This window comes from Frigoribacterium sp. Leaf164, assembly GCF_001423665.1.
GTDB classification, from domain to species: Bacteria; Actinomycetota; Actinomycetes; order Actinomycetales; family Microbacteriaceae; genus Frigoribacterium; species Frigoribacterium endophyticum.
The window spans coordinates 624,385-672,269 of the sequence record NZ_LMOX01000003.1; the positions used below are offsets into that span (position 1 = coordinate 624,385).

Annotated in this window: 46 protein-coding genes and 2 tRNA genes; 18 read left to right on the forward strand and 30 right to left on the reverse strand. The window is 72.6% G+C overall.

All coding sequences use genetic code 11. The annotated features are described in order from the left end of the window. Positions 1-71: 71 nt before the first annotated feature. Positions 72-1,121 (reverse strand): LacI family DNA-binding transcriptional regulator, encoded by a 1,050-nt coding sequence (locus ASF82_RS10860; RefSeq protein ID WP_056056918.1) that lies wholly within the window; start codon positions 1,119-1,121, stop codon positions 72-74. Between the two features lie 76 nt (positions 1,122-1,197). On the opposite strand from ASF82_RS10860, the gene ASF82_RS10865 reads away from it, so the two are divergent. The 7 genes from ASF82_RS10865 to ASF82_RS10895 all read left to right on the forward strand — a co-directional run bounded on the left by ASF82_RS10865 (position 1,198) and on the right by ASF82_RS10895 (position 9,281). Next, complete coding sequence (locus ASF82_RS10865; RefSeq protein ID WP_056058994.1) at positions 1,198-2,145, forward strand: carbohydrate ABC transporter permease; 948 nt, start codon at positions 1,198-1,200, stop codon at positions 2,143-2,145. A gap of 2 nt (positions 2,146-2,147) precedes the next feature. After that, positions 2,148-3,095 carry a carbohydrate ABC transporter permease gene (locus tag ASF82_RS10870; RefSeq protein ID WP_056056922.1) on the forward strand — a complete coding sequence of 316 codons (948 nt, stop codon included), beginning with the start codon at positions 2,148-2,150 and terminating at the stop codon, positions 3,093-3,095. A 109-nt stretch (positions 3,096-3,204) separates the two neighbouring features. Then, the gene (locus tag ASF82_RS10875; RefSeq protein WP_156370088.1) at positions 3,205-4,560 is read left to right on the forward strand and encodes an ABC transporter substrate-binding protein; all 1,356 of its coding nucleotides are present in this window, start codon (positions 3,205-3,207) and stop codon (positions 4,558-4,560) included. 110 nt (positions 4,561-4,670) lie between these two features. Next, a complete protein-coding gene (locus ASF82_RS10880; protein WP_056056925.1) occupies positions 4,671-6,581 on the forward strand; it encodes a beta-galactosidase family protein in 1,911 nt (636 codons plus the stop codon). 86 nt (positions 6,582-6,667) lie between these two features. Continuing rightward, positions 6,668-7,546, forward strand: coding sequence for a helix-turn-helix transcriptional regulator (locus tag ASF82_RS10885; protein ID WP_056056927.1), 879 nt, complete (start codon positions 6,668-6,670; stop codon positions 7,544-7,546). Continuing rightward, the gene (locus tag ASF82_RS10890) at positions 7,543-8,772 is read left to right on the forward strand and encodes an MFS transporter (protein ID WP_056056929.1); all 1,230 of its coding nucleotides are present in this window, start codon (positions 7,543-7,545) and stop codon (positions 8,770-8,772) included. The genes ASF82_RS10885 and ASF82_RS10890 overlap by 4 nt, the downstream gene beginning before the upstream one ends. After that, positions 8,769-9,281, forward strand: a complete 513-nt coding sequence (locus ASF82_RS10895; RefSeq protein WP_056056931.1) for a GNAT family N-acetyltransferase — start codon at positions 8,769-8,771, stop codon at positions 9,279-9,281. Before ASF82_RS10890 ends, ASF82_RS10895 begins: the two co-directional genes overlap by 4 nt. 90 nt (positions 9,282-9,371) lie before the next feature. Here ASF82_RS10895 and ASF82_RS10900 read toward each other — a convergent pair whose 3' ends face one another. The 4 genes from ASF82_RS10900 to ASF82_RS10915 form a co-directional block, all read right to left on the reverse strand. Further along, entirely contained in the window at positions 9,372-9,875 is a 504-nt protein-coding gene (locus ASF82_RS10900) for a pyridoxamine 5'-phosphate oxidase family protein (RefSeq protein ID WP_056056933.1), read from the reverse strand. Positions 9,876-9,966: 91 nt separating this feature from the next. After that, positions 9,967-10,914, reverse strand: a complete 948-nt coding sequence (locus tag ASF82_RS10905; protein WP_056056935.1) for a MetQ/NlpA family ABC transporter substrate-binding protein — start codon at positions 10,912-10,914, stop codon at positions 9,967-9,969. Positions 10,915-11,080: 166 nt separating this feature from the next. Beyond that, a complete protein-coding gene (locus tag ASF82_RS10910; RefSeq protein WP_082514577.1) occupies positions 11,081-11,863 on the reverse strand; it encodes a methionine ABC transporter permease in 783 nt (260 codons plus the stop codon). Beyond that, positions 11,860-12,906 (reverse strand): methionine ABC transporter ATP-binding protein, encoded by a 1,047-nt coding sequence (locus ASF82_RS10915; RefSeq protein WP_082514578.1) that lies wholly within the window; start codon positions 12,904-12,906, stop codon positions 11,860-11,862. The genes ASF82_RS10910 and ASF82_RS10915 overlap by 4 nt, the downstream gene beginning before the upstream one ends. Positions 12,907-13,162: 256 nt before the next feature. Between ASF82_RS10915 and ASF82_RS10920 the strand changes: the two genes are divergently transcribed. Continuing rightward, complete coding sequence (locus ASF82_RS10920) at positions 13,163-13,981, forward strand: GntR family transcriptional regulator (protein WP_082514579.1); 819 nt, start codon at positions 13,163-13,165, stop codon at positions 13,979-13,981. A 39-nt stretch (positions 13,982-14,020) separates the two neighbouring features. Here the strand turns inward: ASF82_RS10920 and ASF82_RS10925 are convergent, their stop codons facing one another. The 17 genes from ASF82_RS10925 to ASF82_RS11005 form a co-directional block, all read right to left on the reverse strand. Beyond that, the gene (locus ASF82_RS10925; protein ID WP_056056938.1) at positions 14,021-14,647 is read right to left on the reverse strand and encodes a hypothetical protein; all 627 of its coding nucleotides are present in this window, start codon (positions 14,645-14,647) and stop codon (positions 14,021-14,023) included. A gap of 427 nt (positions 14,648-15,074) precedes the next feature. Continuing rightward, the gene (locus tag ASF82_RS10930) at positions 15,075-15,914 is read right to left on the reverse strand and encodes an alpha/beta fold hydrolase (protein ID WP_056056940.1); all 840 of its coding nucleotides are present in this window, start codon (positions 15,912-15,914) and stop codon (positions 15,075-15,077) included. Positions 15,915-15,956: 42 nt separating this feature from the next. Then, a complete protein-coding gene (locus ASF82_RS10935; RefSeq protein WP_056056942.1) occupies positions 15,957-16,376 on the reverse strand; it encodes a tautomerase family protein in 420 nt (139 codons plus the stop codon). 125 nt (positions 16,377-16,501) lie between these two features. Next, on the reverse strand, positions 16,502-17,650 hold the full coding sequence (locus ASF82_RS10940) for a transaldolase family protein (RefSeq protein WP_082514580.1): 1,149 nt from the start codon (positions 17,648-17,650) through the stop codon (positions 16,502-16,504). 59 nt (positions 17,651-17,709) lie between these two features. Beyond that, on the reverse strand, positions 17,710-18,579 hold the full coding sequence (locus ASF82_RS10945; protein ID WP_056059002.1) for a sugar phosphate isomerase/epimerase family protein: 870 nt from the start codon (positions 18,577-18,579) through the stop codon (positions 17,710-17,712). Between the two features lie 6 nt (positions 18,580-18,585). Further along, positions 18,586-19,647, reverse strand: coding sequence for a Gfo/Idh/MocA family protein (locus ASF82_RS10950; RefSeq protein ID WP_056056945.1), 1,062 nt, complete (start codon positions 19,645-19,647; stop codon positions 18,586-18,588). A 33-nt stretch (positions 19,648-19,680) separates the two neighbouring features. After that, complete coding sequence (locus ASF82_RS10955; protein WP_056056947.1) at positions 19,681-20,649, reverse strand: sugar phosphate isomerase/epimerase; 969 nt, start codon at positions 20,647-20,649, stop codon at positions 19,681-19,683. Between the two features lie 47 nt (positions 20,650-20,696). After that, positions 20,697-22,595 (reverse strand): 3D-(3,5/4)-trihydroxycyclohexane-1,2-dione acylhydrolase (decyclizing), encoded by a 1,899-nt coding sequence (iolD, locus tag ASF82_RS10960; RefSeq protein WP_056056949.1) that lies wholly within the window; start codon positions 22,593-22,595, stop codon positions 20,697-20,699. Then, positions 22,592-23,518: a 5-deoxy-glucuronate isomerase gene (iolB, locus tag ASF82_RS10965; RefSeq protein WP_056059005.1), complete on the reverse strand. Its 927-nt coding sequence runs from the start codon at positions 23,516-23,518 to the stop codon at positions 22,592-22,594. The genes iolD and iolB overlap by 4 nt, the downstream gene beginning before the upstream one ends. Positions 23,519-23,530: 12 nt before the next feature. Further along, positions 23,531-25,072 carry a CoA-acylating methylmalonate-semialdehyde dehydrogenase gene (locus ASF82_RS10970; protein WP_056056951.1) on the reverse strand — a complete coding sequence of 514 codons (1,542 nt, stop codon included), beginning with the start codon at positions 25,070-25,072 and terminating at the stop codon, positions 23,531-23,533. Positions 25,073-25,107: 35 nt separating this feature from the next. Next, positions 25,108-26,037 (reverse strand): hypothetical protein, encoded by a 930-nt coding sequence (locus tag ASF82_RS10975; protein WP_056056953.1) that lies wholly within the window; start codon positions 26,035-26,037, stop codon positions 25,108-25,110. After that, positions 26,030-26,998 (reverse strand): 5-dehydro-2-deoxygluconokinase, encoded by a 969-nt coding sequence (iolC, locus tag ASF82_RS10980; protein ID WP_255354165.1) that lies wholly within the window; start codon positions 26,996-26,998, stop codon positions 26,030-26,032. The genes ASF82_RS10975 and iolC overlap by 8 nt, the downstream gene beginning before the upstream one ends. After that, complete coding sequence (locus ASF82_RS10985) at positions 26,995-28,440, reverse strand: sugar porter family MFS transporter (RefSeq protein ID WP_082514581.1); 1,446 nt, start codon at positions 28,438-28,440, stop codon at positions 26,995-26,997. Before ASF82_RS10985 ends, iolC begins: the two co-directional genes overlap by 4 nt. Positions 28,441-28,897: 457 nt before the next feature. Beyond that, a tRNA-Arg gene (locus ASF82_RS10990) sits at positions 28,898-28,972 on the reverse strand. Between the two features lie 34 nt (positions 28,973-29,006). Then, entirely contained in the window at positions 29,007-29,501 is a 495-nt protein-coding gene (locus ASF82_RS10995; protein ID WP_056056958.1) for an HNH endonuclease, read from the reverse strand. Positions 29,502-29,821: 320 nt separating this feature from the next. Further along, positions 29,822-30,778, reverse strand: a complete 957-nt coding sequence (locus tag ASF82_RS11000; protein WP_056056960.1) for a C40 family peptidase — start codon at positions 30,776-30,778, stop codon at positions 29,822-29,824. Positions 30,779-31,035: 257 nt separating this feature from the next. Beyond that, positions 31,036-31,728, reverse strand: a complete 693-nt coding sequence (locus ASF82_RS11005) for a metal-dependent transcriptional regulator (RefSeq protein WP_056056961.1) — start codon at positions 31,726-31,728, stop codon at positions 31,036-31,038. Between the two features lie 86 nt (positions 31,729-31,814). Between ASF82_RS11005 and serC the strand changes: the two genes are divergently transcribed. Beyond that, the gene (gene serC, locus ASF82_RS11010) at positions 31,815-32,927 is read left to right on the forward strand and encodes a phosphoserine transaminase (RefSeq protein WP_056056963.1); all 1,113 of its coding nucleotides are present in this window, start codon (positions 31,815-31,817) and stop codon (positions 32,925-32,927) included. Positions 32,928-33,029: 102 nt separating this feature from the next. On the opposite strand, the gene ASF82_RS11015 is transcribed toward serC, so the two are convergent. Next, on the reverse strand, positions 33,030-33,698 hold the full coding sequence (locus tag ASF82_RS11015) for a DUF3027 domain-containing protein (protein WP_056056965.1): 669 nt from the start codon (positions 33,696-33,698) through the stop codon (positions 33,030-33,032). Further along, positions 33,691-34,068 carry a cold-shock protein gene (locus ASF82_RS11020; RefSeq protein ID WP_056056967.1) on the reverse strand — a complete coding sequence of 126 codons (378 nt, stop codon included), beginning with the start codon at positions 34,066-34,068 and terminating at the stop codon, positions 33,691-33,693. The genes ASF82_RS11015 and ASF82_RS11020 overlap by 8 nt, the downstream gene beginning before the upstream one ends. Positions 34,069-34,218: 150 nt before the next feature. Between ASF82_RS11020 and ASF82_RS11025 the strand changes: the two genes are divergently transcribed. The 6 genes from ASF82_RS11025 to ASF82_RS11050 all read left to right on the forward strand — a co-directional run bounded on the left by ASF82_RS11025 (position 34,219) and on the right by ASF82_RS11050 (position 41,304). Then, positions 34,219-34,497, forward strand: coding sequence for a hypothetical protein (locus tag ASF82_RS11025; RefSeq protein ID WP_156370090.1), 279 nt, complete (start codon positions 34,219-34,221; stop codon positions 34,495-34,497). 39 nt (positions 34,498-34,536) lie between these two features. Further along, positions 34,537-36,405 (forward strand): helicase-associated domain-containing protein, encoded by a 1,869-nt coding sequence (locus ASF82_RS11030; protein ID WP_056056972.1) that lies wholly within the window; start codon positions 34,537-34,539, stop codon positions 36,403-36,405. 67 nt (positions 36,406-36,472) lie between these two features. Next, positions 36,473-38,110 (forward strand): DNA repair helicase XPB, encoded by a 1,638-nt coding sequence (locus ASF82_RS11035; protein WP_056056974.1) that lies wholly within the window; start codon positions 36,473-36,475, stop codon positions 38,108-38,110. Continuing rightward, the gene (locus ASF82_RS11040) at positions 38,107-38,670 is read left to right on the forward strand and encodes a hypothetical protein (RefSeq protein WP_056056976.1); all 564 of its coding nucleotides are present in this window, start codon (positions 38,107-38,109) and stop codon (positions 38,668-38,670) included. The genes ASF82_RS11035 and ASF82_RS11040 overlap by 4 nt, the downstream gene beginning before the upstream one ends. A gap of 81 nt (positions 38,671-38,751) precedes the next feature. Further along, the gene (locus ASF82_RS11045) at positions 38,752-39,444 is read left to right on the forward strand and encodes a response regulator transcription factor (protein ID WP_056056979.1); all 693 of its coding nucleotides are present in this window, start codon (positions 38,752-38,754) and stop codon (positions 39,442-39,444) included. Between the two features lie 108 nt (positions 39,445-39,552). Then, complete coding sequence (locus tag ASF82_RS11050) at positions 39,553-41,304, forward strand: cell wall metabolism sensor histidine kinase WalK (RefSeq protein WP_056056981.1); 1,752 nt, start codon at positions 39,553-39,555, stop codon at positions 41,302-41,304. 637 nt (positions 41,305-41,941) lie between these two features. Here the strand turns inward: ASF82_RS11050 and groL are convergent. The 5 genes from groL to ASF82_RS11075 all read right to left on the reverse strand — a co-directional run bounded on the left by groL (position 41,942) and on the right by ASF82_RS11075 (position 46,294). Continuing rightward, positions 41,942-43,561 (reverse strand): chaperonin GroEL, encoded by a 1,620-nt coding sequence (gene groL / locus ASF82_RS11055; RefSeq protein WP_056056983.1) that lies wholly within the window; start codon positions 43,559-43,561, stop codon positions 41,942-41,944. 206 nt (positions 43,562-43,767) lie between these two features. Continuing rightward, the gene (locus tag ASF82_RS11060; protein ID WP_056056985.1) at positions 43,768-43,971 is read right to left on the reverse strand and encodes a cold-shock protein; all 204 of its coding nucleotides are present in this window, start codon (positions 43,969-43,971) and stop codon (positions 43,768-43,770) included. Positions 43,972-44,283: 312 nt separating this feature from the next. Beyond that, positions 44,284-44,916, reverse strand: coding sequence for a LytR C-terminal domain-containing protein (locus tag ASF82_RS11065; protein WP_056056987.1), 633 nt, complete (start codon positions 44,914-44,916; stop codon positions 44,284-44,286). Positions 44,917-44,936: 20 nt separating this feature from the next. Continuing rightward, on the reverse strand, positions 44,937-45,230 hold the full coding sequence (locus ASF82_RS11070) for a DUF3263 domain-containing protein (RefSeq protein ID WP_156370092.1): 294 nt from the start codon (positions 45,228-45,230) through the stop codon (positions 44,937-44,939). A gap of 77 nt (positions 45,231-45,307) precedes the next feature. After that, complete coding sequence (locus tag ASF82_RS11075) at positions 45,308-46,294, reverse strand: DUF2332 domain-containing protein (protein WP_056056989.1); 987 nt, start codon at positions 46,292-46,294, stop codon at positions 45,308-45,310. Between the two features lie 100 nt (positions 46,295-46,394). Between ASF82_RS11075 and msrB the strand changes: the two genes are divergently transcribed. Further along, the gene (gene msrB, locus ASF82_RS11080) at positions 46,395-46,832 is read left to right on the forward strand and encodes a peptide-methionine (R)-S-oxide reductase MsrB (RefSeq protein WP_056056991.1); all 438 of its coding nucleotides are present in this window, start codon (positions 46,395-46,397) and stop codon (positions 46,830-46,832) included. Then, complete coding sequence (locus ASF82_RS11085; RefSeq protein ID WP_056056993.1) at positions 46,829-47,383, forward strand: nitroreductase family protein; 555 nt, start codon at positions 46,829-46,831, stop codon at positions 47,381-47,383. Before msrB ends, ASF82_RS11085 begins: the two co-directional genes overlap by 4 nt. A 9-nt stretch (positions 47,384-47,392) precedes the next feature. Here ASF82_RS11085 and ASF82_RS11090 read toward each other — a convergent pair whose 3' ends face one another. Further along, a complete protein-coding gene (locus tag ASF82_RS11090) occupies positions 47,393-47,575 on the reverse strand; it encodes a hypothetical protein (RefSeq protein WP_056056995.1) in 183 nt (60 codons plus the stop codon). Between the two features lie 155 nt (positions 47,576-47,730). Between ASF82_RS11090 and ASF82_RS11095 the strand changes: the two genes are divergently transcribed. Further along, positions 47,731-47,804 (forward strand) — tRNA-Thr (locus tag ASF82_RS11095). The last annotated feature ends 81 nt before the right edge of the window (positions 47,805-47,885 follow it).

The window sequence follows — 47,885 nt, forward strand, 5'->3', positions numbered from 1 at the left end:
ATTTCACCCGCTCCGTCACCTGGCGGCGACCCGCGGACGGCAGGAGTCGCGGCGCCGGCAGCGGGGCACGGTCAGGCGCGCGGCGGCCCCGCGCTCTCGCGGACGACCAGGTGGGTCGGCACGATGCGGTCGGCCGACGGCTCCTGCCCCTCGAGCATCTCGAGCAGCACGTGCATCGACCGCAGCCCGATCTCGCCGAAGTTCTGGTGCACGGTCGTCAGCGGCGGCCAGAACGAGCCGGACTCCTCCGTGTCGTCGAACCCGACCACGCTGACGTCGCCGGGGATGGAGCGGCCGAGCTCGTGCAGCGCGTGCATCACGCCGAGCGCCATCTGGTCGTTCGCCGCCACGACGCCCGTGACGTCGTCGCGACGACCGATCTCGAGCCCGATGCGGTAGCCGGAGGCGGTGGTCCAGTCCCCGCCGAGGGGCGCCTCCGGCTCGAGCCCGGCGTCGCGCATCGTGTCGAGCCACGAGGTCGCGCGGCGCGTGGCCGAGTACGAGGTGGCGGGCCCGGCCACGTGCACGACGCGGGTGTGGCCGAGGTCGAGCAGGTGCTGCGTGGCCAGGCGCATGCCCTGCTCCTGGTCGGTGTCGACGACGACGTAGGGGTCGCCGGCGTCGGAGTCGATGATGACGACGGGCAGGCCGACCGGGACGATGAGGTCGGCGCGGTCGAGCATCTGCGCCTCGATGATGATGACGACCCCGTCGACCGCCTCCTCCTGCAGGCGGCTGAACGCGCCCGCCACCTCGCCCTCGGTGGGGTGCGCGACCGGCATCAGGGTGATCGTGTAGCCCGCGCCCGAGGCGGCCGTGACGATGGCGTCGAGGGTCTTCATGTTGCCGAGGGTCGAGAGCGTGAACATGATCACGCCGATGCTGCGGAAGCGCCCGGTCTTCAGCGCCCGGGCGGCGCTGTTCGGCCGGTAGCCGAGCTCGGCCATCGCGTCGAGCACCCGCTGACGCGTGCCCGCCTCGACGTTGGCGGCGCCGTTCGAGACCCTCGAGACCGTCTGCGACGACACGCCGGCGCGCGCCGCGACGTCCGCCATCGAGACGGTGCGCGTGCGGGAGGGGCGCCGACTGCTCGACTTGACGATCGGCGTCGAAGGTGTCATGGTTGCGAGCATCCCAGATGTTTACGCAAACACCCAATCAGTGGCTGCGAGACGAACCCCGACGAAGTGGATGGACATGACGACGTTGTCGACACCGGCAGCCCGGCCGAGGGCCGAGGCAGCCCCGAGCTCCGTGGGCGGCGGCGCCCCGATCCGTCGCGACAAGCGTCGCTGGACGGGCTGGGGCTTCGTCCTCCCCTTCCTCGCCGTCTTCCTCGTGGTGCTCGTCGCCCCGGTCGTCTACGCGATCTACCTCAGCCTGTTCCAGGAGAAGATGATCGGCGGCAACGCCTTCGTCGGCATCGCGAACTACGCGCAGGCGCTCAGCGACCCGAACTTCTGGGACGCCCTCGGCCGCGTCGCGCTCTTCCTCGTCGTGCAGGTGCCGATCATGCTGATCATCGCCCTGGTCGCCGCGCTGGCCCTCGACTCGGCCCGGCTGCACCTCACGTCGTTCTTCCGCATCGCGATCTTCCTGCCCTACGCCGTCCCCGCCGTGGTCGCCGCCCTCATGTGGGGCTTCATCTACGGCAACCGCTTCGGGCTCGTCGGCAACCTCGAGGACCTCACGGGGTGGGCCCTCCCCGACCTGCTCTCGCAGGGCTGGATCCTCGCGTCGATCGGCAACATCGTCACGTGGGAGTTCGTCGGCTACAACATGCTGCTGTTCTACGCCGCCCTCCGCGTCATCTCGCCCGACCTCTACGAGGCCGCCGAGCTCGACGGCGCCGGCCCGCTCCGCATCGTGAAGAACATCAAGCTGCCCGCGATCCGCGGGGCCATCGTGATCGGCATCATCTTCTCGATCATCGGCAGCTTCCAGCTCTTCAACGAGCCGAACATCCTGCAGACGCTCGCGCCGAACTCGATCAGCACGTACTTCACCCCGAACATGTACGCCTACAACCTCTCGTTCGCAGGCCAGCAGTTCAACTACTCCGCCGCGATCGCGATCATCATGGGCGTCCTGACGATGGTCGTCGCCTACGTGGTCCAGCTCGTCGGCTCGCGGAAGGACGCCTGACCATGTCGACCCTCACCGGTTCCCCCCTCGCGGCGCCCGACGCCGGCACCCCGACCGTCACCCCCACGCGCGAGACGCGCGACCGCAAGCGCCGCGCCGGCGCCCCGCGCGACAAGCGCAGCGTGCTGCTCACGCTCGTCATGGCGCTGCTGCTCATCTACTCGGTGCTGCCCCTCTTCTGGCTCCTGGTCAACTCGACCAAGACGCAGGAGGCCCTCTTCAGCTCGTTCGGGCTCTGGTTCAGCGGCGACTTCGCCCTCTTCGACAACATCGCGGGCGTCTTCACCTACGGCGACGGCGAGTTCATCCGCTGGCTCGGCAACACGCTCCTCTACGTCGTCGTCGGCGCCGGCGGCGCCACGCTGCTCGCCACCCTGGCCGGCTACGGGCTGGCCAAGTTCGACTTCCCCGGGAAGAAGGCGGTCTTCGCCGTCGTGCTCGGCGCCGTGGCCATCCCCGGCACGGCCCTGGCCGTCCCGACCTTCCTGATGTTCAGCCAGATGGGCCTGACGAACACCCCGTGGGCGATCATCCTGCCCTCCCTGATCAGCCCCTTCGGCCTGTACCTGATCTGGACGTACGCGGTCGACTCCGTGCCGAACGAGATCCTCGAGGCCGCCCGGATGGACGGCTCCAGCGAGGTGCGCACCTTCTTCACGATCAGCCTGCGCCTCCTCAGCCCCGGCCTCATCACGGTGCTGCTGTTCTCGATCGTCGCGACCTGGAACAACTACTTCCTGCCGCTGATCATGCTGAGCGACTCGCGCTGGTACCCGCTGACGGTCGGCCTGAACCAGTGGAACGCCCAGTCGACCACCGTCGGCGGCGACCCGATCTACAACCTCGTCATCACCGGGTCGTTCCTCGCGATCATCCCGATCGTGGTCGCGTTCCTCTTCCTCCAGCGCTACTGGCAGTCCGGCCTGTCGGCCGGCGGCGTCAAGGCCTGACGCCGTCGCGACCCGCGCCTCCCTCGTCCTCCCCCCTGCACCACCACCCGCACCATCACCCGCACCATCACCACGGCACCACCTCCACGATGAAGTGAAAGGCACCACAATGTCCCGTTCCCTCCCCCGCTCCGCCAAGCGCGCCATCGCGCTGGGCCTGGGCGTCGTCCTGGCCGGCTCGCTCGCGGCCTGCTCCTCCGGCTCCGGCGGCGGCTCGAGCCCCGACACGGCGTCGGCCGACGAGCTCGCCGCGGCCCTGACGGAGAAGTCGACGATCACCGTCTGGGCCTGGGCCCCGGCCGTCGAGCCCATCGCCGAGGCCTTCGAGGCCAAGTACCCCGACATCACCGTCGACGTGCAGAACGTCGGCACCGGCGCCGACCAGTACACCAAGCTGCAGAACGCCATCAAGGCCGGCAAGGGCGCGCCCGACGTGGCCCAGGTCGAGTACTTCGCGATCCCGCAGTTCTCGCTCAGCGACTCGCTGGCCGACCTGAGCGGCTTCGGCTACGACGACCTCGAGGACGACTTCACCGCCTCCACCTGGAACTCCGTCACCGACGGCGACGCCGTCTACGCGCTCCCCCAGGACTCCGGCCCCATGGCGATGTTCTACCGCCAGGACGTCTTCGACAAGTACGGCATCGCCGTGCCGACGACGTGGGACGAGTACGTCGCGGCCGCCGAGACCATGCACTCGGCCGATCCGAACCAGTTCATCACCAGCGACACCGGCGACGCCGGCTTCACCACCAGCATGATCTGGCAGGCCGGCGGTCAGCCGTACAAGGTCGACGGCGAGACGGTCTCGATCGACCTGCAGGACGAGGGCGCGAAGAAGTGGACCTCGACCTGGAACACGCTGGTCGAGAACGGCTCGCTCGCGCAGACCCCCGGCTGGACGGACGAGTGGTTCCGCGGCCTCAGCGACGGCTCGATCGCCACGCTGCTGACGGGCGCCTGGATGCCCGGCAACCTCGAGGCGCAGGCCGCCGAGGGCTCCGGCCAGTGGCGCGTCGCCCCCATGCCCCAGTACACCGCGGGCGACACCGCGACCGCCGAGAACGGCGGATCGTCCATCGCCGTGATGGAGCAGTCGTCGAACAAGCTCGTCGCGGCGGAGTTCACCAAGTTCGCGACCGCGGAGGAGGAGGGCAAGCAGATCTCGTTCGACGCCGGCGGGTTCCCCTCGACCACGTCCGACCTGAACGACCCGGCCTTCCTCGCCGAGGCCCCCGAGTACTTCGGCGGCCAGAAGATCAACGAGGTCCTGTCGCAGGCCGCCGCCGACGTGGTGCCCGACTGGCAGTACCTGCCCTTCCAGGTCTACGCGAACAGCATCTACAGCGACAGCGCGTCGTCGGCCTACTCGAACGGCACCTCGCTCGACCCCGTCCTCGAGGCGTGGGGCAAGGCGTCCGCCGACTACGGCACGCAGCAGGGCTTCGACGTCACCACGAAGTAACGCCCGCGCTCCCGGGCACCGGGCGGGGAGGCACGACGCAGGTCGCGCCTCCCCGCCGTGCGTCCGCCGCACCTCCCCCCGCACTCCCCGCCACCGACAGGACACGCCACATGTCGAGCCCCGTGCCCGCCTCCGCCGCCACCAGCCGCCGCTTCGTCGTCGGCCCCGAGCACTTCGAGCTCGACGGCGCCCCGCACCGCGTCCTCGCCGGCGCGCTGCACTACTTCCGCGTCCACCCCGACCAGTGGGCCGACCGCATCCACAAGGCGCGACTGATGGGGCTCAACACCATCGAGACGTACGTCGCCTGGAACGCCCACTCCCCCCAGCGCGGCGACTTCGACGCGACCGGCGGCCTCGACCTCGGCCGGTTCCTCGACCTGGTGGCCGCCGAGGGCATGCACGCGATCGTGCGCCCGGGCCCCTACATCTGCGCGGAGTGGGACGGCGGCGGGCTGCCCGGCTGGCTCTTCGACGACCCCGCGGTCGGCGTCCGCCGCACCGAGCCCCTCTACCTGGCCGCCGTCGACGAGTTCCTCGCCCACGTCTACGAGATCGTCGTGCCGCGGCAGATCGACGCCGGCGGCCCCGTCGTGCTCGTGCAGATCGAGAACGAGTACGGCGCGTACGGCGACGACGCGGAGTACCTGCGCCACCTCGTCGACCTGACCCGCGCCTCCGGCGTGACCGTGCCGCTGACCACGGTCGACCAGCCCACCGACGAGATGCTCTCGCGCGGCAGCCTGCCCGACCTGCACCGCACGGGCTCCTTCGGCTCGCGCGCCGACGAGCGCCTCGCGACCCTGCGTCGCCACCAGCCGACGGGCCCGCTGATGTGCTCGGAGTTCTGGGACGGCTGGTTCGACCACTGGGGCGAGCACCACCACACGACCCCCGTCGCCGAGGCGTCGGGCGAGCTCGACGCGCTGCTCGCGGCCGGGGCCTCGGTGAACATCTACATGTTCCACGGCGGCACCAACTTCGGCTTCACCAACGGCGCGAACCACAAGGGCACGTACCAGTCGCACGTCACCTCGTACGACTACGACGCCCCCCTCGACGAGGCGGGCTTCCCCACCGACAAGTTCTTCGCCTTCCGCGACGTCATCGCCCGCTGGGCGCCGGTGCCCGACGAGCTGCCCGCGCGCCGCACGCCGGCGCCCGTGCTGCGGACCGACTTCGACGCCGTCGTGCCGCTCGACCAGCTGGTCGGCGACGCGGGCGACGCTGACGACCGCGGGCAGGCCGGGGCGGCCGGGCAGGAGTCGCGGGTCGACACGCGCGCGTCGGTCGCGACCGCGACCCGTCGCCGTGCCGCCGTGGCCCCCGCCGCCGGGCAGTGGCACCGCACCGCGGCCGTGCCCACCATGGACGAGCTCAGCGCCTTCCGCGGGTTCTCGCTGCACCGCGTGGCGCTGCCGGCCGGCGACGGCCCCCGGGCGCTCTCGTTCGCGGGCGTGCGCGACCGCGCCGTCGTCTCGGTCGACGGCCGCCGCGTCGGCGTGCTGCAGCGCGACCAGCACGAGCGCTCGATCGTCGTGCCGCCCGGCGCGCGGCTCGAGGTGCTCGTCGAGGACCAGGGCCGCGTCAACTACGGCCGCCACATCGGCGAGGCGAAGGGCCTCGTCGGCCCCGCCCTGCTCGACGGCACCGAGCTGCTCGAGTGGGAGTCGCTGCCGCTCGACCTCGACGCGATGGTGGCGACGGTCACCCGTCGTGCCGACCGCGCCGCGGGCTCGGTGCGGTTCCTCGACGGGCCCGTGTTCGCGCACGCGACCGTCACCGTCGACGAGCCCGCCGACCTCTACCTCGACACGCGCTCGTGGGGCAAGGGCGTGGCCTTCGTGAACGGCTTCGCGCTCGGTCGGTACTGGACGCGCGGCCCGCAGCACACGCTCTACGTGCCCGGCGAGCAGCTGCGGGCCGGCGACAACGACCTCGTCGTCTTCGAGACCGGCGCCGCGGCTCGGCCCGAGGTGTCGTTCGTGGCCGAGCCCGACCTGGGGCACCTGGAGTCGTAGCGGGGGCCTGGCCACGAGGTCGAGCCTCCGAGGCGGGCCCTCGCAGGGCCTGCCTCCGCCGGCGGGCCGGCCGTATCGTCGTCGGCATGGACCCCCGAGCTGACGTGCGCGACTTCCTCTCCAGCCGCCGGGCGCGCATCACCCCCGAGCAGGCCGGCCTCGGTCGCGGCGGTGGTCGTCGGCGCGTGCCGGGGCTGCGCCGCGACGAGGTCGCCACGCTCGCCGGGGTGAGCGTCGACTACTACACGCGCCTCGAGCGGGGCGACCTCGGCGGCGTCTCCGACAGCGTCCTCGACGCCATCGCCGGCGCCCTCGAGCTGACCCGCGCCGAGCACGACCACCTGTACGACCTGGCCCGCTCGTTCGCGCCCACCCGACGCCGCGGGCCCGTCGTCGAGGCACGCGGGGCCGCGTTGGAGGCGCCGGTGCAGCACCTCCTCGACGCGGTCACCGCGGCGCCCGCGTTCGTCACGAACACGCGCATGGACATGGTGGCCGCCAACGCCCTCGGCGTCGCCCTCTACTCCGAGATGTACCGCGGCGACGAGCGGCCCGCGAACCACTCGCGCTTCATCTTCCTCGACCCGCGGGCGCGGGAGTTCTACCCCGACTGGGAGCGCGCGGCCGCCGTCAACGTGGCCATCCTGCGCCGTGACGCCGGCCGCGACCCCCGAGACCGGGGCCTCGCCGAGCTGGTCGGCGAGCTCTCGGTGCGCAGCGACGAGTTCCGCGCGCGCTGGGCCGCCCACGAGGTGCGCCGACACTACTCGGGAGCCAAGTCGTTCCGTCACCCCGTCGTGGGTCTGCTCGAGCTCGACTACCTGGTCATGGAGCTGCAGGACGCCCCGGGTCACTCGATGACCGTCTACCCGGCGGCGCCGGGCAGCCCGTCGGCCGAGGGGCTCGCGCTCCTGGCCTCGTGGGCAGCCACCGAGGGCGTCGACGCCGTGCCGGAGCGCTCGTGAGCGCGACCCGCGCGACGGCCCCGGTCGACCCTCGGCCGCCGCAGGGCGAGGTGACGCGCCTGCCGGTCGTCGCCCTCGTCCTGCTCGCCGCCATCGGCTTCGTGCTGGTCGCGATGGAGACCATGCCGGCCGGGCTGCTGCCGCAGATCGCCGCGGGCCTCGACACCGGCGAGGGCACGGTCGGGCTCCTGATCAGCGCGTACGCCCTCGGCACCGTCGTCGTGACCGTGCCGGCCATCACGCTGACCCGCGGCCTCCGCCGCAAGCCCCTGCTGCTCGGCGCGGTCGCGGGGCTCGTCGTCGCCAACGCCGTGACGGCGGGCTCGACCGAGGTGGCCCTGTCGCTGGCCTCCCGCTTCGTCGCCGGGGCTTTCTCCGGCGTCATCTGGGGCATGCTCGCGGCGTACGGCCGCCGGATCAGCCCGCCGTCGCGGGCGGGGCTGTCGCTCGCGATCGTCTCCACCGGCGCCCCGCTCGGCTTCGCGTTCGGCACGCCGCTCGGCTCGTGGATCGGCAGCACGCTCGACTGGCGCTGGTCGTTCGGCGGGCTGTCGCTCGTGGCCACGGTGGTCGCGGTGCTCATCGCCCTCGTGGTGCCCGCCGCCACGGCGCCCGCGGCGACCGGCGACGCGGCGGCCCGCCGCCTCCCCCTGCTCCGCGTGGCACGGCTGCCCGGCATCGCGGTCATCCTCGCGGTGATCGCCACCTGGATGCTCGGGCACAACACGATCTACACCTACGTCGCCCCGTACCTGCGGTCGACGAGCGCGGACCTCTCGGTCGAGCTCCTCCTGCTGCTCTACGGCGTCGCGTCGATCGGGGGCGTCGTGCTGACGGGGGCCCTGCTCGACCGCCACCCGCGGCCGCTGCTGCACGGCAGCCTCGCCGTCTTCGTGCTGGCCGGGGTCGTGCTGCTCGTCGGCCGCGACGTCACCGCCGCGGTCGTCGTCGCCGCCGTGCTCTGGGGCCTCACCTTCGGCGGCGCCTCGGCGCAGCTGCAGGCCGCCCTGACGACGGCGGGAGGCGCGGAGCAGGACGTCGCGAACTCGTTCCTGCCCGTGGCGTTCAACGTCGCGATCTTCGCGGCCGGCATCGTCGGAGCGGTGCTGCTGCAGCACGCCGACGGGCTCGTGCTGCCCGTCGTCATGATCGTCGGGGGCTCGGCGGCGTTCGTGCTCACGCTGTGGGGGCGGCGCACCGCCTTCCCCGCCAGACTGGTCGGGTGACCACACCGCACGACCTCGCCATCGTCGCCCGCCCGTACGACCACCCCGACGTGCAGCAGCTCGTCGAGGGCCTCCAGCAGCTGTACGTCGAGATCTACGGCGGCCGTGACGAGAGCCCGATCGACGCCCCCGAGTTCGAGCCGCCCCGCGGGGCGTTCGCGGTGGCGTACCTGTCGGAGAGCCCGCAGCCGGCGGGCTCGGACGGCGAGGGCTCGCCGGCGGGGCAGCCCGTCGGCATGGGCGCCTGGCGACTGCTGCCCGACGGGCGCGGCGAGCTCAAGCGGCTGTTCGTGCAGCCCGGGCACCGCGGCCGGGGAGTCTCGCGACGACTGCTGGGCTGGCTCGAGGAGTCGGCCCGCGACTCCGGCGTGGCCTGGATGGTGCTCGAGACCAACACGGCGCACCCCGAGGCGATCCGGCTCTACCGCTCGGCCGGGTACGAGCCGGTGCCCGACTACGGCCACTACGCCGACGAGCCGGAGACGGTGTCGCTCGGCCGGGAGCTCTGACACCGGCTCGTCGACGGACGTCGGAGGGCCCGGCACCGCTCGGGTGCCGGGCCCTCCGGCGGCGCGGCGTCGCCGTCGCCGCGGTCGCCGCTACAGCTCGATCTTCTCGTTCTCGCCCTCGAGGGCCTCGCCGGTCACCTTCGACTTGACGAAGGAGAGCACCGAGGCGACCTTGCCGCCGGGGGTGTCCCAGTACTCGGCGCTGTCGGCGCTGAACTTCACCAGGCCGACGTTGGGGTCGGCGGGCCCGTCGGGGAACCACGCCTCGACGCGGCTGTTCCACAGCTCCTCGAGCTTCGCGTGGTCGTCGACCACCGCGGCGGTGCCGGCGAGCGACACCCAGGAGTCGTTCGAGCTCAGCGTCACGCCGACCGTCCGCTCGCGCCCCAGGTGGTGCACGGCCGAGGAGTCCTGCCCGACGATGAACCACAGGTCGCCGTCGAACTCGGCCTCCTGCACGGTCATCGGGTGGCCGACGAGGGCGCCCTTCTCGTCGATGGTCGTGAGCATCGCGAAGTCGAAGCCGCGGAGCAGCCCCGCGAGCTTGGCGACGTCGTCGTCGTGGGTGCTGGTGGTGCCGGTGGTGTCGGTCATGGTGTGCTCCTTCGCGCAGGGCCGGGCACGGTGGGCGCCCGGGGTCGCCCCCACTCTGCTCTCCCCGGGGGGCGCGCGCCCAGCCTTCGGGCTACTCCGCGTCGAGGGGCAGCAGGATGCCCGCGACCCGCGGGTCGGTCGCGAGGAACTCCTGCACGGCGGGGTCGCGGAACGCCTCGACGAGCTTGCGCACCGCCGCCTCGTCGGCGAAGTCGCTGCCGATCGTGAGCTGGCCGGCGAACTCGTCGGGGGCGGCGGGGGCGAAGATCTGCTGCTCGATCGGGACGCCGGCCGCCAGGTAGTACTCGGTGTAGCCGACGGCGGCGTCGAGGTCGGGCAGCGCCCGCGACTGGGCCGCGAAGTCGAGCAGGGTGAAGCGGAGGCCCTTGGGGTTCGACGCGATGTCGTCCTGGGTGGCGTGGCCCACGTCGACGCCGTCCTTCAGCGTGATCAGGCCGGCGCGCTCCAGCACCGACAGCCCCTGCGCCTCGTTGGCCGGGTCGGAGTAGAGCGAGATCGTCGCCCCGTCGGGGATCTGGCTGACGTCGGTGTACTTCGACGACCAGAGGCCGAAGCCCCAGCGGAACACCGGCGTCGCTGCCTCCTCGCGGAAGTCGGGGTTGGCCGCGAGCACCTGGTCGAGCCAGAGCGAGTGCTGGTAGACCGTGCCGGCGATCTCGCCCTCGCTGACCGCCCGGTTGATGGTGTTGCTGTCGCTCAGCCCCTCGAACTCGACCGAGATGCCGTACTTCGGGGCCACCTCGTCGGCGACGAACTGGACGAGCGCCTGCTCCGAGGCGTTGCCCTCGGCGGTCGCGACCGTCAGGGTCGCGCCCGCCTCGGCCACGGCCGGCACGTCGGGGCGGACGAGCGGCACCACGACCGCGACCGCGACGGCGACGACGACCGCCGCCCCGCCCGCGATCCAGGGCCAGCGACGACGACGCTTCAGCTCGAAGCCGTGGTCGTGGGCGTGGGCGGAGGCCGCGGCGGAGGCCGTGCGGGCGGGGTCGGCGGCGGCGGGCGTGTTCTCGGGCATGAGCAGGGTCCTTCGGAGCGGGCAGCCGGGGCTGCGGAGGGCGTGGCGGCACACCGGTGACCACGGCGGGGCCGGGTCCGGTGAGGAGGAGAGGAGCAGACGAGGAGACGAGAGGAGTCGGGGCCGACGGGCCGGAGGCGCGGTGCGCCCGGGGCCCCGGCCGACGTCACACGGCGGTGACGGCCGTGACGGCGACGGGCGTCGGCCCGTCGGAGCGGCGACGCCACCAGCGTCGGCGCGGCACCGGCTCCGGGCTTGTGGCCCGGACGGCGGCGTCGCCGATCAGCTGCACCGCGGCGACGGTGGCCACGAGGAGGACGATCGTGACGATCATCACCGTGTGGTCGAAGCGCTGGTAGCCGTAGGTGACGGCGACGTAGCCGATGCCGCCCGCGCCGATGGTGCCGGCGATCGCCGAGTACTCGATCATGGCGATCGTGTTGATCGTGAGGCCGCCGATCAGGCTCGGCAGCGCCTCCGAGAGCTGGGCGGTGCGGACGATCTGCAGCGGGGAGGCCCCGCTCGCCGTCGCGACGCGCACCCGGTCGGAGGGGACGCTGCGGAGCGAGTTCTCGACGATCCTCGTGAAGAAGGCGACGCCGGCGATCGACATCGGGACGACCGCCGCGGCGATGCCGATGTTCGTGCCCGTGACGAAGCGGGTGAACGGCACGATCGACGCCATCAGGATGAGGAAGGGCAGGGAGCGGCCGATGCTCACGACCCCGCTGAGCACGGTGTGCACCGCGGGGGCGGGGGCGAGGCCGGCCGGGCCGAGGTTGTGCACGAGCGCGCCGAGGGGCACGCCCAGCACGACGACGATCGCCATCACGATGCCGACCATGAGGAAGGTGTCGCCGAGCGCGGGCAGCACGAGCGCGGGGATCTCGGCGAGGGGCACCGAGTTGTCGTAGGCCGCGGGCGCCCCGGCGGCGAGCAGGGCGCTCATCGGACCAGCTCCGCACCGGCCACGACGCCCGCGACGTCCAGGGTCTGAGCAGGGGCGGCGCCCTGCCCGGCGCGGCGGGCCGCGAGCCCGAGCGCCGCCGCGACCCCGGGGAGGCGGTCGGCGACCGCCTCGGGGACGGCCACGGTGACGTGGCCGACGGTGGCGCCTCCCAGGCTCTCGACCGAGGCGCCGAGCAGGGCCACCGGGGCGCCGAGCGCCTCGCCGAGCCGGGAGGGCCAGTCGGCCGGCACGTCGGCCGAGACGTAGTCGAGCCGCCACGGCCCCGCGCCGGGCGGGGCCTCGGCCGCCTGCCGGGCGGGGCGGAGCGCCGTGCCGAGCGGCGACGCGGGGTCGCGCAGCAGGTCGAGCAGCCGCCCCCGCTCGACGACGCGGCCGTGGTCGAGACGGGCGACGCTGTCGGCGATCTGCAGCACGGTGTCCATCTCGTGGGTGACGAAGAGGATCGACAGGCCGAGGTCGTCGCGCAGCTCGCGCAGCAGGCCCACGATCGACGCCGTCGAGGCGGGGTCGAGGCCGGAGGTGGCCTCGTCGGCCAGCAGCACGCTGGGCCGGAGCGCGAGCGCCCGGGCGATGCCGACGCGTTGACGCTGCCCGCCCGACAGCTCGTGCGGCCGGGCGTCGGCCCGGTGCCCGAGGCCGACCCGGTCGAGCAGCTCGGCGACCCGGCGACGCGCCTCGGCGCGCGTGACGCCGAGGTACTCGAGCGGCAGCGCGACGTTCTGGGCCGCCGTGCGACGACCGAAGAGCCCGTCCGACTGGAAGACCGTGCCGATGCGGCGGCGGGCGACCCGCAGGTCGCGCTCGCCGAGGGCCGTGAGGTCGTCGCCGTTGACGACGACCCGGCCCGAGGTGGGGCGCTGCAGCAGCGTGACGCACTCCGCCAACGTGCTCTTGCCCGCTCCGCTCGGGCCGACGACGGCCGCGATCTCGCCGGCGCCGACGGAGAAGTCGACGTGGTCGAGCACCGTGGTGCGCGTCGTGCCGGTCACGTGGACCTTGGTCAGCGCCTCGAGGCTGATCATGGTGTCCTCCTGGGTCGGTGCGGCGGGGGGCCTCCCGCCGGGTGCCGCCGAGCATAGGGAGGCGCGGGTCGGCCCGCGAGGGATCATCACGTCATGTGTCCCCCCGTGACCCCGTGCGTCGTCGCGCGTCCCCGTGCGTCGTCACGGGGCCGCGCCGACCGATCGCGCCCCCGGCGGGGCGGGTCGGCCCCGCCGGGCGGGCACCGACGCGTAGGGTTGTCCGCACATGGAGGTCCGACGACCCGGAGGGGGCACGATGACCGACGCCGCGACGACGCCCGGAACGACGCCCGGGGCGGCCGAGCCGACCGCCGCGTCCGCTCCCCCGGCCGAGCTGCCCGCGGACCTCTTCGCCGACCTGGACCGCGGGGGCCCGGTGCCGCTCTGGTACCAGATCTCCGTCCGCCTCGAGTCCGCCGTCCTCAGCGGTCAGCTGCCGCCCGGCTCACGCCTCGAGAACGAGGTCGGTCTGGGCGAGCGCCTGGGGCTCTCGCGCCCGACGATCCGGCGCGCCATCCAGGAGCTCGTCGACAAGGGGCTGGTCGTGCGGCGCCGCGGCATCGGCACCCAGGTCGTGCACGGACCGGTGATGCGCGACGTCCAGCTGACGAGCCTCTACGAGGACCTCGCCGCGAGCGGGCAGACGCCGTCGACGCGGCTGCTGGGCCACGAGGTCGTGCCCGCCGACGTCAAGGTCGCGACGGCGCTCGGGCTGCCCCCGGGGACGGCCGTCGACCACATCCGGCGCCTCCGGCTCGCCGACGACGTGCCGGTCGCGGTGCTCGAGAACTACCTCCCGCGCGACCTCGCCGAGTTCGCCTCCGACGACCTGGCCGCCCACGGGCTGTACCAGCTGCTGCGGGCCCGCGGGGTGACCATGCGGGTGGCGAAGCAGCGGATCGGCGCCCGTGCAGCCACCCGTGGCGAGGCTGAGCTGCTCGAGATCGAGCCCGCCGGACCGCTGCTCACCATGACCCGGACGGCCTACGACGCTTCCGGGCGAGCGGTCGAGGTCGGGTACCACTGCTACCGACCCGACCTCTACTCGTTCTCGGTCACCCTGGTCGACAAGTAGGCGCGACCGGCGCCTCGAGTCCACCGGAGCCCGCTCCGGTCAGCCGACCCGCGCCTCCGGGGCCCGCCGCAGGCCGACGAGCAGCCAGGCGACCGCGACGAAGGCCGCCGAGAGGACGGCGAGGATCTGCCCTCCCCAGGCGATCAGGACGCTGGCCTCGCCCAGCCACACGGGCGACGTGAAGAAGAGCTGCCGCACCACGGCGAGGGCGGCCCAGACGAGCAGCGACCACCCGGCGAGCGCCGGCACGACGCGCACCCGCACGACGACGACGGCGGCGAGCACGAGCGCGACCAGGCCGATGAACTCCACGGCGCTGGAGAGCACGGCGACCTGCCAGCCGATCAGCGAGCGCGCCGGCAGCACCGCGGTCAGGGCCGGCACCACGACGAGGGCCACGGCGGCGATGCGCAGGCCGAGCCGGCCCGGGCGGCTGGGGCCCGCGATGCCCGGCTGGGACCGGCTGCCGCTCACCAGCCAGAGCGCGACCGACACGACGAGGGCGGCGGCGAAGAGCAGCACCGGCAGCACGGTGACGAAGACGAACGCCGACGACGCGGCCGCGACGACGACGAGCCGCAGGAGGAAGAGGAGCGCCGCTCCGCCGAAGAGGGAGCCGGCGACGACCAGACGGGTGGACAGGGCCGGGGGCGTGGCGTCGGTCATCCCCCGACCGTACCGGCGCCCCGGGGGGCGCGGACGCCGCGTCGAGGCTTTCCTGTGAGCGAGCGGCGGACGGGAGCGTAGTGTCGAGCGCTGTCCCCGGAGGCACCTAGCCCTCGATGTACCCCGATCGATGTGCCCCACCGTCGGCTCGCTCCGACGGCGGACGGACGCCCCTCTCGGCCCGAACCGCGAGGGGCGTCACACCCTCTTCATGTCGAGGCATCGTCGCGCCTGTTCGCGCTCACAGCCTGTACTGTCTCTCTCATCGGGCGGCTCAGCCGTTCGCACGAGGTCGTGGGATTCGGGTCCCTGGCCTCGCGGTGGGGTCGCCGCGGAGGGGTCTGCGATGCCGGCCCCACCTCAGTTCCCTCTCCGCCCCCGGGTCGGGGCGGCCCGATGGTCTGCCGTCAGCTTCGGTCCTCGCCGCTCAGTCCGCCCGCACGGCGTCCAGCACGGCCTCCGCGACGACGCGCGGTGCGACCTCGGGCAGCCAGTGCCCCTCGTCGAGCTCGACGAACCGGTACGGCCCCGACACGTGACGCTCCGTGAGCTCGGCGGCGCGGCGCCCGAGGGCGGTGTCGTGGCGCCCCCACAGGTACCGGGTGGGGACGGTGACGCGACCGGTCGCCAGCGACGGCCTCGCGCCTCCCCCCGGCAGCCAGAGGGCGCGGTACCAGGCGATCGCCCCGGTGAGGGCCCGGGAGTCGCGCATCGCGTCCGCGTACTCCTCCGCCCGCTCGGCGGGCAGCCCCGTGCCCTGCAGCACGGGCGCCAGCCGGCGGCGGAGCAGCACCTCGGGCAGCCACGGCAGCTGGAAGGCGCCCATGTACCAGGAGCGCAGCGCCTGCGACGACGACGTCAGCGAGGCGGCCAGGGCGGCGGGGTGCGGCGTCGACAGCACCGTGAGGCTGGCGACCCGGTCGGGGTGCTCGGCGGCGAGCTTCCACGCGACGGCCCCGCCCCAGTCGTGTCCGACCACGTGGGCGCGGTCGACGCCGGCCTCGTCGAGCAGGGCCACGACGTCGGCGACCAGCTCCGTCGACCGGTAGGCGCGCCTCCCCCGCGGTCGCGCGCCCGGCGAGTAGCCGCGCTGCAGCGGCACGAGGCAGCGCAGCCCCGCCGCCTCGAGACGGGGCACGACGTCGCGCCAGCTGGCCCGGGTGGCGGGGAAGCCGTGCAGCAGCACGACCACCTCGCCCTCCGCGGGGCCGGAGTCGGTGGTCTCGAACACGAGTCCGTCACGCTCGTAGCGGGTCAGGCGGTCCATCGGCCCAGCCTAGGCAGCGAGGGGCGAGCACGCGCGCCCGCGTCACCCGACCGCGGGCGCCGCGGCGGGGACCTTCAGCTCGCCGTTCATGTACTGCGCGACGCCGAAGCCGAACGACCAGTCCTGGGGGCCGTTCTCGACGTACCCGATGAAGACGTCCTCGCCGGCGACGCCCAGGTCGTGGAGCCCCGCGGCGATGCGGGCGTAGAGGGCCTGCTTCGTCTCGTCGCTCCGCCCCCTCTGCGTGAAGATCTGGATCATGACGACCCCGTCGGTCCGCTCGAAGCCCAGCCCGGCGTCCTCGGCGACGATGCGGCCCGTGGGCAGCTCGGTGACGACCTGGAACCGGTCGCGGACGGGGATGCCGTAGACCTCGACGATCGAGGCGTGGATCGAGTCGGCGATGGCGGTGACCTGTTCCGGCGAACGGCCGGCCATGAGGTCGATGCGGACGAGGGGCATGAGGTGGGTCCTTCTGTCAGGGGGTTATGTTCTTACATACTAACAAGCTAAGGTCCGGTGTGCCACGTCCAGCCGGGGGGGAGGCGCGGTGTCCGTGACGGACACCGCGCCTCCCCCGCCGCGCCTCAGACGGCAGGGACGATGACGTCGCGCACCAGGGCGTCGAGCTGCGCATCGGCCTCGAGGAACTGCCGCAGGGTGACCACGCACGCTCCGAAGCGCTCGAACTCGTCGATCGTCATGCCGTCGACGTCGTAGGCCCGGTGCCACTCCTCGGGGAGCTTCTCGCGCAGCGCGTCGAGGACGTCCTGGTCGACGGGCACGTCGATGCGGTGCTCGGCGGGCACCGAGTTCGCGTTGATGTCGACCTGCCACTGGAACGGTGGCGAGACGACGAGGTCTCCCCCGACGAGCTCGCTCCACTGCAGGTGGTTGCGGAACGCGGCCGAGAGGATCCGCGACCGGTAGCCGCGCGCCACGAACTCGTGGTGGGCCTTCTTGAGCGCCGCGACACCGGCCCACTCGAGGTGGCCGGGCTCGATCAGCACGTGGTCGCGCTTCGCCACGGCCTTGAGCCAGTCGTCCAGTCGACCGCCCATGATGGTCACGACCGAGCCGAACTCGTGGTCCACGAGCCCGTCGGCCGTGCGGCGGTCGAGGCCGCGCTCGATCGCGGCGCCGACGGCGAGCGCCTGAGCCACCGTGAACGAGACCGTCGCGTTGATGCTCACGCCGCGGTACGTGGCCTCCTCCATCGCCTGGATGCCGACCTCGGTCGCCGGGATCTTCACGATGATGTTCTCCGCGAGCCCCGAGAAGTGCACGGCCTGCTCGACGAGCGCCGCGGCGTCCCGGTGGAGGCGGGGGTCGGTCTGCATCGACAGCCGACCGTCCCGACCGCCCGATGCCCGGAAGGCGGGCTCGAGCAGCTTCGCCGCCTGGACGCTCAGTTCCTCGACGGCGAGCCAGCCCAGCTCGGACTCGCCGGCGGTCGGGTGCTCGTCGGCCATCTCGCGCAGACGAGGGCCCCAGGTGTCGATGTTGTTCTTGATCACCGTGTAGGCGATCACCGGGTTGCAGGTCGCACCGACGGCGCCGAACGCGATCGAGGCAGCCAGTTCGGCGGGGTCCGCCGAGTCGTTCCAGAGGCTGGTGGGGGTGTCCTGTGCGGCGCGGAGCAGGCTCGGCCGGTCGTCGGACGACGGCGCGGAGATGCCGGTGTCGGTGGCGGTGGCGGAGCTGGTGGCGGAGCTGGTGTCGGTGGTGGCGCTCATGGCTCTCCTCTGAGGTCGTCGAGCCCCCGTCGTGGCGGCTCTCTTCTGTGCTGCGGGGCTCAGGCCGCGGCGATGCGGGAGCGGATCTGCTCGAGCTGGTACCGGCTGACCTCGTCGACCGACTCGTCCTCGGCGAAGACGCTCGACACGGCGATCGTGTCCGACCGGTCGAGGAAGCCGATCTCGGACAGGCCGCCGAAGAAGCCGTCCCAGTCGACGTCCCCGTCGCCGATCTTGAGGTGCTGGTGCACCCGGGCCGCGGTGCCGGGCGGGTTGCTGATGTAGCGCAGGCCGTGCGAGCGGTTGTGGTCGAACGTGTCGGCGATGTGCACCAGCCCCAGCGACTGCCCCGCCGCCGCCATGATCCCGGCCATGTCGCCGCCGTAGTGGAACGTGTGGCAGGCCACGTAGGCGAGACCGACGCTCCGCGAGTTCAGTCCGCGGATGACCCGCAGCGCCTCGAGGCCGTCCTCGACGAAGTCGTCGGGATGGGGGTCGATGAACACCTGGATCCCCTCGCGCTCGATGATCGGCAGGAGCTCCTCCATCGACCAGTAGAACTGTCGCTCGGACTCCTCCTGCCGCTCGGGGCGCCCGCTGAACTCCGTGTTGATGACGCCGACGCCGAGACGAGCCGTGATCTCGATCACCCGCTTCCACTGCTTGACGGCCGCGCGTCGCGACTCCTCGTCCGGGCCGGACCAGCGCAGCACCGGCAGCACGGACGCGATCTGCACCCCTGCTTCCCTGCAGGCAGCCGCGAAGGCGTCGACGAGGTCGTCGTCGGCCTTCGGGTGCCGGAAGAACGGGATGAAGTCCGCGTGCGGGGTCAGCTGGAGGTGGTCGTAGCCGAGCTCGGCGACCTTGCGGGGCAGCTCCAGCAGCGAGTGGCTGTGGTGCAGCGGCGTCGGGTCGAGGGCGATCTTCACCATGCTCTACGCCCCCGCGAGGACGGAGGAGGCGGGCGAGACCTCGTAGAAGGCCGGCTTGTCGAGCGCGTACTGCACCGGCACCTTCTCACCCGACGCCTGCGCGACGACGCCCGCGTCGGCGACGACGCTCGCGAGGTAGCCGTCCCACGCCGAGGGGCCGTCGATGGTGCCGGCGTGCGCGGCGTCGACCCAGCGCTGGACCTCGACGTCGTACGCCGCGCCGAAGCGCTCCTTGAACGACGGCGTGATGCCCTGGCCGGTGCTGCCCGCCGCGGCCACCTCGATGCCCTGCGGGCGTCCGATGGACGCCACGCCGCTCTCGAACACGGCGTCCGTCGTCACCTGGTAGCCGAACTGCACGTTCACGTTGATCTCGACGATCGCCAGCACGCCCGAGGCGGTCTCGAGGAGCACGAACTGCGGGTCGCGCAGCCCGTCGGGGGCGAGGGAGTTGCGGCGGGGCTTCTTGACCTCGATCGAGACGATCGGCTCGCCCACGACGAACGGCACGACGTCGATCTCGTGGATGACCGAGTCCGTGATGAGGGCCGACTCGGAGAAGTTGGGAGGCGTCGACGGGTTCCGGTGGGCGCAGTGCAGGGCGAGCAGCGCGCCGTGGGCCCCCGACGCGACGAGCTCGCGCAGCTCGAGGTAGCCGGCGTCGAAGCGACGCATGAAGCCCACCTGGATGTGCGGACGGTCGAGCCTCTGCTCGGCCTCGATGATGCGGAGGCTCGACTCGACCGTGTCGGAGAGGGGCTTCTCGCTGAGGATCGCGAGTCCGGCCTCCAGGGCCGGGAGGATGACGGGCTCGTGCAGGAACCCCGGGGTCGCGATGATGACCGCGTCGAGGCGCGTGGCGGCGAGTGCCTCCTCGAACGACGCGAAGGTCTCGGCGCCGGGCGCGAGCTCCGCGGCTGCCGCGACGCGGGCGACGTCGGGGTCGACGACGGCGACGACCTCCGCTCCGCTGATGCGCTGCGTGATGCGCGACACGTGGTCGGCGCCCATCATGCCCGCGCCGACGACGGCGACGCGGAGGTTTCCGGTGCTGGGGATGCTCATGGGTGTTCTCCTTCGAACGGCGTGACGGGACGACTAGTGGGTACGGACGCGACGCGAGCAGCTGAAGATGTGCTCCCGGGTCCGGGTGGCGATGCCGAGCGGCAGGTCGATCGACTCGACCGGGAACATGTCCTGTTCGACGATGGCGAAGATGTCGGGGTCGATGTCGCTGACCGCCTCGATGATCGGCGCCAGGTCGGGCACCCCCTTCGGGGGCTCGACCATCACGCCCATCGCGACGGCGTCGCCGAAGGGCACGTCGTTCTTCAGGACCGTGAAGCGGAGGTCGGAGTCGACCTGCTTGAGGTGCAGGTAGCCGATCCGGTCGGGATGGGTCTCGACGAGGCGGACGGCGTCGCCGCCGTAGTACGCGAAGTGGCCGGTGTCGAGGCAGAGGTTCGTGTAGCGGGCGTCGGTCTCGGCCAGGAACCGCTCGGTCTCCTGGTGGGTGCCCACGTGGCTGTCGGCGTGGGTGTGGAACTGCTGCTTCACCCCGAACTCCTCGAGCAGCGCCTTGCCGAGCTTGTCGTGGCCGGAGCCGAGCGCCCGCCACTGGTCGTCGGTGAGGGTGCGCGCCTCCAGGACCTCGCTGGTCGCGTCGCTGCGCCAGAGGTCGGGGATGACGACGAGGTGCTCGGCGCCGAGCGCCGAGGCGAGCCCCGCGACGGCGAGGGCCTGGTCCCAGGCGCGCTGCCACTGGTCGTCGCCCTTGTGGAAGCCGGTGAAGACCGTCCCGGCCGAGAGCATGAGGCCGCGCTGGCCGAGTTCGTCCTCGAGCTGGTGGGGGTCGGTGGGGAGGTAGCCGTACGGGCCGAGCTCGATCCACCGGTAGCCGGCCTGCTGCACCTCGTCGAGGAACCGCGGCCACGGGATCTGGCTGGGGTGCTCCGGGAACCACACCCCCCACGAGTCGGGGGCTGTGCCGATGCGCAGCCCCCGGTCGGTCGTCGCGGAGGGGGTCTCGACGGGTGTGGCGTCGGGATCGGTGACGGTGTCGGTCATGGCGGCGGTGCCTTTCGTGAGCGTGTCGTGAGGTCGAGGGGAGGGAGTCAGCCGAGGAGCGGACGCTGGGCCGACCGGTGCTCGCGGTAGTCCGCGAGGGCCGCCTCGGTGGCGTCGAGGGTGGAGACCTGGGCGACGGGGACGTCCCACCAGCCCTCGCCGTCGGGGGCGTAGACGAGGGGGTCGCTGTTGATGTGGATGAGGGTGGTCGTGGGCGACGCCTTGGCCGTGGCCAGCGCGGCGGTCAGGTCGGCGACGGCGTTCTCGGTGGGCTGCACCTCGATGACGTCGACCCCGTAGCTGCGGGCGTTCATCGCCAGGTCGACCGGGAGGACCTCGCTGCCCTGGAAGTCGAGGGAGTCGGGGTCGAGCCTGCGGTACAGGGTGCCGAAGCGGTCGGCGCCGACCGTCTCGGACAGGTGGCCGATCGAGGCGTAGCCGTGGTTCTGGATGAGCACGACGATGATCTTCACGCCCTCGGCGACCGCGGTGACGAGCTCAGTGTGGAGCATGAGGTACGAGCCGTCGCCGACCATGACGATGACGTCGCGATCAGGGGCGCCCCGCTTGACGCCGAGGCCGCCGGCGATCTCGTAGCCCATGCACGAGAACGCGTACTCGACGTGGTAGCCGAGCGGGTCGCGGACGCGCCAGAGCTTGTGCAGGTCGCCGGGGAGCGACCCCGCCGCCTGGACGACGACGTCGGTGGGGTCGCTGGCGGCCTGGACCGCGCCGATGATCTCGGGCTGGCCGGGCAGCGCGAGACCGGACGGCAGGAACGCCTCGTCGACCAGGTCGTCCCACGCGGCCTTCTCGGCGGCGACGCGCGTCGCGTGCTCGGCGGGGACCGTGTGCTCCGCGAGGGCTGCGCCGAGGGCGTCGATCGCCTCGCGGGCGTCGGCCACGACGGGCAGCTGGGAGCCGTGCTTGTAGGCGTCGAAGGAGGCGATGTTGACGTTCACGAACTGCACGCCCGCCTCCTGGAAGGCGGTGCGGGAGGCGGTGGTGAAGTCGCTGTAGCGCGTGCCGATGCCGATGACGACGTCCGCCTCGGCCGCGATGCGGTTCGCGGCGGTCGTGCCGGTGGCGCCGATGCCGCCGAGGTGCTGGGGGTGGTCCCAGGCGAGCGCGCCTCCCCCGGCCTGCGTGGTCCCGACGGGGATCCCCGTCGACCGGGCGAAGGCGTCGAGCTGCTGCTCGGCGCCGGAGTAGAGCACTCCCCCGCCGGCGACGATGACGGGGCGCTTCGCGGACCGGATGGCGGCGACGGCTCGCTCGAGCGGCCCGCGCTCGGGGACGGGGCGACGGACGTGCCACTCCCGCGGCTGCAGGAACTCCTCGGGGACGTCGAGCCACTCGGCCTGGACGTCCTCCGGGAGGGCGATCGTGACGGCCCCGGTCTCGGCAGGGTCGGTCAGCACCCTCATGGCGGCGAGGGCGATCGAGAACAGCTGCTCCGGCCGGTCGACACGGTCGAAGAAGCGCGACAGCGGCCGGAACGCGTCGGTCACCTGCAGGGAGGTGTCGTGCGGCATCTCGATCTGCTGCAGCACGGGGTCGCTGACCCGTGTCGCGAAGGTGTCGCTCGGCAGCAGCAGCGCAGGGAGGCGGTTGGTCGTCGCCAGGGCCGCTGCGGTGAGCATGTTGGCGGCGCCGGGGCCGACGGAGGCGGTGCTCGCGTAGGTGGCGCGCCTCCGGTGCATCCGGGCGTAGCCGACGGCCTCGTGGACCATGGCCTGCTCGTTGCGAGCCTGCAGGTACGGCATCAGGCCGGGGCGGTCGACGTGGTACTGCTTCAGGGCCTGACCGACGCCGGCGACGTTGCCGTGGCCGAAGATGCCGAACATGCCGGGGATCGTGCGTTCCCGCACGTCGCCGTCGACGGTCCACTGGGCGGCGAGGAACTCGACCAGTGCCTGGCCGACGGTGAGTCGCTTCGTCGTCACGGGCGGGGTCCTTTCGGTGCTGCTGAGGGGAGGTAGGGAAGGCGCGGGTCCGGGTCCTGCGACTCCCACTGGCTGCGGACCCAGCCGTGGGCGGGGTCGTCGGTGATGAGCCACGCACGCTCGGGATCGGGGCCCGCCATGACGTTGAGGTAGTACAGGTCGTACCCGGGGGCGGCGACGGCCGGGCCGTGGTAGCCGAAGGGCACGAGGGCGACGTCGCCGGTGCGGACGAGCTGGTCCACCTGGATCTGCCCGGTAGGCGAGCCGTAGGTGGCGAACATGCCGAACGGGTCGGCCTGGCCGGGGGCGTCGAGGCCACGGCTGACGGCGGACTCGAAGTAGTAGATCTCCTCGAGCCGGGACTCCGTCCCGGGTACCGACTCGTCGTGCTTGTGCGGCGGGTACGACGACCAGTTCTCGGCCGGGGTCACCACCTCGCAGACGATCAACTTCTGCGCGTGAAGGCCCGCCGGTGTCCCGAAGTTGTGCACCTGTCGGGTGGAGCGGCCCGCGCCCCTGATCTCGACGGGGATGTCGGCGGCACGCAGCACCTGCACGTCGAGCACCTGGTCGGCGGGCGCCTCGGCGACCGCGACGCGACCCGATCCGGTGAGGCGCGCCTCCGTGCCGACCCCGAGGTAGACGACGTCGGCTGGCCCCTCGAAGACGGAGGCCCGCCCGGCGAGCTCGACCGTCCCCGAGCCGCCTCGCGCGTCGCTCCACTCGACGACGACGTCGCCGGTCAGCGGCACGACCATGCGCTCCACCTGCCGTGGGGCCAGCCGCAGCTCGGCACCGTCGACGAGCTCCCCGACGCGCAGGCCGGTGTGCTGCCAGCCGTCGAGCTCGCCGTCGACCACGGTCTGCCAGTCGTCGTGGGCCAGGTCGCCGCGGGGGAAGAACCAGCGCGTCTCGTCGTCCATGTCGTCCACCCGTCAGTTCTGGGGGAACCCGAGGTCGACGCCGCCGTGGCTCGGGTCGAGCCAGCGCGACGTGATCGCCTTCTCGCGGGTGAAGAACTCGAAGCCCTGCATCCCGTAGGCCTTGTCGGAGCCGAAGATGCTGTCCTTGAAGCCGCCGAACGAGTAGTAGGCGACGGGCACGGGGATGGGCACGTTGATGCCGATCATCCCGACCTCGATCTCGGCCTGGAAGCGCCGCGCCGCGCCTCCGTCGTTGGTGAAGATCGCGGTGCCGTTGCCGTACGCGCCCGCGTTGATGAGCGCGACGCCCTCCTCGTAGGAGGCGACCCTCACGACGGAGAGGACGGGCCCGAAGATCTCCTCCGTGTAGACGCGGCTGGTCAGGGGCACCTGGTCGATCAGGGTGGGGCCGAGCCAGAAGCCGTCGGCCTCGCCGTCGACCTCGACGCCGCGGCCGTCGACGACGACGACGGCGCCGTCCTCGAGGGCGACGTCGATGTAGCTCGCGACCTTGTCGCGGTGCTGCTCGGTGACCAGGGGGCCCATGTCGCAGCTCCGTCGGCCGTCGCCGACCGTGAGGCCGGTCATGCGGTCGGTGATCTTCTCGATCAGCTCGTCGGCGACGGGCTCCACCGCGACGACGACGCTGATCGCCATGCAGCGTTCGCCCGCCGACCCGAAGCCGGCGTTGATGGCGCTGTCGGCGACGAGGTCGAGGTCCGCGTCGGGCAGCACCAGCATGTGGTTCTTCGCGCCGCCGAGCGCCTGGACGCGCTTGCCGTACTTCGCGGCGGTCTCGTAGATGTACTGAGCGATCGGGGTGGACCCGACGAACGAGATGCTCTTGACCTCGGGGTGGGTGAGCAGGCCGTCGACGGCCTCCTTGTCGCCGTGGAGGACGTTGAACACGCCCTCGGGCAGGCCGGCCTCGGCGAAGAGCCGGGCGAGGAACATCGCGCTGGACGGGTCCTTCTCGCTGGGCTTGAGGACGACGGTGTTCCCGACGGCGATCGCGATGGGGAAGAACCACATCGGCACCATCGCGGGGAAGTTGAACGGGCTGATGATACCGACGACGCCGAGGGGCGCCTTCGTCGAGTAGACGTCGACCCCGGTCGAGACCTGCTGCGAGAACTCGCCCTTGATCAGGTGCGGGAACCCCGTCGCCAGCTCGACGACCTCGAGTCCGCGCGTGATCTCGCCAAGGGCGTCGCTGAGCACCTTGCCGTGCTCGGACGTGAGGATCTCGGCGAGCTCGCCCTTGCGCTCGTTGAGCAGCTCGCGGAAGCGGAACAGGATCTGCTGCCGCTTCGTGATCGACAGATCGCGCCAGGCGGGGAAGGCCCGGGCGGCGGAGGCGACGGCCGCGTCGATCTCGGACTGGTCGGCGAGCGAGACGTCCTTCGTGACGACGCCGAGGGCGGGGTCGTACACGGGGGCGGTGCGGCCGCTCGTGCCGGGCACCTCGGCGTTGTCGATCCAGTGCGCGACGAGGGGGCGGCCGTCGGCGGCGACGGTGCCGGCGGCGGACGTGGTGCTGGTGGTGGTGGTCATGGTGGTTCCGTTCCGGATCTCGAGAGGAGGCGCGGTCAGCGTCGGGCGTGCTCGGCCGTGTGCACGAGGCCGGCGGCCACGTCGACGGCCGCGGCGACGTCGCCGTCGCCGGGGTAGAGCAGGGTGCGCCCGACGACGAGGCCGCGGACCCCGGGGAGGGCGAGGGCGTCGCCCCAGCGGGCGTAGGTCTCGTCGGGGTGGCCGGTGGGGTCGCCCCCGAGCAGGAGGGTCGGCAGCGTCGTCGACGCCATCACCCGCTCCATCTCGTCGACCACGGGCAGCTTCAGCCAGCTGTAGGCCGACGACTCCCCCAGGCCGGAGGCGACGGCGACGGACTTGATGACGGCGTCGGCGGTGAGGTCGTTGACGACCCGTCCGTCGCGCCGGTCGCTCATGAAGGGCTCGAGCATGATCGGGAGGCGCAGCGCCGCGGACTCCGTGACGGCGCGGGCGGTCGCCTCGAGCGTCGCCGCGGTGCCCGGGTCGCCGAGGCCGATCCGCACGAGCAGCTTCGCGAAGTCGAGGCCCGAGGCCGCGATCGACGCCGCCGAGTAGGCGGTGAAGCGGTCGTCGAGCTCGAACGAGGCGCCCTGCAGGCCGCCCCGGTTCATGCTGCCGACGACGACCTTGCCGTCCAGGGCACCGAGCAGGGCGAGGTCCTCGACGATGTCCGGGGTGCCGAGGACCCCGTCGACGCCCGGTCGGCCGAGGGCCACGACGAGGCGGCGGAGGAGGTCGTACCGGTCGGCCATCGCGGTCGCGTCGGCCCGGACGCCCAGGGCGCCCCGTGCCGGGTGGTCGGCCGCGACGATGAACAGCTTGCCGTCACGCTCGAGCGGCGGGCGGCGCGTGCGCGAGGCGAGGACCTCGCCGAGACGCTCCGGCTCGGTCGCCCGGATCTCCCGGAGACGGTCGAACTGCTCTGCGGTGACCGCCTCGTCGACGCTGGTGGTCTGCTCAGGCACGGTGCGCCTCCTCGAGGACGGCCTCGACCTCCGCGGTCGTCGGCATGGCGGTGGAGCACTCGAAGCGGGTGGCGACGATGCCGCCGGCCGCGTTCGCGAAGCGGAGGGTTCGGTCGAGCGACCAGCCCTCGAGCAGGCCGTGGCAGAGAGCGCCGCCGAAGCCGTCGCCGGAGCCGAGGCCGTTGATGACCTCGACGAGGTGCGCGGGCACCTCCACCCGCTCGTCGCGGGTCTTGGCCAGCACGCCCTTCGGCCCCTGCTTCACGACGGCGAGCTCGACGCCCCGCTCGAGCAGCGCGTCGGCGGCCCGATCGGGATCGGTCTCGCCGACGGCGACCTCGCACTCCTCGCGGTTGCCGACGGCGACCGTGACGTGCTCGAGGGCGCGCTCGACCTCGCGGTGGGCGACCTCGGGGCTGCTCCAGAACATCGGTCGGTAGTCGAGGTCGAGGATCGTCAGCGGCCGACGGGCCCGGGTCTGCCAGGCGACGTGGTGCGCCTGGCGGCTCGGCTCCTCGCTGAGGCCGGTGACGGTCGCCCAGAAGACCCCTGACTGCTCGATGGCGGCGAGGTCCAGCGTGCCCGCGCTGATCATCAGGTCAGGGGCCTTCGGCTGGCGGTAGAAGTAGAGCGGGAAGTCGTCGGGCGGGAAGATCTCGCAGAACGTCACGGGCGTGGCCAGGCCCTCGACCGTGGAGATCAGTCGGGTCGAGACGCCGAGCCTCTCCAGCTCCTGGACCGCGTAGCGGCCGAACGGGTCGTTGCCCGTCCGCGTCAGGACTGCTGCTCGGCGGCCGTACCGTGCGGCCGCGACGGCCACGTTGGTGGCGCTGCCCCCGACGGACTTGCTGAACGTCTCGACCTGCTCGAGGGGAACGCCGGACTGCTGCGGGTAGATGTCGACGCCGATGCGGCCCATGGTGAGGACGTCGAGCGGGCTCGTGCTGTTCTCGGTGGTCACTTGGCGTCCTTCACGACGTAGATGGCTCCGGTGCTGAAGTCCTCCTCGAGCTGCTCGAGCGAGCGTCCGTTCGTCTCGGGCACCCGGGTGGCGGCGAAGACGAGGGAGGCGGCGTTCAGCACCGCGAAGATGAAGAAGGTCGTCGAGATGCCGATGCCCGCCACGAGGATGGGGAACAGCAGGCTGACGGCGAAGTTGGTCAGCCAGAGGATGAGCACGGTCAGGCCCATCCCGACGCCGCGCAGCTTCAGCGGGAAGATCTCGGAGAGCATCAGCCAGACCAGCGGCCCGATGGTGCCCTGCATGGTGCCGACGAAGCAGATGACGAAGATCAGCACGACGATCGCGCGGCCGAGGCCCTGGGGGATGAGGAGCGACGACAGGCCGATCAGCAGGTGGAAGACGGTCACGCCGGCGAAGCCGAACATGAGCATGTTGCGTCGGCCGACCTTGTTGATCACGCGCAGGGCGACGAGCATCGCGACGACCGCGATGACGCCGGCCCCGACGTTGGCGATGAGGGCACCGCTCTGGGAGAAGCCGGACTGCTGGAGCACCTGGGTGCCGTAGTACATGATCGAGTTGATGCCGGTGAGCTGCTGGGCGACGGCCAGCCCGATCCCGATGAACAGGATCTTGCGGAGCCAGGGCTCCGCCACGAGGTCGGCGAGACGGGCGCTCTTGGCCTCCTTCTCCTCCGCGGCGAGGAGGCGGACCTCGGCCATCTCGGCGACGGCCCGGTCGTCGGCGCGGATCTGCTTGAGCACGGCGAGCGCGTCGTCGTCACGGCCCTTGGCGATGAGCCAGCGCGGGCTCTCGGGGACCCGGAACATGCCGATGAAGAGGGCGATGGCGGGCAGGACGGCGACGGAGAGCATGTACCGCCACACGTTGTCGTGCTCGCCCCAGACGCTGCCGATGACGGCGTTGATGGTGAAGGCGGCCAGCTGGCCCGAGACGATCATGAGTTCGTTGCGGCTGACGAGCCCGCCGCGCTGCTCGGTCGGCGCGAGCTCGGCGAGGAAGACCGGGACGGTGACCGATGCCCCACCGACCGCGATGCCGAGGAAGAACCGTGCTCCCGTCAGGAACTCCCAGGTCGGGGCGAGCACGCAGGCCAGGGCGGCGAAGAAGAAGAGGATCGCGAGGGTGTTGATCGTGGGCTTGCGCCCGAACGCGTCGGAGACGCGGCCGATGAAGAACGCGCCGACCGCGGCGCCGACGAGGATGGCCGAGACCATGATCCCCTCGCTGGCGGGGGTCAGCCCGAGGCTCTCCTCCATCGAGTCGAGGGCACCGTTGATGACGCCGGTGTCGTAGCCGAAGAGGAGACCGCCGAAGGTGGCGATGACCGCTACCGTCCCCAGTCTCTTCGTGTGCGGCCCTGAGACCAGGGCGGGGAGCGCCGTCCGAGGGCTGCTCCCTGACGTGTTGGTGACCACGAGTCCTCCGTTGGTAGTGGTTGCTCTCCCCAGCTTCGTCGCTGCGGGGCCGCCCTGGACCTCGACGACGTGACGAGACTACGCATGTCTGTATGTCCTGTCAATGTTCACGGAGGCGAGACGAGCGTCTCGGGCGGACACGTCCTGGAGAACCCGGGTCATGGCCAGTCTGGCGAGCAGCACCGACACTGGACAGCCGTCGGGGAGGCGGTCTGAGCGGGGCGCGCGGAGCTCGGTCGTCAGCCCTCGTGTCCCCTCGCCGCCACGAGGCTCGCGTGCTCACGGCCACGGTCGGCCGGACGAGCACCGGGACGAGGAGCGGCCCTGCCGAGCAGGGCACGTCCCTCTCGAGTCACGTGCCCCTGGAGGGCGACGCCCGGAGCGTTCTCCGCGAGACATCGTGGCCTCAGCGCGGGCGGGCCCCTCAGCGACCTCGTGACGAGGGCGGGAGTCGCGGTGGTGCCCCTGGAGGGACTCGAACCCCCAACCCTTTCCTTAGGACGGAACTGCTCTTCCATTGAGCTACAGAGGCTGACCCGGCGAGTCTACCGAACCCGCGCCCGCGCCTACGCGGCCGCGAGGAACGCGTCCCACTCCTCCTGCGGCCGCTCGACCCCGCGCACGACCCAGCCGACCCCGTGCGGCGCCTTCGGCTGCCAGCGCAGCGACCAGCCCATCTCGGCCGGCGTCCGGTCGCTCTTGACGTTGTTGCAGCGCAGGCAGCAGGCGACGAGGTTCTCCCAGCTGTCGGCGCCGCCGCGCGACCGCGGCTGCACGTGGTCGATGGTCGACGCCGTCGCGCCGCAGTAGGCGCAGCGGTGGGCGTCGCGCCGCAGCACTCCGCGCCGCGACACCGGCACCGACCGCGAGTGCGGGATCTTCACGTAGCGCGTCAGCACGATCACCGACGGGCGGTCGTAGGCGAAGCCGGTGCTGACCACGGGGTGCTCGGCGTCGGCGGCCAGCACCGTCGCCTTCTGGGTCATGACGAGCACGAGGGCTCGTCGGAACGAGACGACCGCGAGGGGCTCGTAACCGGCGTTGAGGACGAGAGTGCGCATGCTTTCCCTTTCGAAGCACCCTGGACGGCTTCCAGGGATTCGACTGCCCTCGGTGAGAGCTGGGCCAGCAGTCCGGAGACGAGAAGAGCACCGTCACGCGTGACGGTGCTCTGGTCATCGGGCGGGGTGTCGTATGTGCTCGCTCGACGACGCACCCATGGTGCGGGCGGCGGTTGAACGGCTCATGTGACGCTCCTGGTCTCAGCAGTGCTCCGAGAGCGCCAGGTTAACCCGCGAGAGCCGCCCTGCCTAGAGGCGGGGCGGCTCTTCACAGTCCGTTCACGAGCGCGGGAGGCGCGGTGCGGGAGGCGCGGGTCGGCTCAGACCCCGAAGCGCACGTAGTGCACGGCGCTCGTCCACAGCGGGCGGACGCTGACCGAGCCGCCGGGCTTCGGCGCGTCGAGGATCATCCCGTTGCCGGCGTAGAAGCCGTCGTGCGACCCGTCGTTGAAGATGACGACGTCGCCGGGCTGGGCCTCGGAGGCCGAGATCGGCGTGCCGAGCGCGCCCTGCGCGGTCACCGAGTGCGGCATCGAGATGCCGTACTGCGCGTAGACGAACATGACGAAGCCCGAGCAGTCGAAGCCGGCCGGGGTCGCGCCGCCGAAGACGTAGGGCGTGCCGACGTACTGCAGCGCCGTCTGGTAGACGTTCGCGAGGCTGAACGCGCCGGGGGTCGCGGTCGTGCCCGTGGCGGTCGAGGTCGCCGCGGCGGCCGTGCCCGAGCCGGAGAGGTACTCCGACGCGGTGGGGCCGGTGTAGCTGTCGTACGACGCGGCGAGCTGGGCCCGCTCGGCCTCGCGCTGCGAGGCGAGGGCCACCGCGGCGGCCGCGGCGTCGAGCGACTCCTGCGAGGTGGCGGTGTAGCCGTCGCGCGACGCGTCGGCGGCGGCGACCGTGGCGTCGACCGCGACGGTCTGGCCGTCGGCCTGGCGCGACGCCGACTCGGCGGCGGCCTCGCTCGAGCCGGTCGAGGCCGGCGCCGTCTGGGCGAAGGCCGGCAGGGCCATCGTGCCGAACAGGCCGGCCGTGAGCGTCATGACGGCGGCCGTGGCGACGGTCCGCTCGCCTCGCGACCGGCGGGTCGGTCGGGCGGCGGCGGCCTCGGCGGCCGCTGCCGCGAGGGCGGCGGCACGGACGGAGGAGCGCGTCGGGAGGTCGGCTCGGGTCGGGAGAGCGCTGCGGGGCGTGAGGTCGGTGCGGGTCTGGAGGTCGGTGCGGGGAGTGCGGAGGGCGTCGGGTGCGCCTCCGGGCTGGGTGGGCTCGGTGAGGGTCAAGAGGGCGGGTCTCCTGCGTCTCGACAACCCTAGGGAAGTTGCCCCATCCGTTCGTCAGTTCACGACAAGCGACAGGAGACGGGTGCACGAGACGTCCTGCCACGGGCCTCCACGCCGGCTTCCTGGCGCGGGGACTCAGCGACCATACCCGAGGGAGGCGGTGAAATCATCCTCGAGGAGGACTTTTGTAACGAATCGGTAAAGGCCCGATGTGCCCGCCGTACGCCTCCTGGGAGCCGGCCGGGCGCCTCCCCCGGCTAGGCCGTGACGTAGATGTGCTGCGCGACCTCGGTCGGCAGCTCGAGGCCCTCGTCGTGGCCCTCGACGCGGACGAGCACGTAGGTGCCCGACTTGGTCACGGTCGCGACGCCGCCCGGGGTGACGCCCGCGTCGTGCAGCTGCTGCAGCAGCTCTGGCTCGAACTGCACCGGCTCGGCGAGGCGACGCACGGGTCGTGTGACGCCCTCGGGGTTCTCGGCGAGCACCGAGACGAGGTTGACGACGCCGTCGAGGAACCGCCCGGCCGGCGAGTCGCCGAGCTCGTCGAGCCCGGGGATGGGGTTGCCGTAGGGCGACTCGGTGGGGTGGTCGAGCATCTCGAGCAGACGGCGCTCGACCTGCTCGCTCATGACGTGCTCCCACCGGCAGGCCTCGTCGTGCACGTAGGCCCAGTCGAGCCCGATCACGTCGGCGAGCAGGCGCTCGGCCAGGCGGTGCTTGCGCATCACGTGGGTGGCCTTGCTGCGCCCCTCGGTCGTGAGCTCGAGGTGGCGGTCGCCGGAGACGACGACGAGCCCGTCGCGCTCCATGCGGGCGATGGTCTGCGAGACCGTCGGGCCGGAGTGGCCGAGTCGCTCGGAGATGCGCGCCCGGAGCGGCACGATGCCCTCTTCTTCGAGGTCGAGGATCGTGCGGAGGTACATCTCTGTGGTGTCGACGAGATCGGTCAACGGGGCCTCCCCAGGTGATGCGCGGACAACGTCGCAAGCTTACCCGGCCCGACGGGGAGCCTCGCGCGCCCCACTACGATCGACCCATGGCGGACATCTCCATTCCCACAGACCTGCTCCCCACCGACGGCCGCTTCGGCTGCGGCCCCTCGAAGATCCGCGGCGCTCAGCTCGAGCACCTCGTGACGGCCGGGGCCTCCCTGCTCGGCACGTCGCACCGCCAGGCCCCGGTCAAGCAGCTCGTGGGCCGCGTGCGCGCGGGCCTCGCCGAGCTCTTCGACCTGCCCGACGGCTACGAGGTCGTGCTCGGCAACGGCGGCTCGACCGCCTTCTGGGACGCCGCGGCGTTCGGCCTCGTCGAGCGCCGGGCCGAGAACCTCACGTTCGGCGAGTTCGGCTCGAAGTTCGCCGCCGCGACGGCGACGCCGTGGCTCGAGGCCCCGCACGTCGTCCGCGCCGAGCCCGGCTCGCGCGCCGAGGTCGAGGTGCTCGAGGGGGTGGACGTCTACGCCTGGCCGCACAACGAGACGTCGACCGGCGTCATGGCGCCCGTCACCCGGGTCGCCGGCGACGCGGGGGCCCTCACCGTCGTCGACGCCACCAGCGCGGCCGGCGGCGTCGACTTCGACGCCTCGCAGGCCGACGTCTACTACTTCGCGCCGCAGAAGAACTTCGCCTCCGACGGCGGCCTCTGGCTGGCGCTCTTCTCGCCGGCGGCGATCGAGCGCGTCGAGCGCATCGCCGCGAGCGGCCGCTACGTGCCCGAGTTCCTCAGCCTGAAGAACGCGATCGACAACTCGCGCCTCGACCAGACCCTGAACACCCCCGCCCTCACGACCCTGCTGCTCCTGGAGGACCAGACCCGCTGGATCCTCGACAACGGCGGCCTCGCCTGGGCCGACGCCCGCACCCGCGAGTCGTCGTCGGCGCTGTACGACTGGGCCACCGCCTCCGAGTACGCCACGCCCTTCGTCGTCGACCCGTCGCACCGTTCGCAGGTCGTCGCGACGATCGACTTCGCCGAGTCGATCGACGCCGCCGCCGTGGCCGCGGCGCTGCGCGCCAACGGCATCGTCGACACCGAGCCGTACCGCAAGCTCGGCCGCAACCAGCTCCGCGTCGCGACGTTCACGGCCATCGAGCCCGACGACGTGCGCCAGCTGATCCGCTCGATCGAGCACGTGGTCGGCGCCCTCTAGGCCCCACCTCGCCGAGACCGCGGGACGCCCCCGTCACCGAGAGGTGGCGGGGGCGTCGTCGTGGGCCCAGGGACCGAGGAGTCGCGGGTCGGGTCGACCGGGTCAGCGGCGGCGACGTCGACGGCGCGGCGAGCTCTCCTCGCGGGGCGCCGCGTCGGAGTCGGAGTCGTCGTCCGAGTCGTCGGAGTCGGAGTCGTCGTCGTCGTCGGAGTCGTCGTCCGAGCGGTCGTGCGAGTCGAGCCCGTCGATGTCGACGCCGTCGACGTCGCCGCCGTGCACGACCGCCTGGGGCTCGTCGTCGTCGGAGTCGCCGTCGTCCGAGTCGTCGTCGTCCGAGTCGTCGTCGTCGTCATCGTCGTCGTCGTCGTCGTCGTCGTCGTCCGAGTCTTCGTCAGACTCGTCGTCGTCGTCCGACTCGTCGTCCTCGTCCTCGTCGTCCTCGTCCTCGTCGGACTCGTGGTCCGCCCCCTGGGAGGCGAGGCGGTCGGCCCACGGCACCCACTCGGGCGCGACGAGGGCGTCGTCGCCGGGCAGCAGCTCGACCTCGAGCACGGTGGGCTCCTGGCCCTCGACCTGCGCGACGCTGACCGTCCAGGCCCAGCCCGGGTAGCCGGGCAGCAGGGTGGCGAAGCGCACGCTGACGACGCCGTCGACCTCGTCGACCGGCTCGAGCTCGGCACCGATGGTGTCGGGCGGGGTGATCTCGGTGAGCGCCCGGCGAGCGAGCTCGGCGTGGGCCGACCCGGTCGGCTGCGGGGCGGCGTCAGACATCGAACGAGTCCGCGACGGTGCGGAGCAGCACGGCGATGCGGGCGCCGTTCTGCGGGTAGCGGCCGTGCCGCAGGTCGCCGCCGGCCTTGTCGAGCACCTTCACGAGGTCCTCGACGATGACGGCCATGTCGTCGGCGGAGCGACGGTTCATCTTGGCGAGGCTCGGGGCGGCCTCGAGCACCCGGACGGAGAGGGCCTGGGCACCGCGCTTGCCGTCGGCGATGCCGAACTCGAGCCGGGTGCCGGCCTTGACGCCCACGGTGCCGGCGGGCAGGGCCGACGCGTGCAGGAACACCTCGGCGCCGTCATCGCTGGTGATGAAGCCGAAGCCCTTCTCGTCGTCGTAGAACTTGACCTTGCCGGTGGGCATGACGTGACTCCTCGTCGGGGGTTGGTGTCGGTGCTCGGTGGGGGTGCGCGGCCTCGGCCGCGGCTCCCGGGGGCTCCACCGCCCGGGTCTGCCGGACGGAGACCTCAGCTTAGGGCGCGCTCTCCGAGCACGCCCCACTATCCTGTGCACGTGGCAGAGATCAAAGACCCGACCGTGTCCGGCGGCGTCCATCGTACTGAACGCGTCCTGGTCTCCATGATCGCCGCCGTCGTGGGGCTCTCCGTGCTGGCCTTCCTGGCCCGCATCGTCGGCACCCTCGTCGGCGTCTCCGACTACACGGCGGGCGTCTGGCCCGCGGTGACCGTCCTGCCGCTGGTCGGCTTCCCCATCGCGATCCTGCTCATCATCGCCTTCGTCGTGGCCACCGTCGTCCGACGCGGTCGAGAGACCCGAGGCACCACACGCTAGCCGCAGCCGACGGCTGCGCGCCCCCAGGAGGACCCGCCCATGTCCAGTGCTCTCGACCTCGCCGGAGTCCTCCGCGACACCCCGCCCGACGAGCTGGTGCGGAGGCTCGCCCCGCGGCTCGTCCGCGCCTCCTCGGTGAACGACGCCTTCGACCTCGCCGACACCCTCCTCGACCCCTCGTCCGTCCGTGACGCGCTGACGCGCCTCGACCGGACGGAGCTGCTCGTGCTCCAGGCGGCCCGCGTCCCGGGCGACGCCGATGCGCTGGCCGCGCGGCTCGACACCGTCTTCGACGTCGACCGCGACGGCGTGCGGGCGGCCGGCGACCACCTCGTCGACCTCTTCCTCGCCGTCCGCACCGGCGACTCCCTCAGTACCCTCGACGCGGTGGGCGAGCGGCTCGACGACGACCCCGAGCTCTCCCCCGCGCGGCTCGGCGCCGTGCACCCGCCCGTCGTGCTCGAGAGCGTCGGCGACGTCGACCGTGCCGCCGTCGACGCCCGGTCGGCCGAGCGGCTCTACGCCGTGGTGATCGAGGTCGCCGAGATCCTGCGCGCCCTCGACCGCTCGCCGGCCCGCGAGCTCGCCAAGGGCGGGCTCGCCCTGCCCGAGACGCGCCGCCTGGCCGAGGCCGCGCACCTCGACGTCGACGACGTGCCCGTCGTGCTCGCGATCGCGGCGCGGGCCGGGCTCGCCGCCTCGGGGCCCGACGGCTACGCGACCACCGCCGACGCCGTCGACTGGCTCGCCGCCTCCTGGCCCGACCGCTGGGAGCAGCTCACCCGGGCGTGGCTCGCGACCCTGCCGACCGAGATCCTCGCCGTGCTGTCGCAGCGGGTCGAGACGTCGTGGGGCGAGCCCTTGGCCGAGTTCACCGCGTGGGCCTACCCGGCCGGAGGCGCGTGGATCGGCGAGCGCCTGGCCTCCTTCGAGCGGGCGGCCCAGCTGCTCGGCCTCACCTCGGGCGGCTCGCCGACCTCCGCCGCCGTCGCGCTCTTCCGCGAGGGGCCCGAGGCCGCGCGGGCCCGCGTCGCCGAGCTCCTGCCCGACGCGATCGACGAGGTGTACCTGCAGCACGACCTCACCGTCGTCTCGCCCGGCCCGCTCGCCCCGGCGCTCGACGCCCGCCTCCGCGTCGTCGCCGACGTCGAGAGCGCCGGCCTCGCCGCCACCTACCGCATCACCGAGGGCGGCATCCAGCGGGCGCTGACCCGGGGCGAGACGGCCGACAGCCTGCGCGAGTTCCTCTCCGGCATCTCGCTCTCGGGCATTCCGCAGCCGCTCGAGTACCTGATCCAGCAGTCGGCCGAGCGGCACGGGCGCTTCCGCGTCGCCGCCGCCGACCCGGCGGCCACCGACCTGCCCGAGGGCACTGCCTCGGTCGTCAGCGCCGTCGAGCGCTCCGACGTCGACACCCTCGAGGTCGACCACGCGCTCTCGCCCCTCGGGCTCCAGCGGCTCGACGGCCAGCGCGTCGCCAGCCGCTTCGAGCGCGAGACCGTGTTCTGGGCGCTCAGCGACGAGCGCTACCCGGTCGTGCTCGTCGACCCCGACGGCGACGAGTCGGCGCCGCCGGTGCGCCGTCGCCCGCGGCGACCGGCCCCGGTCGAGGCCCGCGACCCGCTCCGCGAGATGGTCGAGCGCCTCCGCGAGGCCGGCGCCGCGGCGGCGTCGGGCGGCAGCCCCGAGACGACCGACCGCGCCTGGATCGCCCGGCAGCTCGACGCCGCCGTGAAGGGCCGGCTCACGGTCACCGTGACCATCGCCATGCCCGACGGCAGCACCACCCACCTCGAGATGGAGCCGACCGGCATCGGCGGCGGACGCGTCCGGGGCCGCGACAAGAAGTCCGACGTCGAGCGCACGCTGCCGCTGTCGCACGTCGTCGCGGTGTCGAGCGCCACCTGAGCCGGCACCGGGCCGCTCCCCGTCACCCTGTGAGCGGTGTCGGGGGCCCCGCCTAGACTCGATCCTCATGACCGGCCCCCTGATCGTGCAGAGCGATCGAACCGTCCTGCTCGAGGTCGCGCACCCCGACGCAGGCGACGCCCGCCACGACCTCGCGGTCTTCGCGGAGCTCGAGCGTGCCCCCGAGCACGTCCACACCTACCGCATCACCCGACTCGGCCTCTGGAACGCCCGGGCCGCCGGCCACACGGCCGACGACATGCTCGGCACGCTCGAGAAGTACTCCAAGTTCCCGGTGCCGCAGAGCGTCAGCGTCGACATCGCCGAGACGGTCGCGCGCTACGGCCGCATCGTGATCGAGCGCGACGACGAGGGCGCCCTCGTGCTGCGGGGCACCGACTCCTCGGTGCTCAGCGAGGTCACGCGGGCCAAGAAGGTCGGCGAGCTGCTCGGCGTCCGCCGCAGCGACACCGAGTGGGAGCTCCTGCCCTGGGCCCGCGGCGAGGTCAAGCAGCAGCTGGTCAAGCTCGGCTGGCCCGCGGAGGACCACGCCGGCTACACCCCCGGCACCCCGCACGCGATCGAGCTCGACCCCGACGGCTGGGAGCTCCGCGGCTACCAGCAGCAGGCCATCGACAACTTCTTCGAGGGCGGCTCCGGCGTCGTGGTCCTCCCCTGCGGCGCGGGCAAGACCCTCGTCGGGGCGGGCGCGATGGCGAAGGCCGGCACGACGACGCTCATCCTCGTCACGAACACCGTGAGCGCGCGCCAGTGGCGCGACGAGCTCCTCAAGCGCACCTCCCTGACGGAGGACGAGATCGGCGAGTACTCGGGCTCCGTCAAGGAGGTCAAGCCGGTCACCATCGCGACGTACCAGATCCTCACCGCCCGACGCGGCGGCCAGTACACGCACCTCTCGCTGCTCGACGCCCTCGACTGGGGCCTCGTGGTCTACGACGAGGTGCACCTGCTCCCCGCACCGGTCTTCAAGCTGACCGCCGAGCTGCAGGCCCGGCGGCGGCTCGGGCTCACCGCGACGCTCGTGCGCGAGGACGGCCGCGAGAGCGACGTCTTCAGCCTGATCGGCCCCAAGCGCTTCGACGCCCCGTGGAAGGAGATCGAGGCGCAGGGCTACATCTCGCCGGCCAGCTGCTACGAGGTGCGGGTCGACCTGCCCCAGCACGACCGGCTCGAGTACGCCGCCGCCCCCGACGACGAGCGCTACCGCCTCGCCGCCACGGCGCCGGCCAAGCTCGACGTCGTCTCGCACCTGGTGCACCGCCACGAGGGCGAGCAGATCCTCGTCATCGGCCAGTACCTCGACCAGCTCGACGAGCTCGCCGCCGTGCTCGACGCCCCGACGCTCACGGGCGCGACGCCGATCGACGAGCGCGAGCGGCTCTTCCAGGCGTTCCGCGACGGCGAGCTCAAGGTGCTCGTCGTGTCGAAGGTGGCCAACTTCTCCGTCGACCTGCCCGAGGCGACCGTCGCGATCCAGGTCAGCGGCTCCTTCGGCTCCCGGCAGGAGGAGGCCCAGCGCCTCGGCCGCCTGCTCCGCCCCAAGAAGTCCGGCCTGCCGGCGTCGTTCTACACGCTCGTCAGCCGCGACACGGTCGACCAGGAGTTCGCGCAGAACCGTCAGCGCTTCCTCGCCGAGCAGGGCTACAGCTACACGATCCTCGACTCCCCCGCGCTGGCGGCATGAGCGACGCGCACGACCTGTCGCTGGGCGACGACGAGCTCTGGCGCGACAGCCTGCGGCGGGTGTTCCTGGCCGACCAGTCGGCGACGGCGACCTTCGGGCCGCTGGTCGCCTCCCTCGACCACGACGCGCTGGCGTTCGTCGGCCAGCAGGCGCGCGTCGCGGAGTGGGACGCCTCGGTGGTCGTCTCGGTCGAGCGCAGCTACGAGGTGCAGGGTGGGCTGCACGCCGGCTCCGTGCTGAGCGTCGTCACCTGGAGCCCCGACCCCGAGGTGCTCGAGCGCTCCGACCTCCTGGCGGGCTCGCCGGTCAAGGACCACCTCTTCGCCGGCCTGAGCGCCCTCGGCGAGCTGGACGACGCGGAGGAGGCGCGGGTCGTCTCGGCCCCGGTCGAGGCCTTCCCCGGGTGGCAGATCGCCCGCGCCTCCGGCTACACCGCCGTCCTCGAGCACCGCGACGGCGTGGCCTTCACCCTCGCCGTGCCCGACGAGCTGCTCGAGCTGACGACGCGCATCGCGCTCGTGCCCAACACGGACTGGCCCGGCGAGCACACGGCCCGGTGAGGGTGGGCACGCTGCGCTCACCCGGGTGACTCGCGCTCGGCTCACAGACAACACCGAGGAGGCGCGCAGATACTTGCGTGCATGAGTGACGGCCCCAAGATCCTGATCGTCGACGACGAGCCCAACATCCGCGACCTGCTGACCACGAGCCTGCGCTTCGCCGGCTTCGCGGTGCGAGCGGTCGGCAACGGCGCGCAGGCCATCTCGGCCGTGCTCGAGGAGGAGCCGGACCTGATCATCCTCGACGTGATGCTGCCTGACATGAACGGCTTCGGCGTCACCAAGCGCCTTCGCTCGTCGGGCTACACCTCCCCCATCCTCTTCCTCACCGCGAAGGACGACACGGAGGACAAGATCACCGGCCTCACCGTCGGCGGCGACGACTACGTGACGAAGCCGTTCAGCCTCGACGAGATCGTGGCGCGCATCAAGGCGATCCTGCGCCGCACCATGAACGAGGACGAGGACGCGATCATCCGCGCCGGCGAGCTCACCATGGACCAGGACACCCACGAGGTCACCATCGGCGACACGGCGATCGAGCTCAGCCCGACCGAGTTCAAGCTGCTCCGCTACCTGATGCTCAACCCGAACCGCGTGCTGTCGAAGGCCCAGATCCTCGACCACGTGTGGGAGTACGACTTCAACGGCGACGCCGGCATCGTCGAGAGCTACATCTCGTACCTGCGACGCAAGCTCGACCAGTTCTCGGCCGAGCCGATCATCCAGACGAAGCGCGGCTTCGGCTACATGCTCAAGGCCGCCAAGGCCTGATCGGCCAGCGCGCCGCCCCGCCGGCGTCGCGCGTCCCGCTCCAGCACTCTCCCGGGCGCCTGGGGGCCTCACCGGCTCCCAGGCGCCTCGCGCTAGATTGACCCCTCTATGCACGCACGCCTGTCGCAGTGGTGGAACGAGATCTCCATCCGCACGAAGATCACCGGCATCACGGTCACGCTGGTGACCCTCGGGCTGCTCGTCGCCGGCCTCGGCACGATGACCGTGCTGAGCACGTACCTCTACGGACAGGTCGACATGTCGCTCGAGGCCGCGGCCAAGGGCTTCACCGGCGCGACGCCGAACACGACGAACGCGCAGTCGTGCACCGTCACGTTCGGCGACACGCGCAGCAGCTACGTCGCCCTGTACCGGGCCGACGGCACCCAGATCTGCGACAACAGCGACGAGCTGGCCGCGGGCACGGCCCCCGACCTCTCGTCCGTGCACATCCCCGCCGACGAGACCAACGACGAGGCCGAGAGCGTCTTCAACGAGGCCCACGACCAGCAGTGGCGGGTCTTCGCCTACAACACCACGCTGCAGACGACGTCGGGCGGGTCGGTCGAGCGCATCGACGCGACCATCGTCACCGGCACGAACCTCGCGGTCACCACGGCCCTGATCGGCCGGTTCAGCGGCATCTTCCTGGGCTTCGGCGTCTCGGTCGTCGTTCTCGGCGCCGCGCTCACCCGCCTGCTCGTCACCTCGACCTTCTCCCCGCTGCGCGACGTCGAGGCGACCGCGGCGCGGTTCGCGGACGGCGACTTCAGCCAGCGGCTCGACTCGACGACGCCGAACACCGAGGTCGGGCGCCTCAACCGCTCGCTCAACTCCATGCTCAGCCGGATCGACAGCGCGTTCGACGACCGGGCGCGCACCATCGACCAGATGCGCCGGTTCGTCGGCGACGCGAGCCACGAGCTGCGCACGCCCCTCGTCAGCCTCCGGGGCTACGCCGAGCTCTACCGGATGGGCGCCCTCACGAAGCCGGAGGACGTCGCCCAGGCGATGGACCGCATCGAGAAGGAGGCGATCCGCATGGGCGTGCTCGTGCAGGACCTCCTGGCGCTGGCCCGCCTCGACGAGTCGAAGCCGCTCGAGCTGGGCCCGGTCGACCTCGTGACGATCGCCCGCGACTCCGCCCTGGACACCATGGCGTCGAACCCCGACCGCGACATCGCGGTGGTCGTGCACGACCCGGTCGTGTCGGAGACCGGCGAGGAGGCGCCCGTCGGCCCGGACGCGCCCGCCAGCGTCCCCGAGACGGCCCTCGACCCCGGGGCGACGGGCCCCGTGTCTTTCGCGGGCGCGACCCTCGCCCGGCTGCGCAGCCTGCGGGCCCGCGCCACGCGGGCCGCCGACGAGGCCGCCGCCGGCACCGGTGACGGCACGGCCGGCCACGGCCCCGAGGCGCCCGCCGTCGTGCTCGGCGAGGAGAACAAGCTGCGGCAGGTGATCACGAACCTGATGGGCAACGCGATGCGCTTCACGGAGCACGACAGCCCCATCGAGCTCGTGGTGCAGTCCGACCCGGGCCGGGGCGTGGCGACGATCGACATCGTCGACCACGGTGAGGGGATCCCGCCGCAGATCCGCGAGAAGATCTTCCAGCGCTTCTGGCGCGCCGACTCGTCGCGCACCCGTGACACCGGCGGCTCGGGCCTGGGGCTGGCGATCGTGTCGGGCATCGTGGCGGCTCACCGGGGCAGCGTCGACGTCTTCGACACCCCCGGGGGCGGAGCCACCTTCCGCGTGGCCCTGCCGCTCTTCCCCGAGAACGGCGTCCCGCCCGAGACGCCGGCGACCGGCGTGCCCGGCCAGGCCCCCGCCTCCCCCGGCTCCGTCTCGCTCGCGTAGCCCCCGCCTCCCTCGCTCCGTCCCGATCGCGTAGCCCGCGCCTCCCTCGCTCCGTCCCGATCGCGGCCCCTGCGCGCCTCTGGCCTGCCCGACCCGGACTCCCGGCTCGCCTCCCCCCGGCGCGCCCGCCCCGCTCACCCGACGTCCGCCACGTCGTAATTTGAGAGAGATCGGGCGATCGAACGCCGGGGATCCCTGTGATCTGGTCGACGGCGGACGGATCGCTCGCGTTCTTCAGCGGCGCCGGGCAGCCCTCCCCCAGGAAACGCCCGGCTGACACTGTCCGGGCCGACGGACTCTCGACGGGCGCGGGCACGGGCACGGACAGCCGCGGAGCGGACGGACCAGCCCAGAACGAGAGAGTCCACGGCGACAGCCCCCGAGAACGTGGTGCCGCAGAGCCCGTGGCCCAGGATCACTCTCAGATTACGAGCCCCGACCCGAGCGGCCCGGCGGACGCGGGGTGGCCGGGAGGCCGGGCGGCCGGGCGGCCGGGAGGCCGGGCGGCCGGGCGGCCGGGAGGCCGGGCGGACGCCGAGCGGCCGGGCGGACGACGGGCGGCCGGGGCCGGCCCCCGGGAACGCCGAAGGGCGGCTCCCCCGGAGGGGAACCGCCCTTGAGCGTGGAACCGTGCGGACTAGAAGTCCATGCCACCCGTGGGGTCGCCGGCCGGGGCCGGGTTCTTCTCGGGCTTCTCGGCGACGACGGCCTCGGTGGTCAGGAACAGACCAGCGATGGAGGCGGCGTTCTGCAGGGCAGAGCGGGTCACCTTGGCCGGGTCGATGATGCCGGCGGCGATCATGTCGACGTACTCGCCGGTCGCGGCGTTGAGGCCGTGACCGATCGGGAGGCCGCGGACCTTGTCGGCGACGACGCCGGGCTCCATGCCCGCGTTGAAGGCGATCTGCTTCAGGGGAGCGTCGATCGCGACACGGACGATGTTCGCCCCGGTCGCCTCGTCGCCCTCGAGCTGCAGCTCGGCGAGAGCGGTCTTGCCGGCCTGGATGAGCGCGACGCCACCACCGGCGACGATGCCCTCCTCGACGGCGGCCTTCGCGTTGCGGACGGCGTCCTCGATGCGGTGCTTGCGCTCCTTGAGCTCCACCTCGGTCGCGGCACCCGCCTTGATGACGGCGACGCCGCCGGCGAGCTTGGCGAGGCGCTCCTGGAGCTTCTCGCGGTCGTAGTCGCTGTCGGTCGCCTCGATCTCGCTGCGGATCTGACGCACGCGGCCGGCGATCTGCTCGGCGTCGCCGGCACCCTCGACGATCGTGGTCTCGTCCTTCGTGATGACGACCTTGCGGGCACGGCCGAGCAGGTCGAGCGTGGCGTTCTCGAGCTTGAGGCCGACCTCCTCCGCGATGACCTGGCCACCGGTGAGGATGGCGATGTCCTGCAGCTGCGCCTTGCGACGGTCGCCGAAGCCGGGGGCCTTGACGGCGACCGACTTGAAGATGCCGCGGATCTTGTTCACGACGAGCGTGGCCAGGGCCTCGCCGTCGACGTCCTCCGCGATGATCAGGAGCTGCTTGCCCGACTGGATCACCTTGTCGACGATCGGCAGGAGGTCCTTGATGTTGGAGATCTTCGAGTTGACGATGAGCACGTAGGCGTCCTCGAAGACGGCCTCCTGGCGCTCGGGGTCGGTGACGAAGTACTGCGACAGGTAGCCCTTGTCGAAGCGCATGCCCTCGGTCAGCTCGAGCTCGGTGCCGAAGGTGTTCGACTCCTCGACGGTGACGACGCCCTCCTTGCCGACCTTGTCGATGGCCTCGGCGATGAGCGCACCGATGGTGGGGTCGGCGGCGGAGATCGAGGCGGTCGCCGCGATCTGCTCCTTGGTCTCGATGTCCTTCGCGTCGGCGAGGAGCTGAGCGGAGACCGCGGCGGCGGCCTTCTCGATGCCGCGCTTGAGCGAGATGGGGTCGGCACCGGCGGCGACGTTGCGGAGGCCCTCACGGACGAGCGCCTGGGCGAGCACGGTGGCGGTGGTGGTGCCGTCGCCGGCGACGTCGTCGGTCTTCTTGGCGACCTCCTTGACGAGCTCGGCACCGATCTTCTCGAACGGGTCGTCGAGCTCGATCTCCTTGGCGATGGAGACGCCGTCGTTCGTGATGGTGGGGGCGCCCCACTTCTTCTCGAGGACGACGTTGCGGCCGCGGGGGCCGAGCGTGACCTTCACCGCGTCGGCCAGGATGTTCAGGCCACGCTCGAGGCCGCGACGGGCCTCTTCGTCAAAAGCAATGATCTTAGCCATGTGTTACTCGTCCCTCCCGGACGTCATGAAGCAGAGGTACTTGGCACTCACCTGCGGCGAGTGCCAGAGCGATTCTGGCACTCCCACCTTGTGAGTGCAAGCCGTCCGGGCAGGCCCACGGCGAGCCCCCGGACGTGACGACGCCGCCCGCCCCGGGAGGGCGGACGGCGTCGTGTCGGAGGGGCCGAGGGGCCGAGGGGCGGGGCTCAGGCGAGCCGCACCGACTCCGCCTGCGGCCCCTTGCTCCCGGTGCCCACCTCGAAGACGACCGCCTGGCCCTCCTCGAGCACCTTGTAGCCGCTCATGTCGATGGCCGAGTAGTGCACGAAGACGTCCTGCCCGCCTCCCTCGACCGTGATGAAGCCGAAGCCCTTCTCCGCGTTGAACCACTTGACGGTCCCGTGTGCCATGGTGCTGCTCCCCTTGCTGTGTTCGTACGGCGGCCGGTCGGTGCCGGGGCCGGGTCGACGCAGTGGCCTGCGCACCCGAACGGTGCAGCCTCGCTCGTTCGGGGCGGGGCGGGCGGGCCGTAGGGGGCGACCAAGACCAGATGGTAGTGCGGCCCCCGGCGCCGACGACAGCCCCGAAGGCCGCAGAACGAACCCGCGGGCGCCCGTCGGCCCGATCCTTTACACGCCCGAAACAGAAGGGGCACGAGGAAGCCCCCGAGGAGGCGCGGAGCGGGGCCCGGCCCCGGTCGCGTCGCCCCCCGCGCTCGCCCGCTACGACGAGAAGTCGGTGCCGAGCACGACGGTGATGGTCGCCCCCGGGAAGGCCGTGCTCTGCTGCGTCGCGTCGATGCCGAGCGACTCGGCGACGCCGAGCGCGGCCGCGCGGTCGGCGGCCGTGGCGTAGTAGACGGTGGAGGTGGCGGAGCGCTCGGGCGCGTTGCCCTGGCTGCCGACCGTCCAGCCGTCGGTGTCGAGCGTCGTCGCGGCCCGCCCGGCGAGGCCGCTCGTCGTCGTCGCGTTGAGCACGGCGATCGTCGTCGAGGCGGGCACGTCGGAGGGGTCGGCCGCGGTGGCCGTCGGGGTCGGCGTCACGGCGGGCGTCTCGCCGGCGGCGTCGGTCGACCCGTCGGTCGAGGCCCCGTCGCCGTCGGTCGCCTCGTCGGACGGCTCGGTCGTCGCGTCGCCGGCCTCGGCCGAGCTGCTCGCGCTGGGGGCGACGAACTGGAAGCTGTCGTTGAGGACGCCCAGGGCGACCACGCCGGCGCCGACGAGGAGGCCGGTGGCGAGGGCCGCCCAGGCGACGACCACCCAGCCGCGCCCCCGGCGGGGCTCGGAGCGGTGCGCCCCGACCCTCTCCAGGTCGCGGGGCACCTCGTCGAAACGATCGCGGGGGTACTTCGGCATGGTCTCCGTGGTCTTCCGGGTCAGCGGGGCGTGGGCCCGAACGAACGGTCGGCGCGGGCCCGGGCGCGCTGGTCGCGCAGGCGCTGCAGGCGACCGACCACCAGGGGCGCGTAGGCCAGTGCAGCAGGTCGGTCGATGAGCGAGTTGAGCAACTGCTGATAGCGCGCGACGCCGAGCCCGAGCTCTCTCCGGATCAGCGCCTCCTTCTGGCCCGGCGTGGCCGGCGGCGACTGCTCCAGGTCGAGGATCGCGCGGTCGAGGGTCGACAACGCGCCCGCGCGCACGCCGGTGCCCCTGCTGCCCTCGTCGGTCACGTCCCGCCCTCTCGATCCTGGTCACCATAACGTCGGGGCGGGCCGTGACCGGGGAGGCGGGGCGCGGTTCGGCCCGTTCAGCCGACGGTCGTGAGGCGGGTGCCGTGGGCGTCGCCGACGGCGAGCGGCCGCCCGTCGAGCGCGAGCACCGCGAAGGCCGACGTGCGCTCGACGAGGGCCGGGTCGACGGCCCCGACGTCGTCGAGCAGGCCGATCCGCTCGTACGAGACCCAGGTGGCGCCGAGCCCCCTGACCGTGTCGACGAACTGCTGTCGTCGTCTGCCCGGCAGGTAGACGAGCGTGCCGGTCGAGACGACGACGAGACGTGCGTCGGCGGGCGCCGTCGCCGCGAGGGCCTCGAGGTCGTCGACGGCGTCGCCGCGGGCGACCCGGGGAGGCGCGGTGCGGGCGAGCGCGACCGCCCGCTCGAGCAGGTCGGCCCGCTCCGTCGCCCCGGGCGGCAGCAGCGCGCGCAGCCAGGCGACGGCCTCGTCGTCGCGGACGTCGACGGGGTCGAGGTCGAGCCCGGCGCGCCAGACCACCGCCGGCAGCTCGACCGCGCCGAGCCCGGCGCCCGCTCCGCCGGGTGCGTCGTCGCCGCGGCCGTCCGTCACGTCGAGCGTCAGCTGCACGGGGCTGAGCGGGTCGCCCCACCGGACGTCGCCGGCCCGGTACGAGACGAGATCGGGCAGCAGGCAGAGGCCTGCCGAGGCCCCCACCTCGAGCAGAGCGACCGGCTCGTCGAGGCGGGCCAGGGCGAGCGAGACCGGGCCGCTCCGGCGCAGGTCGTTCGTCTGCACGGCGCGTCGGCCGAGCTCCGCGACCACGGCGTCGGCGTGGTCGAGCAGCCAGCTCCGGAGGCGCGGCCAGGGCCCCGGGGGCGCACCCAGCCACCGGCACGTCGCGAGCACCAGGACGGGCTGGCGCCGCGACTCCGGCACCCTCTCGACGACGGCCAGCGCGGCCTCGTCGGCGGCGAGGCCGGCGGCCAGCTCGGACCAGCCGGGCGACCCCTCGGCGGCGGCCTGCGCCGAGTAGGCGAGGAAGCGGTCGGCGAGCGTCACGGGCCCGAGTCTAGGGAGCGCCGCGGGGCGTCACCCGGGGAATGGGGCTCAGCGGAACAGTGTTGGATGGGGAGTCCCCGAACGTGTCAGGAGTGCACCCATGACGAACGACAACAGCACGTACAAGGTCGAGAAGACCGACGAAGAATGGCGCCGCGAGCTCACCCCGGAGGAGTACTCGGTGCTCCGCCAGGCCGCGACGGAGCGCCCGTGGACGGGCGAGCTGCTCGACGAGGAGCGCGCCGGCACCTACGCCTGCGCCGCCTGCGGCGCCGAGCTCTTCAAGAGCGGCACCAAGTTCGACAGCGGCTGCGGCTGGCCGAGCTTCTACGAGTCCGTCCGGCCCGACGCCGTCGACCTGATCGAGGACTCCAGCCTCGGCATGGTCCGCACCGAGGTCCGCTGCGCGAACTGCGGCTCGCACCTCGGCCACGTCTTCCCCGACGGCTTCGGCACCCCGACGGGTGACCGCTACTGCATGAACTCGATCTCGCTGTCGTTCACCGAGGGCGACGCCGCCTCGACGGACTCGAAGTGACCGGCGTCGCCGACGCTGCCCGTCGGCGACGGTCACGGTCGAAGGTCACCGACGAGGCCCCGACGCGCGAGCAGCTGCTCAGCTACGTCGAGGCCGCGTCGACGGTGGCCGACCACTCGGGCCTGCACCCGTGGCGCCTGGTCGAGCTGCGCGGCGACGACCGTCGCGTGATCGGCCGGTCGCTGTCGGCGGCGACCGGGGCGGACGAGAAGTCGACCCGCAAGGCGGAGGAGAAGTCGCTCCGCGCGCCGCTCGTGATCGCGGTGGTGTCGTCGCCGGTGGAGAGCCGGAAGGTGCCCGAGTGGGAGCAGGAGTCGGTCGCCTCGGGCGTCGCCCACCTGCTGTCGCTCGTGCTCGACGACGAGGGCTGGGGCGTGATCTGGAAGACCGGGTCGGAGACCCGGCACCCGGTCGTGCAGGCCGCCCACGGGCTGACGGGCGACGAGAAGCTGCTGGGCTGGCTGTACGTCGGGGGCCACGGCGAGCGCGAGGCGAAGCCCCGCCGCCTGCTCGACCCGGCCGACTACGTCAGGCCGCTGACCGCGGGCTGACGGCGGCCGCTACCAAGTGCGGCGGCTGTTGCCCAGGACGGTCATCGGGATGCCGAACGACGCCGTCATCAGCACGATGCCGGCGAAGAAGACGAGCGCGTTGGGCTCGCCCGAGCCGAACGAGTACGCGAAGAGCGCGAAGCTCACGAAGAGCAGGACGATCGATCCGATCGCGGTCAGGATGTTGGTCATGGTGGCTCCTCGTCGTCACGGGCGGTGGCGCGCGGCCGACGCCGCCCGTCTACTTCACCACGTCGCCGTCGCCCGCGCCAATCCTGCGCCGAGCCTCGGCGGTGCGCCCCGCAGCGCCCGCGGCGAGCGCCGTGGTCGGTAGGATGGCCGAGCCCGCCGCCTTGGCGCAGTCCGGTAGCGCAGTGCTCTTGTAAAGCGAAGGTCGTCGGTTCGAATCCGACAGGCGGCTCCCCCGGCCCCGTGCCCGCCCTCCGGCGGCACGGGGCCTCTCCCGTCCCCCGCCACTCCTCCTCCTCCTCCTCCTCCTCCT

What these genes read in the sequence shown, in the direction of transcription:
- ASF82_RS10875 (WP_156370088.1), top strand. Translation starts at nt 3,205, where the DNA reads ATGTCCCGTTCCCTCCCCCGCTCCGCCAAGCGCGCCATCGCGCTGGGC.
- ASF82_RS10885 (WP_056056927.1), top strand. Translation starts at nt 6,668, where the DNA reads ATGGACCCCCGAGCTGACGTGCGCGACTTCCTCTCCAGCCGCCGGGCG.
- msrB (WP_056056991.1), top strand. Translation starts at nt 46,395, where the DNA reads ATGACGAACGACAACAGCACGTACAAGGTCGAGAAGACCGACGAAGAA.
- ASF82_RS10900 (WP_056056933.1), bottom strand. Translation starts at nt 9,875, where the DNA reads ATGACCGACACCACCGGCACCACCAGCACCCACGACGACGACGTCGCC.
- ASF82_RS11045 (WP_056056979.1), top strand. Translation starts at nt 38,752, where the DNA reads ATGAGTGACGGCCCCAAGATCCTGATCGTCGACGACGAGCCCAACATC.
- ASF82_RS10970 (WP_056056951.1), bottom strand. Translation starts at nt 25,072, where the DNA reads ATGACCACCACCACCAGCACCACGTCCGCCGCCGGCACCGTCGCCGCC.
- groL (WP_056056983.1), bottom strand. Translation starts at nt 43,561, where the DNA reads ATGGCTAAGATCATTGCTTTTGACGAAGAGGCCCGTCGCGGCCTCGAG.
- ASF82_RS10870 (WP_056056922.1), top strand. Translation starts at nt 2,148, where the DNA reads ATGTCGACCCTCACCGGTTCCCCCCTCGCGGCGCCCGACGCCGGCACC.
- ASF82_RS10915 (WP_082514578.1), bottom strand. Translation starts at nt 12,906, where the DNA reads ATGATCAGCCTCGAGGCGCTGACCAAGGTCCACGTGACCGGCACGACG.
- ASF82_RS11040 (WP_056056976.1), top strand. Translation starts at nt 38,107, where the DNA reads ATGAGCGACGCGCACGACCTGTCGCTGGGCGACGACGAGCTCTGGCGC.
- ASF82_RS10940 (WP_082514580.1), bottom strand. Translation starts at nt 17,650, where the DNA reads ATGAGCGCCACCACCGACACCAGCTCCGCCACCAGCTCCGCCACCGCC.
- ASF82_RS10880 (WP_056056925.1), top strand. Translation starts at nt 4,671, where the DNA reads ATGTCGAGCCCCGTGCCCGCCTCCGCCGCCACCAGCCGCCGCTTCGTC.
- ASF82_RS10950 (WP_056056945.1), bottom strand. Translation starts at nt 19,647, where the DNA reads ATGAGCATCCCCAGCACCGGAAACCTCCGCGTCGCCGTCGTCGGCGCG.
- ASF82_RS11060 (WP_056056985.1), bottom strand. Translation starts at nt 43,971, where the DNA reads ATGGCACACGGGACCGTCAAGTGGTTCAACGCGGAGAAGGGCTTCGGC.
- ASF82_RS11035 (WP_056056974.1), top strand. Translation starts at nt 36,473, where the DNA reads ATGACCGGCCCCCTGATCGTGCAGAGCGATCGAACCGTCCTGCTCGAG.
- ASF82_RS11050 (WP_056056981.1), top strand. Translation starts at nt 39,553, where the DNA reads ATGCACGCACGCCTGTCGCAGTGGTGGAACGAGATCTCCATCCGCACG.
- ASF82_RS11090 (WP_056056995.1), bottom strand. Translation starts at nt 47,575, where the DNA reads ATGACCAACATCCTGACCGCGATCGGATCGATCGTCCTGCTCTTCGTG.
- ASF82_RS10930 (WP_056056940.1), bottom strand. Translation starts at nt 15,914, where the DNA reads ATGGACCGCCTGACCCGCTACGAGCGTGACGGACTCGTGTTCGAGACC.
- ASF82_RS10955 (WP_056056947.1), bottom strand. Translation starts at nt 20,649, where the DNA reads ATGACCGACACCGTCACCGATCCCGACGCCACACCCGTCGAGACCCCC.
- ASF82_RS10925 (WP_056056938.1), bottom strand. Translation starts at nt 14,647, where the DNA reads ATGACCGACGCCACGCCCCCGGCCCTGTCCACCCGTCTGGTCGTCGCC.
- ASF82_RS10905 (WP_056056935.1), bottom strand. Translation starts at nt 10,914, where the DNA reads ATGCCCGAGAACACGCCCGCCGCCGCCGACCCCGCCCGCACGGCCTCC.
- ASF82_RS10865 (WP_056058994.1), top strand. Translation starts at nt 1,198, where the DNA reads ATGACGACGTTGTCGACACCGGCAGCCCGGCCGAGGGCCGAGGCAGCC.
- ASF82_RS11015 (WP_056056965.1), bottom strand. Translation starts at nt 33,698, where the DNA reads ATGTCTGACGCCGCCCCGCAGCCGACCGGGTCGGCCCACGCCGAGCTC.
- ASF82_RS10920 (WP_082514579.1), top strand. Translation starts at nt 13,163, where the DNA reads ATGACCGACGCCGCGACGACGCCCGGAACGACGCCCGGGGCGGCCGAG.
- ASF82_RS10910 (WP_082514577.1), bottom strand. Translation starts at nt 11,863, where the DNA reads ATGAGCGCCCTGCTCGCCGCCGGGGCGCCCGCGGCCTACGACAACTCG.
- iolB (WP_056059005.1), bottom strand. Translation starts at nt 23,518, where the DNA reads ATGGACGACGAGACGCGCTGGTTCTTCCCCCGCGGCGACCTGGCCCAC.
- ASF82_RS10995 (WP_056056958.1), bottom strand. Translation starts at nt 29,501, where the DNA reads ATGCGCACTCTCGTCCTCAACGCCGGTTACGAGCCCCTCGCGGTCGTC.
- serC (WP_056056963.1), top strand. Translation starts at nt 31,815, where the DNA reads ATGGCGGACATCTCCATTCCCACAGACCTGCTCCCCACCGACGGCCGC.
- ASF82_RS10935 (WP_056056942.1), bottom strand. Translation starts at nt 16,376, where the DNA reads ATGCCCCTCGTCCGCATCGACCTCATGGCCGGCCGTTCGCCGGAACAG.
- ASF82_RS11030 (WP_056056972.1), top strand. Translation starts at nt 34,537, where the DNA reads ATGTCCAGTGCTCTCGACCTCGCCGGAGTCCTCCGCGACACCCCGCCC.
- ASF82_RS11065 (WP_056056987.1), bottom strand. Translation starts at nt 44,916, where the DNA reads ATGCCGAAGTACCCCCGCGATCGTTTCGACGAGGTGCCCCGCGACCTG.
- ASF82_RS10860 (WP_056056918.1), bottom strand. Translation starts at nt 1,121, where the DNA reads ATGACACCTTCGACGCCGATCGTCAAGTCGAGCAGTCGGCGCCCCTCC.
- ASF82_RS11020 (WP_056056967.1), bottom strand. Translation starts at nt 34,068, where the DNA reads ATGCCCACCGGCAAGGTCAAGTTCTACGACGACGAGAAGGGCTTCGGC.